Genomic DNA, 57,671 nt, shown 5'->3' on the forward strand with positions numbered 1-57,671 from the left:
CAATCTTGATGGCTCACAGAGTAAATGGATTGTTGCAGCAAGTACGTTCCAAAGTGAAGGAACAGCGTTATTACCCAAAGGAGCGGAAGGAATTATGATTAGCTTTTTTGATAAGGGTTGGGCTAATGCTTGTCAAATTATTCCAGCAACGCGTATCTGCAAGGAAAGTTCCTGTATAAGCACACATACTATTGTTGCGCGCTGGAGTTCAAGTGGCAAGGGGCGATGTGCACTTGTTGATTAAAATTGGTCGTGTTGGGTAAGCCACCTCAACATTGATTGCTACAAGCTCGTAGGCGTGCTGTACATAAGCCAGCAAGTAGACAAAAGAGGGGGAGGCTTTTGTGCTCAAAAAAAATAATAGGTTTACCGCTTGATCGCGGTAAATAAAATAGCGTTAAACACTATGATTAATATTCATAAGATTTGCCAACATTTTTCTTTAGGCGAGCCAAAAGGCAGTTTGGTAAAAATTGCTAGTGGGCTGACTAATGAGGTTTTTTTGCTGGCCACCACGGAAGGCAAATTTGTTATAAAAAGAATCGATTTAGGATCTGTGCGGGCACGACCGAAAAGAGAGTATCAATACACGGAAAATTTGGCTGCAAAACTACATTCTTTGGGTATTCCAACCGTTGTAGCCTTAGCAGTCAATCAAAATTTTATTTTGGCAGAAAATCATCACCTTATATTAGCCTATCCCTTTATCTCTGGCGAGGTTTTATATGGTCCCATTGGCCCTGTTAGTGAAGAACATGCCAAAGAATCTGGTGCGTTGTTAGGACTTATTCACCAACTCAATATTCGTTACTCGCCAGAGTCAACCTCCTTTGGTTATTCCTATGTCATCCCCATACAACAATGGCATGAATACATTGATACTGCGAAGCAGCAGAAGTTATCCTGGTATATCGAGCTAGAGAGTAAACTCGAAACATTTCTTCATTGGAATAGAATACATCGAGAAGCGGATCAGCGTTTAGCAAAAAATTTAATCTATAGCCACGGCGACTATTTTCCTCATAACATTATGTGGCATGATAATCAGCCAATCTTGATGGATTGGGAGTTAGCCGGACGTATTAACGCCGGTCTAGAGTTCGTTTTGGCCCTAATCTTGTTTAGTGGTTTCGCAACAGAAAATCAGTTTGACAGACAGGTAGTTAAATTTTTTTTAGAAGGCTATTATGCTACTGGCGCATGTTTAAGAGATGATCTTGATGATGCTATTTGGGGGGCGATAGGAAAAGCATGGCTTAACTGGATGGCTTTCCAGGCAAAACGCTCTTTAGATAAAAAATTATCTAAAGAAGAAAGACAAGCTGCATCGCAAACTGTTATAACGTTTTATTATAATTTAGAATCCTTATTGGCGAGAATTCCACTGATGAAATCTCTTTTAAACACCTGAATAAAAAAGATTTCATTGAGAACTGACGAAAGTGCTTTTGATTCAACCCCCTACGTTTAAGCTTTTATTATTTGATAACTTCAATGACCCCAGCAGTACCATTGGCTTTCACGCTGGGGTCATACATCGACTCCGCAACAACTGCAGGAACTTGATAATTACCGGCATTGGTTGCTTTTATACGATAGACAATTTCTTTAGTCGTTGGATCCACGCTTGTGAAGAAAACTACACGATCTTCACGTGCATCGGCATAGTCTGTATTTTCAGAATTAACAGAGTCCCTGAATACCTCAAATCCGCCGGGTAAAAGATCAATAATGGCTACATTATAGAAGGAGCGATTATCAAGAGCGCGCACTTGAATGTGTACTTCAATTTCACCTCCTAGAGGAACACTGGTAACTACATTCCCGTTCATATCCCGATATTCACGATAAACCTCTAATCCCTTGGAAATTGCTTTTTCTGGTGATTGTTTATCAAAGCCGGATTGCGTTAATTGATAGAAGTAAGTCAGTTGATTTGGGTTACTTAAAGTAATCTGTCTGACCTCGTCATCAACTTTGGCCTCTGCATAACTCTTATCTGAAGTAGCAAGTATATTTTGAGTGTTGTCGTTTAAAACTGCACTAATAGTAAAGGAGCCATCTTCAACAGGTGCTGCCTGTCCATATGCACTTAAGGCCAAACTCGTATATCCTGAGAGAATGGTATTAATTTCATCACTATTAATTGCTTTCACTAACTGCATGACCAACTGTTTACCCATTTGTGGTAAGCGTTCCGGAAAATGACGAGCAATTAAATAAAGGTATTGTGCATTAGCAATATTGCTATCATGAAAATCTGTTGGATAATCCGTCTGTGTTTGTACTTTATACTTTGCGATTAATTCATTCGCTTCTGCAAAACTTTTTAATAATTGATAAGTAGCAGCAATATAAGCTCCCGTAATATCAGACTGCCACTTTTGCGGCTGCTCTCTATCCAGAGTAAGCTGCAAGTTTGTTAAATAATTTGTGGTGACAATTTCATTCCTGGTCAAAATATAAATAGCATATGCCTGGATACGAGCCATTGCAAAATTTGTTGGATTTTGTGCAGCTAAATCTCTGAGATAACCAAGACCTGCGCTAAACATTTCCTGGGGGACACTATAGCCTTGGGCTCGTGCTTCTGTTAAAAAATGCATGCCATAAACAGAAGCAAAACTATTACTGTAATTATCCCCGGCACCAGGCCAATAGCTGAAACTTCCATTTGACAGTTGCCGTTGCCCCAGCATTTGAATGCTATTGACTATTTTTTCATTAATACCTGTTAGATTTCTGTTGAACCAGGGCTGATTTACCATTGCCAATAAAGGCATTGATTTACTGGTTAATTGTTCCGTACATCCATAAGGAAAATTATCCAGGTATTGCTGTAAACCTGTAACCAAAATCATAGGACTGGTTGATAGGGCTGTAGTAACGGAGCGGTATTCAGGGTACAACTGCCTGTCAAGAGTCAGTAATTTAGTTTTCTTTTCGCTACTACCGCTGGTGATCGAGGTATTAAACGTGGTAGGAGGGCGTATACTTATTGTTGAATCCATTGAGCTCGATTTATTATTGGTACTGGCTATAAGCTTTAGCCTGGCAGATCCTAAATTTGATTTGGCTTTCAAGCTAAAACGCACGGTTTGTTCATGTCCTTCAGCAATAGTTAGTGATGTAGTATCAGAATTGATGACTTCAAGTTCAGGTGTAGCCGTTAATTGCACCGATACGTTGGCATCGGGGCCTGAGTCTTTAACATTATTAGCAATGCTTGCTGTAATTTCAAACGTATCACCTGGTGCTACAAAAGCAGGTGTATTGGGATTAATAATAAAATTTCCTCGAATCTCTGATTTTTTTTCTGTGGAACCCACTGAATCCAAAGCAACAGCGACAGCCATAACTCGTAAGGTCCCATTAAAATAATCAGGCACCTCGTAAGTCAATTGACGTGGCAGCTTATCTGTATCAACAATTCCTGACCAATAAGCAACGGGCAGATCAGTTTTCCGTTTAAAGGGATTAAGATGTTGTGCTAATAATTCTCCGCCATCTCCGCCAACAGCAGATAACTCTCGTTCTTTAATAAACTGCGGTAAAATTTGATCAACTGTTTGTTGCGTTAAAACTTCCAAAGCCCTTTTTTGAAAGAAGAATGCAAGTGGATTTGGTGTTGCAAAATTGGCTACTTGCAAAATACCCTCATCAACAGCAAACACAATAATCTTGCCTGGTTTATCACTGCTGTAGTTAATAGTGAATGGTTCGCCAGGGCGTGCTAATTCCGGTGTATCTAATGTTATATGCATGTTATGGCTATCATAATCAACATTAAAGGGGGTTATGGTATAGCTTAACGGGCTAATAAAAATATCAGGGGAGTTCCAGTCACGAACGAAAGCCACATTCACATACCCATTCCCTTGAAAATCTTCAGGAATATGAATACGTTGCACAGAATTAGTGGCACCAGTTTTAAACCACTGCATGGCATAGACTTTGTCACGCTCAATAGTAATTAATCCAGAACCAGTGTAAGGTGAGGTAATCTGCAGCTCAATTTCTTCACCAGCCTTATATTCCTCTTTATTAAGCTTGACTGCTAATTCGGCATTTTTAGCCAATGGTAATTGACTGACTCCAATAATGCTAAATTTAAAGTGACTTAATTCCGCGTTATTTTTATCCAGTATGGTTATAGCAAAATCGCCAATTTGTTGGGTAGGTAAACTAAATTCACTACCTTGAGCGTCAATTGAAAATGGTTTCGTACTAATAACTGTTGTTTGAATAATAGATTGATACTGATAAGTACCATTGGGTTTTTTAACCAGTGTGGTCACAGGATGTAGCGAGAGAAGCTGCAGCTTAAGATCACTCACAGCCTGTTGGTTTAGTTGCGGGTTTACGGCGATAAAACGCACACTGCGCTGGCTATTTTGTTTGATATACTTTAAATCCCCATCGGGTTTATAACCTATAAAAAAAGGAAGGGGACTCACCAATGCCGTTGACTGAGTTGTTACACTCCGCCCACCTTCAGCCTCAAATCCCTCTGCAAAAAAGGTAAGTTGGTAAGTCGCCTTTTCAAAGCGTTCGAGGTTTAAATTAAATTCTGCTTCCCCTTTATCATTCGTTTTTGTGTCCGGTAGAGCATCAGTGAATACCTTTGCAGGCTTCTTGGGATCAACCAAAGGGTCGGAAAAAATAAAGTCTGGATAATTTTTAAATTCCACTCTTTTAGGTGATAACAATAGCTTGCTAGCCACTCGACGATCGGTTGCGGGAGCACCATAAAGGTTCCAAAGCTGCACTCGCGCAGTTAATCCTTGGGGCGAAATCCATCCATCAGTTGGTGTTGCAGAAAAAGCAGATTTAATACGCATTCTGTCAGGTTGAAACTCCGCAACGCGTATAGAAGTAGAGCCCAATAAACTATCCGGATGCTGGTCTTTAACAATGTAGAGATTAACTAAATATTGCCCTGTAGGAGAAGAGGGATCCGTCTGTAAATCAAGGCTGGCATAGCCACTGGCATCGAGAGTAAATTTCTCATCACGAATAGTAGTGCCACGTGCATCAGTTACCGTTGCCTGTAACATCAATCCCGATGGCTGTGGCTGGACATACGATTGCTTAACAATTATGCCGATATGTGCAGTATCTCCGGGCCGATAAATGCCGCGATCAGAAAATAAATAAGCACTTAAACTGTGTTGCTCCGGACTAGTATAAATACCACCAATATCAAAACGTGAATAATTAAGTTGGCGATTGGGATTATTATAGGGAATAAAGGAAACATCGTTACCCAGGCTCGCTAGATAAACAACAGGTTCACGCTCATCGACAAAATCAGTTAAGTTGGGGAAGTTTACTCGGCCCAGTGCATCAGTAGCATAGGTCAAAAGAGGGAGTCCATTTTTCCCCAAAACGCTGACGTTAACATTGGGAACTGGAATTCCTTCTGTGATTGATTGTACAAAAACGTCATGACTGCCGTCGCGATTATCTTTAACGATGAGACCTAAATCGGTTATTAAAACTAAACGGCTCGCCTTTGCATCCAGTGGTGAATTATTCTGTATATCCCAGCCTGTTGCTTCCAGCAAAAATAATCCTTGTGGTCCCGCTGTATTGATTGCAGTTGAAAGGTATTGGGCAAAATCAAGAGCAGTATATTGCTGGCGGGTTAAATCAGAAGCATCAAATTGCTGGATCTCAGAAAAAATTTGACTAATATTTTGCTGATTAAAACTCTGGTTAATAAAATAAGGATTGTTAAAATCTCCTTGCGTCTGCGTCACCAATTGATTGATATTTGCAGGTAAAACACGCGCAAAATTAAATTTCACTGCAGGAAGACCACGTACTAACACAGAGAGTTTCTTTTCACTATTTAAAGCCAGTAAGGCTCCTTTATGTAAGAAACTTATTTCCTTTGGATATTCAGGGACTTTAATAATCGCTGTATAATTATTGCTTAAGGTGAAGCTGCCAAATCCTTGCATGCCTTTATCTATTTTAAGATAAATGTAGCGTGGGCTTTGTGCTTTAAACTTATAACTGTGTAAACTGGAAAAGTGGCTATCAGCAGGTATGGCTTGCAGGGAAAGGGGGGTTGACAGTTTTAAAATAGCTGCTGTAACTTCACCAGGCCTACTCCATTCGTAATTTTTTTTCTCAGCTTCAATTGCGGTAGCAGGATAATTTTCTGGTAGTAAATAGACATGAAGTGATTTTTTAAGTTCGGCTTCTGTCACTCCAAGAGAGGTTTCTATAGCCAAAACTTGTTCTGGCCTGTCCTGTTCATTGCGAACAATGGAGGCTGCAGTTTCCAGAACTTTCAAATAATTGCTTTTGTCAGGAATTAACAGGTTTTTGGTTAGCGCAAGATTTGTTTCACCAGGACCATGCAGTGCTTTCAGTCCCTCTTTAATGCTTAGTACCAGATAACGAGAAACTTCCGGTAAATTCAGTGCTTCTGAACGTAAATAGGCTACACGCTTATGTTCGTCAAAGCCTAGAGTAAATTTAAAATGTTGAGCATCCAGATCAAGTTTGCCCTTCTTTAAAGCTTGGAGCATTAAGGACGTTTTATTTTCCAAACTCGAGGGGTCAACCGGAAAATTAAAATTAATTGTTGCAATGGCTTGTCGTAATTTAGGATTAACAGGATCTTGATAGAAAGAAAACTCGGTAATCGTTGCTTCAAAGGGCAGGGTGGTAAATGAATAATCATAACTTTCCATTTTTACTTCTGGGGCAAAAAATGCTTTAGCAAAATGAATGCGAAATGTTTGTCCTGCAGGCCAATCTTTTTCAGGAGTAAATACTAGCCGACTATCACTTTCCCAAACCCATTGACCTTTGAGAGCTGGTCGAATTTCAATACCGTTATTAACTTCTTTTCCAATGTGTTTAAGGGGAGCAACCGATTTTACAGTAAACTTGTTTTCATCCTCTGATGAATCAGCTTCATCACTTGAACTTGATTTTGTCGCGTTTTGTATTCCAAAATCAATCATTAAATGATCAGGTACCAGTTTGTTCTCCTCTATCGCGGTTATTTTGGGTGGAGTAATCACAGCCGTGATTAGTTGCGGTTTAGGTAAATTTTTATACCAGTAATAACCATATCCAGAAGCGCTCAACAATAGTACAATACCTGTTATTGTCGCCCAAAATGGCTTCGGGTGGGTACTTGCCTGGTAACGCAACTGCTTAACCCAGGGGGGACTTGTCCAGTTGAATCGACCTATTATAAGGGCAAAAAATGCACCGACTGCAGCAAAAAACCGATAAAATGATTTTTTATTCATATAATTTCCAACTTGACAAGATTAGCCAATGTGCTCCAGGGGTGTTTCTGCACAAAACCACAGAGAACGACTAAAGTTTACAAGAGCCACGAGAAAGAGCTCCTTTATACTATGAAACGATTTTTAAAAACGTTTAGCATAACGCTTGTTACCCTTTTTGTCAGTGGATGGGGAGTATTATTTTTTTTGCCCAAGCCGCCTTTATTACAAGGAATTAGTTTTTCTACGGCAGTTTATGACAGCCAGCATCATTTGCTAAGGCTTACTTTGAGTCATGATGAAAAATACCGTCTTTTTACACCGCTTCCTAAAATTTCCACGAAACTAATCGATTCGACACTGTTGCAGGAAGATCAGTATTTTTATTGGCACTATGGAATTAATCCTTTGGCGATACTAAAGGCAGGTTGGAAAACTTATTTTGTGAAATCTCGCCGACTTGGAGCCTCAACCCTAACGATGCAGGTTGCACGCCTTCGTTATCAAATTAACTCCAAAGAATTGTCGGGTAAATTCTGGCAAATGATTCGGGCGCTACAATTGGAAATGCATTACAGCAAACAACAAATTCTCGAAGCCTACCTTAATCTTGCCCCTTACGGAGGTAATATCGAGGGAGTTGGAGCAGCCAGTTTGATTTATTTTAATAAGCAGGCCAATCAACTTGGTTTGCCTGAAGCACTTTCACTCAGTGTGATTCCACAAAACCCCCTCAAACGCACACCCCGTAATAAAAATCTTAAAGAGAGCCGCCACAAACTGTTTAATCGGTGGGTTAAAGCACATCCCGAAGATAAAAATAAAGAGGCTGCAATTAATTTGCCATTACAAATGCGCAACTTGCATCACATGCCTTTTATTGCACCCCATTTGGTTTATTCGGTATTGGGCGATTTTTCATTCATATCGCAAGAGGTGGTTACCACCCTGGATCTTCATTTACAAAAGATAATTTCACGGATTACAAGCCATTACGTGAAACGTAAGAACTATCTGGGCGTGTATAATGCGGCTGTCTTATTAGTTGATACTCGCGATATGGGTATAAAAAGTTTAGTGGGATCCGTCAATTTTTTCGATAAGACTATTGACGGTCAAATTAATGGGACGGAAATGAAGCGTTCACCGGGTTCAACCTTGAAGCCTTTCGTCTATGGTTTAGCCTTTGATCAAGGACTCATTCATCCAAATACGGTCTTAAAAGATGTACCTCGCAGTTTTGGCAGTTATAATCCTGAAAATTTTGATTATGATTTTATGGGGCCTATCAAGGCTAAAGACGCATTAGTCTTAAGCCGCAATATTCCGGCAATTTATCTTGCCAGCCAATTAACTAAGCCCAATCTGCATCAATTTTTAGTGGATGCACAGGTTAGTCACTTAAAGCCGGAATCTTACTATGGCCTGGCATTAACCTTAGGTGGCGTAGAGTTGACTATGCAAGAACTCACCACACTGTATGTTATGCTGGTTAATAAGGGGCAGTGGCGTCCCTTACGCATTCGTGAAGATCAACCTGTTGAGCCAGCTAAACCCTTATTAAGTCCTGAAGCCAGCTTTTTAGTTCTAGATATATTAAAAAATACTCCACGACCTGATGTTCATAGTTTTTTTAAACAAAAAAAGCCACTTCCCATCTCCTGGAAAACAGGCACTTCTTCAGGTTATCGTGACGCCTGGGCTGTGGGCTCCTTTGGTCCCTATGTGTTGGCGGTATGGATTGGCAATTTTAACAACAAAGGTAACCCTGCTTTTATCGGTAAGAATATTGCTGCTCCATTATTTTTCGAAATAATTGAAGCAATTCAACAGGAAAGAGGGCCATTGCCCGTTATCGAGCAACATCCTGAGTATCTTCGGTTAACACAGATAGACGTTTGCAAGGCATCCGGAATGTTGCCCACTCGCTATTGTCAGGATACAGAAATGACCTGGTTTATTCCGGGAAAATCACCGATTAAATCGGATAACATTTATCGAGAAGTAGCGATTGACAATAAAACTGGATTGCGCACTTGTCATTTTAATGAAAATACCCAGTTTAAAATTTATGAGTTTTGGCCAACGGATTTACTACGGATATTTAAACAGGCAGGAATTCAACGCCAGATCCCTCCACTCTTCACTCCAGACTGCTCTGCAATTACCAATACTGGTATGAGCCCGCAAATTACCTCACCTCAATCTGAATTACGTTATATTGTGCGTATCAATTCACCGGTAAAAACAAAAATTCCTTTTATCGCTGTAACAGATGCTGATATTCACACAGTATATTGGTTTATCAATGACACTTTCGTTGGCAAAACTACTCCTGATAAACCTTTTTTATGGGCAGCAAAAGCAGGAAAATATATCGTTAGAGTAGTTGATGATCATGGTTTGGCAGATGCCAAAGAAATTTACATTCAATCCAATACCTAAGAACTCATGTTAAAACAGAGGCAATGTTAATTGTGGTCCTTCTTTATCATCGTAAGTGCTCTTCATGGAAATGAACTGCTGAATGATGGAAAGGGTTAATTTGGATTTCAGGTCAGAATTTTTAATAAAGAAATGATAACCTCTGTAGTAAATGCTTACATAAGCATCTTGAGGCGCTTCTTTGGAAGAGTAAATAGTCATCATTTCATCCATAATCCGGCGCCAATCAAATTCTCTTCCATCATTATCTCGTGTGACTTCTACCCATCCTTTTCGCTTGTGCTCTTCTGGTACAAGAACACTGTGAGACAGCATAGAGATCATGCCTAACACTGAACGTGTTTGCACATAGACAGCATTTCCGGCGGATGGTTCAAATTGCTGCGTCAGAATGATCTCTGGTGAAGTCCCTGGAATTCGTAATAATTGTCTTATCTCTCGAGCTTCAGGTGAATTTATTGCTTCTTTGGCGAAATAAAGGGAGTAATGTTTATCTTTCCCTTCTTCAATGTAGTAATAGCCCAATTGATTTTTTAAATGTAATGTACGTATTAGATCAATTAAACGATCAAATCTTTCATACTGGGGTATAACTCTTGAATCAGGAAAAGAGGCACTGCCAATATTGATTAGCGTATCTATCCGCTTAATGACAAGGCGCAACAAGGCATCGATTTCTTTATTATCCCCATAACTCATTAAATAAATTTCATTGAGACGGATAGGTTGTAATACCAGTTTCACAAACCCGGAGCTTTCCAATGGAATATAACTGATTGTGGGGGAATCTCGGTAATCAGCGCCTGCTTCAGCCTCAAGTGTTTTACTTCTGAACGCTTGATTATCGAAAAACCAGGATCCTCTTCCAACAGTATGCGCACCCAGAGAATACTGACCGGTAATATTGCTAATTTGAAGAAAATAACTTGATTCCATGTAGCGAGCTCTGACGATATTAAACAATATCTGTTTGGCATCTGTATGTTGCAGTGACTGATTATAATCGATACGATCTTTATTAATGACATGAGGTCCTAAATGACTGCATCCAAACAAGCAAAAATAAAACAATGCAATCAGAGTAACTCTCATAATGTCTCACATAACTCCATTTACGCAGGGTTAATGATAATACTCTATCTTCTTAAGTTAAGAAACGTAATTATTTCTTAAACATCAGAGTAAACGTAATTTAATTTAAGCAAAGCCTCCATTTTTGCCTACTTGCTGTACTTTATGCACAGCATCTCATCAATATCTAGGTTGAATCCGCGCATAAGCGCGAGTTGTAGGCATTTTTACTTCAATTTGCGCTTAGAGGCGTTTACCTTGTCTCAAAAATAACTCCCAAAGTGACCGCTCGCTGCTCACTCAGCAAGACATTAAAAGTACGACAAGCAGCACCGATAGACATACATTCCAAACCAATTCCTTTTTTAGCAAGCATTTCAACGACAGGGAAGGGAGCAAATTGCCCTTGTTGGTTGTGACCAATAAGGATAATTTTAGGTTGATATTTTAAAAGAGGCCGTATTAGCTCCTCATTAAGCTCTCTAATCCCCTTAATGGACCAATCTGTTATAACTTCATGGCTACTGACAATCAAATTGCTACTGTAGTTAATTGAATCAATTTGCAAGGCTTTCTCACTATAACCTTGAATGGTATGTTGGTCGTTTGTTTCCAGGTTGATATGCATGGTGTTTAATCGAGCAATAACTTATACTATTCGCTCATTATAACACAGAGGCAAAAAACATGAGTCAATTTCCCCGCATTAAACGTTTGCCACCTTATGTATTTAATACATTAACTCAGTTAAAGTCTGAGGCGCGAGCGCGAGGCGAGGATATTATTGACTTTGGCATGGGGAATCCTGATCAACCCACCCCGCAACATATTGTTGATAAGTTAATTGAAACTGCACAACGTCCCGATACACATCGCTATTCCATGTCAAAAGGCATTCCCCGCCTGCGTCGTGCTATGGCAACTTGGTATAAAAGAAATTATGACGTCACACTCAATAGTGACACTCAAGTTTTAACCACGATTGGTTCTAAAGAAGGATTAGCCCATCTTGCTCTGGCAATTAGTGGTCCTGGTGATACGGTATTGGTTCCCGATCCAGCGTATCCCATCCATACCTATGGTTTTATTATTGCTGGTGCCAATGTTAAACAGATTCCTTTAATTGATGAAGCTCAATTTCTTGAAGCTGTTGAAATTGCTATCGAACAGACTTGGCCAAGACCCAAAGCATTGGTAATTAATTTTCCGGCAAATCCGAGTACCCATTGTGTCGATTATAGTTTTTTCGAACGTGTTGTAGCACTCGCGAAACGGCATGGTATTTGGATTATTCATGACCTGGCCTATGCAGACATTGTTTTTGATGGCTATAAAGCACCATCAATTCTTCAAGTTCCTGGAGCAATTGACGTGGCTATTGAAACCTATTCCATGTCAAAATCCTACAATATGCCTGGATGGCGCGTAGGTTTCGCCTGTGGTAATGAAGAGCTGGTAGCTGCATTGACGCGAATTAAATCCTATCTTGATTATGGCACTTTTACGCCCATTCAAGTTGCAGCTATTGCGGCACTTGAAGGTCCTGATGATTGTGTTCATGAAATTAGAGCACTTTATGAACAACGACGTAATATTTTGTGTGAAGGACTGCAAGATATTGGATGGGATGTAGAAAAACCCAAGGCTACGATGTTTGTTTGGGCGCCGATTCCTGCAGCCTATCAGCATATGGGCTCACTGGAATTTTCTAAATACCTGCTCAAAGACGCTTATGTTGCTGTATCGCCAGGTATTGGTTTTGGTCAGCAGGGCGATGGTTTTGTTCGCTTTGGATTGATTGAAAACCACCAGCGAACGCGCCAGGCACTCCGAAATTTAAAGGTTTTATTTAAACGAGACGGCTATTTGCAGGCTGTTTAAATGCAAATAGTAGTTAATGGCGCAGCGGAAGCTCCCCCTGACAGTAAACCATTACCCAGCCAAGGTAGCTATTATCCCAATGCTTTAACTTGTCTGGGTTGTGACGCCTTAAATCCACCCCTAGCAGAATTATTAAGTCGCTATTATCAGCTTCAAGGTCAATGGTTGATTGCCTCTCCCATTCATTGGGAAGCTACCCATAATGATGCCATGATCGTGGCTGTTGATGAAATGCTCGAGCTGGATGATAAAGAGTCTCGTCGATGGTTTGCAGTGATTACGGAGTTTCTTAACACCAGCGGAATAGAGACTTTTTATCACGATGCCTATACCTGGTTATTAAAAATTGATGACCAGCCAGCCATTAATAGCAAATCTGTTTATAAAATCTTACACCAATCCCTAATGCCCACACTTGCAGCACTTGACAAAGAACTCTTTTGGCAGCGTTTTATTACAGAGTTGCAAATGTTTCTCAGTTCACATCCATTAAACAACCAACGCCAAAGCAAGCTGACTATTAATGGTTTATGGCTATGGGGAGAAGGTGAATTTAAACCTACAAGAAAAGAACCTCTGTTTACGGATGATGAAATTCTTCTTAAGAGTGTTAAGCAAGCTCAACCCGTCCCCAGTTCACTAATTTTCCCTAAAAACAGCTTACTGCTCATTAAATATCCTCATCACATCGATATAGCGTCTTTGCGAGAAAAAACGCAAAAAAAATCCGTTCAATGGTATTGGAATAATCTTGCTTATTCACAACCCTCCATAAAATGGTGGGTCAGACTATGGAGATCGTAATTTATGCGTATTAAACAACGACAAGTACCCTCATTAACTTCCTCTTTGTCTGATTATCCAGTCGTTCTGCAACGAATTTTTGCGTCGCGGGGCATTCAAGAAGCCAGTCAACTTGACAAAACTTTTCAGGCTTTATTACCCTTTAACTCGCTCATTGACATTGAAAAAGCCGCTATACGTTTGGAACAGGCCTTACGTACACAAGAGCGCATTCTCATCATTGGTGACTTTGATGCAGATGGCGCTACGTCAACAGCGCTGGCAATCTCTGCATTACGCTTAATGGGGGCAACTCAAGTTGAATTCCTTGTTCCCAATCGATTCGATTTTGGTTACGGTTTGACGCCTGCCATTGTTGACGTGGCTAAAAAATGGCAACCGCATTTGATTATTACTGTAGATAACGGTATTGCTAGTATTGATGGGGTAGATGCAGCGAGTTCACTTGGTATTGATGTATTAATCACTGATCATCATTTGCCAGGTGAGGTTTTACCTAAAGCGTGCGCCATTGTGAATCCAAACCAACCTGATGATCCTTTTCCTAGTAAATCAATTGCAGGAGTGGGTGTTATTTTTTATGTCATGCTTGCTTTAAGAAGACAACTGGCAAAAAGTGAATGGTTTAAAGAACAAGGGTTAGCAGAACCCAATATGGCTCAGTTTCTTGATTTAGTAGCACTTGGTACAGTGGCTGATGTCGTTCCGCTGGACCAGAATAATCGAATTATGGTTAATCAAGGATTAGCCCGTATAAGGCAAGGGCAATGTCGTCCAGGAATTAAAGCGTTAATAGACATTGCAGGCCGTGATTGCTCACGCCTTCGCGAGAGCGATTTAGGCTTTGCCATAGCACCACGGCTTAATGCTGCGGGTAGACTGGATGATATGTCTTTAGGCATTGAATGTCTTTTAAGTACTGATTTTGAAAAAGCTCGCACCTTGGCAGCGCATTTAGATGAATTAAATCAGGAACGTCGAGCTATTGAAGCTGAAATGAAAGAACAAGCCATGGTGGCTGTGGAAAAACTGACACAAAAAATAGAAAATTCACAGTTGCCGGCTGCTTTATGTCTGGTAGATCCCCAATGGCACCAGGGCGTTATTGGTATTCTTGCAGGACGACTCAAAGACAGATACCACCGACCAGTGATTGCTTTTGCTAAGGTAAGTGATACCGAACTTAAAGGTTCAGCGCGTTCAATTGCTGGATTAAACATTCGTGATGCGCTGGCGGCTGTCGACAAAGATTACCCTGGGCTTATTATAAAATTTGGTGGACACGCGATGGCTGCAGGACTAAGCCTGGTGCCAGAGTGCTTTACTGCGTTTCAACAGGCTTTTACAACTGAAGTGGGCAGACACGTTGATACTAGCCTCTGTCAGGGAGAGCTCTGGACGGATGGCTCATTAAATTCTCAGGAACTTACGCTGGAAACAGCAATGCTTTTACAACAAGCAGGTCCCTGGGGACAACAATTTCCTGAACCTTGTTTTGATAATATTTTTGAAATTATGGAGCAACGCCTGGTTGGACAACATCATTTAAAACTCACTTTGGCCCACCCAGAGGGAGGAGTATTTGAGGCTATTGCATTTAATATTGATGTTAATCAATGGCCAAATCATCGAGTCCGACAGGTCCATGCGGCTTATAAACTTGATATTAACTCTTATCAGGGCAGAACCAGATTACAGCTGGTTATTGAAGCATTGCAAGTGTATAATTAGTTCATGTTGTCGTTATATTGACCGAATCCTTTGTTCAACCCAATTATAGGACACTAATTTTGTCTGTAGCATTGATCTCACCTTTATCCATTGCACCAATGATTGATTGGACCTATACGCATTTTCGTGTGTTTATGCGTCTTATAGCCCCTCGTGCTCTTTTGTATACTGATATGCAAACGACTGGTGCTATTCTAAATAATCCTGTTCGTGCCCTTTCATTTAATGCCATTGAACATCCGTTAGCCTTACAACTGGGTGGTGCAGATAAGGAAAAACTTGTCGAGTGCGCCAAACTCGCTCAAGATGCTGGATTTGATGAAATTAATTTAAATTTGGGTTGTCCGAGTGACAAGGTTCAGGCTGGCCGCTTTGGCGCCTGCCTGATGAACGAGCCAGAGCAAGTAGCAGCCTGCATTAGTGCTATGAAATCTGCAGTTTCCATTCCTGTTACAGCTAAAACCAGAATTGGTATTGATCATCAAGACAGCTATGACTTTTTTGCTGGGTTTGTACATAAGCTGGTGAATGCAGGTTGCGATAAATTAATTGTTCATGCCCGAAAAGCCTGGTTGTCTGGTTTAAACCCGAAGCAAAATCGAACCATTCCTCCAGTCAATTATGAGTTCGTTTATCGCATTAAAAAAGAGCTTCCCACATTACCCATTATTATCAATGGAAATATTGCTACTATCCATGACATCAATCAGCACATGGGTTTTGTAAATGGCGTAATGCTGGGAAGACTGGCTTGTCAAAATCCCTATGCATTAGCTGCTGTTCATCAATACTATTATCCTGAGACTCCAATTCGTACACGCTATGAGATATTGCAGGATTATACGCACTACATTAGATTAGCATTTTCCCAAGGTGTTGCTTTAAGTGTATTACTCAAGCCCTTGTTTAATTTTGCTCATGGATTAGCAGGGGCTAAACGTTGGAAAGAACAGTTGATGAATATTCAGCAAAATAAGCAAGTGGCAAGATTGCAGCATGTAATTGCAGTGTTTGCTGAAATGGAGCAAGCATAACAAGGAATATAATGAAAAGATTATTAACGTTATCCCTCTTGGTATGTATCTCAAATACTTATGCCTATATTTGCTTTCCTGGTTACCATTATAGCCAGAATTATGTTTTTGAGGCTGCTTGTGATTTTGATCGCATGAAGGATTTCTTTAACAAAAAAACCTATAATTTAGAATGTTATCAAGGTTGGGTTTACTATTATTATTGTGTAAAAGATTAAAAAACCATATGACTTACTATTAACTCCTGCTTTTCAGAACCATCTGATAGTTTATCTTTTGCTATTTCACTAAAACAATAAACGCTTTAAATGGCATTTTTAGCAAATTTCTAGTAAATTAAGCAGTTTTGAAGCTGGAATTATCTAGAGGATTATCAAGGCTATGTTAAATACCCTGATGAAAAAAGTGTTCGGTAGTCGCAATGAGCGTACTTTGCGTCGAATGGAAAAAACAGTAGAAGCAATTAATGCGTTTGAATCGCAGATGCAGGCACTGTCAAATGAAGAGTTAGCGGCTAAAACATCGCAGTTCAAGGCGCGTCTGGCCGATGGTGAGACTCTGGATGAATTACTTGCTGAAGCCTTTGCTGCAGTAAGAGAAGTTGCCGTGCGAACTTTAGGTTTAAGGCATTTTGATGTTCAGTTAATTGGGGGAATCGTGCTCCATGAAGGAAACATTGCTGAAATGCGCACCGGAGAGGGTAAAACTTTAGTAGCGACTCTTCCCGCTTATTTAAACGCACTGACCGGACGTGGCGTCCATATCGTTACGGTGAATGATTACCTTGCCAAACGTGACAGCCAGTGGATGAAACCTATCTATGAATTTTTAGGTTTAACAGTGGGTGTTATATACCCTGACATGCCTCATCCTGAAAAACAGGCGGCTTATCATGCTGATATCGTTTATGGTACCAATAATGAATTTGGTTTTGATTATTTGCGTGACAACATGGCATTTAGTCTTGAGGACAAAGTCCAACGAGAATTAAATTTTGCTATTGTTGACGAAGTTGATTCCATCCTCATTGATGAGGCGAGAACTCCATTAATTATTTCTGGTGCTGCAGAAGGAAGTTCTGAACTTTATAGAAAAGTTAATGAATTAATTCCTCAGCTTAAAAAACAGGAAGAAGAGGGAGATGGTGGTCATTATACGGTTGATGAAAAGCAAAAGCAGGCTCACCTCACAGAGGTAGGGCATCAATATGTAGAAGATCTGCTCACGGAAAAAAATCTGCTTGATCCGGGTGAAAGTCTGTACCACGCAAGTAATATTATATTGATGCATCACGTCAATGCAGCATTACGAGCCCATGCAATGTTTCATCGTGATGTGGATTATATTGTCAAAGACAATCAAGTGGTTATTGTGGATGAACACACCGGCCGTACCATGTCAGGTCGCCGTTGGTCTGAAGGACTGCACCAGGCTATTGAAGCCAAAGAAGGTGTTGCCATTCAGCATGAAAATCAAACGCTGGCTTCTATCACATTCCAGAATTATTTCAGGTTGTATAATAAGTTAAGTGGTATGACAGGAACTGCAGACACCGAAGCTTATGAATTTCAGCAAATTTATAATCTTGAAGTAGTAGTTATTCCTACTAATAAGCCAATGCGTCGTCATGATCAACCTGATTTGGTTTACTTAACACAGCAAGATAAATATGAAGCTATTATTGAAGATGTAAAAGATTGTGTGGCGAGAAAACAGCCTGTATTGGTGGGCACGGCTTCCATTGAGGCTTCTGAATTATTGAGCCACCTCATGAAAAAAGCAGGTATAAAACATCAGGTGTTAAACGCCAAGTTTCATGAAAAAGAAGCCCAGATTATTGCGGAAGCAGGCAGGCCTGGAGTAGTAACTATTGCTACTAATATGGCAGGACGCGGTACAGACATTGTGTTGGGTGGTAGCTTATCTGCTGAACTTGCAACCTTACCTCCTGAGGCAACAGAGGCGGAGCGCCAGGCAATTAAAGCAGATTGGCAAAAACGTCATGACGCAGTTCTTGAAGCAGGAGGGTTAAGAATTATTGGTTCTGAGCGTCATGAGTCACGTCGAATAGATAATCAGCTTCGAGGTCGTGCAGGTCGTCAGGGAGATCCAGGAAGTAGTCGGTTTTACCTTTCTCTGGATGATAATCTAATGCGAATTTTCGCATCAGAACGCGTTGCTTCTATGATGCGGCGTTTAGGAATGAAACCAGGTGAACCCATTGAGCATAATTTGGTTACCAAAGCAATTGAAAATGCTCAACGCAAATTGGAAGGCCATCATTTCGACATTCGTAAACAATTGTTGGATTATGACAATGTTGCTAATGAGCAAAGGAAAGTAATTTATACACAACGTGCAGGACTCATGGCGATGAAAGATCCTCAAGAGGTCGTAGAAACCATGCGCCAGGATGTCATTTACGGGTTGGTTGATAATTTTATCCCGCCACAAAGTTTAGAGGATCAATGGGATCTGAAAGGCTTATCTCAAACGCTAGCCGAAGATTTTAAAATTAGAGCGGATATAAATGAATGGGTTGAAGCTGATCATAGTCTACAGCCAGAAGAAATTCGTGAAAAAATTCACGCACTTGCTATTGAGCGCTATCGTGAAAAAGAACAGTTAACTGGAAGAGAAGTGCTGGCTGACTTCGAGAAATCAGTGATTTTACAAACCTTGGATAACCACTGGCGTGAACATTTGGCTGCGATGGATCACTTACGCCAAGGTATTCATTTACGCGGTTATGCGCAGAAAGATCCGAAGCAAGAGTACAAACGTGAAGCATTTACCTTATTTTCAATGATGCTGGATAATTTAAAATATGAAATTGTACGTTTACTGTCTTCAGTAGAAGTACAAACCGCTGAAGATGTTAATGCTGTGGAGGAACAACGTCGGGCGGAGCAAGTGCAAAAAATGCAGTTTCTTCATCAAGAGGGTGATGCCGTAAATAGAGAGCAAACTGACACTACGTTTAGACGAGCTGAGAGAAAAATTGGGAGAAATGATCCTTGTCCTTGTGGCTCTGGAAAAAAATATAAAGTATGTCATGGAAGTTTAGCTTGAAAGTAGTCGTTGCTGTTATAGTTAACAAATCAGGTGAAGTACTTATTACCCGCAGGCCTCTGCATGTTCCTCATGGAGGTCTGTGGGAATTTCCAGGCGGTAAACTTGAACCTGACGAAGCACCTGCTGAAGCTCTTGCTAGAGAAATAAAGGAAGAGGTAGGTATAGAAATTCTTTCTTTTCGTTTTTTGCAAGAAATCATTCATGCCTATAGTACAAAAATTGTTAATTTGCTCATTTTTGAAGTGCGAGATTATAAAGGAGAGCCTAGCTGTCTTGAATCCCAAATGGATTTACGGTGGGTTAATAGTAAGGAGTTACCTCTCTATGATTTTCCTGAGGCAAACACTAAAATTATTGATTTAATTAAGCAGATTTGTCTTGATCCACAGTGCGTAAATAAGAGTAACATTGAACTAATATAGTCTACAGGGCAAGATCATCCTATTTTGAATTAATTTCACACGATTATCTTGCACAAATTACTGTCATCCTGAGCAAAGCGAAGAATCCCCAGCAGATAAATCCCACTTTTTGAACGAAGAGCTCCTTCGCTTTGCTCAGGATGACGCCTTGTTGCTTATAATTTAGATAAAGTATGATTTTGCCCTGACATAGGCTATAACCTATACGAATTATGCTTGAATAAATTTAGAGAGTAAGTTTATTTCTAGTATAGGGGCAATTTGAACCCCCTTTCGAGCAGAGCAAGTTTTAAATAAATCAGAAGTTTTTTGGACTAGATTGTTGGAGAGAAAAAAGTTTTTAAAAATATATGAACGTCAAGGCTGTTTTTTTAGAATTTATTTGTTAATATGTCTGTCCGCATTTCAGTTTTCAGTTTTACCACAGCTTGTGGATATTTTATTTAAATCCTTCGCTTCAATTTACCGATTCTTCCTTTGAATATTAGCTAAATTCCTTTGCTGGTAAGGATTATTATTATTTATTAAGAAAAATTCTTTAACTACTTTATCCACAAAATCTGTGGATAAATCTGTGCATACCTTGTCAAACATTATAATGATTTTAGGAGTTATCTTTGTGTTTATAAATTCTCCAAAAAAATGGTAGAGATGGCTTCTTACCATGGAGGATATTCTCACAGAGAGTCTCAAGGTTATGTTTTTAGTATTCTATTTTGAGTTTGAATAATCTAAAGACAAAAGGATAATTCGTGCATAAAGAAATGTGTAACAAGGAATAAAAATCCTTATTGATTTATCGTGGAGAGTTTTATAGTGAAATTATTTAAAATTATTTTTATATTGTTGAGTTTTCTGATGGGTTTTTCTTCAATCTCTATAGGACAAAATAAGCCCACATCAATTATAAAGACCAAGAGTAGCATTATTTCTTCCTCACAATGCATGGTGGATAAAACAAGAAATCGTTCAATACCAATACAAACTTATGTAGACAAAAAAATTAAAGACAAAGCCATTTCTGATGAAATACATATGCCGGTAGTAATAATTAACCACGGCTATGGAGTTAGAAATACTGAATATTCTTCAATCGCAAATTACCTTGCAAGCCAAGGGTATTTTGTAATAAGTATTCAGCATGATTTGAATACAGATTCACCTTTATCTCGTACCGGTAATTTATATCAACGCAGGAAACCACTTTGGGATAGGGGCGTTTTAAATCTCCTATTTATAGAAAAAGTGCTAGCCACTCAATACCCATTTTTAAATTTCACTAAAGTTATTTTGGTTGGACATTCAAATGGGGGTGATATTTCCATGCTATTTGCAAAACAATATCCTCATTTAGTTCAATCTGTAATCTCACTTGATAGTTTGCGTATGCCTTTTCCCCGGGACAGCAAATTCCCCATACTATCCATCCGAGCGAATGATACCAATGCAGACCCTGGGGTTTTACCTGATCGCAGAGATTATAGAAAGTTAAAGATGACCATTGTACGATTTAATGAAGCAAAACATATTGAACTATGCGATAGAGGTAACAAATCTATTCAAAATAAAATAAATTTCGTCATTAGTAATTTCTTAAATAAGAGAAGGTCTCAAGGATTTTATTACTAGAGTTTACTCAGATATTTCTGGGATTCCGGCTCCCAGCCTCACAATGATAGACCATATTGATAGTTAGAGGTCCAGCCATAATTCTGACGAAAAGGACGGAGGTATCCTATGCTGCTTCTTTTTTTCATTTTTTCAAATGAATTATGGTGCATATAGAGATACCGCGAGAGAAATATTCAGACATTACAGCCATTTATTTATTCACGGAAATAAGTTATTTTAAAAAATCAGCCTATTTTAAGGATAAAAAGTGAGCTTTGTTAAAATGATGCTAGGGAGCGTTCTCATTTCGATTTGTTGCTCTATATTTGCCCATGGTTCAATGGAGGTTCCAATTTCGCGAATATATCAATGCTTTAAGGAAAACCCCGAAAATCCGAAATCGTCTGCATGTAAAGCAGCTGTAGAACTTGGGGGTAAACAACCAATCTATAATTGGAACGAAGTGAATCAGCCTGCAGCAAATGATCGCCATACGGACATTATTCCTGATGGCCAATTGTGTAGCGGAGGACGAGAATTTTACAAAGGATTAAATCTTGCTCGAAGCGACTGGAGTACTAGTATTATTGAGCCAGATGCAGAGGGACTATTTCATTTTATCTACTATCCTACAGCACCGCATAAAACCAAATATTTTAAGTTTTATATCACTAAAAGTGATTATGAATTTAATCAGCCTTTAAAATGGTCCGATCTCGAACCTCAACCCTTTTGTACTATCAATACAGTAAGTCTTGTTAACGATCGATACAACATGCCTTGTAAGATACCTGCCAATAAAATAGGGAGACAGCTTATTTTTGTTATCTGGCAAAGAGAGGATAGCCCTGAGGCATTTTACTCTTGTAGTGATGTTTTTGTTAACAATACTGGCAAGCCAGTGGAATGGCATGAATTGCAATCATTATACAATACTGCAGAAATTGCAGTGGGAATGATCGTAAAACTTCGTCTCTTTCATCATGACAATGGTGAGATAGAAACTCATCGTATTGTAGTTACAGCTGAAAATAACGGCGGTAATCAATGGCCATTTGCCTTGGCAGAAGAGGTTAATGCTAATTCCTCATTGCTTCGTATAGGACAATTAAAAGCTGAAACAGGGGAGGTTGTACTGATTCCTGAAGAAGAGGCGAATAAAATCTTTATTAATAAAGATCCTTCACAATATCATGTGGCAATTGATTTTATTGAGCAGCAAAGTCAAGTGGATTTTATTTATCCTGATGGCATCGCTGAATATAAAGCAAATACTATTGTTATGGGGCGACATGATCATAAACGTTATCAATGTAAACCATGGCCCTATTCCGGTTGGTGCAGTCAATCGCCAACTTATTATGAACCAGGCGTCGGTCTAGCCTGGCAAGAAGCTTGGATCTTGCTGGATTAATAAATAATCTAATAACTAAAGGGATCCTCTCGTCTGATCCCTTCTCATGGTTTGGGTCACCAGCTTTAAGGTATTCACCCATGTATTCCTTGGTTGCAAATAATAAGTTCCTAAAAATCTAAGTTTATTCGTATTCCTAATTATTCAAAACGATAATGTAGTAAGGAAATTAGTGCTCCGGCAAGTAGAATAACTACTCCTAATCCTTGAATAAGGCTAACCTGCTCACCCAGAAGTACTATTCCGAAGATAACTACAAATACAGGCTCTAAAACAGATAATATCGCTGCTTGTAATGAGCTAATATGCTGTAAGCCCTTTAAAAGCAACAGCATTGGCAGTGCGGTACAGATAATTCCAATTCCACAGATATTAAACCAGACATCTAAACCAGTTGGGATAAAAAATGTTCCTTCAATAAAAGCTGCAACCAAAGAAATGAGCATTGCACCAAGCGAGACGAAGAATGTTGCTAACAGAGCTGGAATAAAAATACCCTTACTGGCGATTAAATAAAGAGCATACAAAAGGGCAGATAACAAGCTTAGGCCAATCCCCATGAGATTAAAATCAAACCTATTTCCATTTACCAATAAGCCCATTCCTAAAAAAATTATTAGTAAGGCTAAATAGTAAATTTTGCTAATTTTTTGTTTAAAGAATAAAAAATTAATTAATAAAACAATGGATGGATAGGTAAAAAATATGACCATGGAGAGTCCAGAGCCAATGTATTGGGTTGCCACAAAATAAAAGATGGAGCATGTTCCATAAAATGCAGCTCCATAAAAAGTAATTTTAACTGACTCTATTGCATTAAAAGTGAGCTTTTTGAACCGAGGAATTAAGAGCATTCCCATGAAAAGACTGGAGACCAAAAAACGCCAAAAAAGCATATTATTGACGGAAACGTTAGCCTTCATCACGCTAACACCAAAATAGCCAATTAAGCCAAAAAAAAGTCCCGATAAGGCGGCATACAAAGCCCCGTTATTTCTGTATGACAAAAAAATTACCTCATAATTACCCCTGAATATTATGCCAGAATGGAAAAATTACCGAAATAAGTGAAACGCGGGGAGTTAGATCTGACAAATTGCCAAGTCAAGTCTTGCATTTGTTTCACGTACTTCACGCATGGTACTGATGTCACACAAACGAAGACTCAAGCCATGATGTCCTAACTGCATTCTAGGAACAATGCCGAACGATTTTTCGATTTTTAGTAAAATAAGATGACAAGAAGATTTAGGCGGTAAAGAACGCTGATAAAACCCGTTATACATGTCAATTTTGTTAAATTCAGCACTATCACGTAATAATGATAGGTACAATTCAACAGTAGATTGCAGCGCTTTTAAATTTTTTAACCAGTTTTCCAAATCGCGCTGTCGCAATTTTGCATCTAATCCTAGCCAAAGAAGAAGTTGTGGTGAGTACATCTCACAATCGTTGCTCTGAGTTGAGGAATAAACCCGAATTGATTGCAAAAAGGGATCATTATGAATTTCGCCACCAAATCGTCCGGCTACATGAGTTAAAATCTGGATTTGGGTGCATAAATTTGTATATAAAGATTCAGAGATGACAATATTACTTTTATTTAATGCATGCTCAATACGCATTAATTCTTTTAAAAAACGACTCTTAAGCTCTGGCTTCTCAATTAATTTAAGAATTTCAATTAAATTTTTTAAAGCATAATGATGGATAACTGAATGAGTTTCTTCACAGCCTTGCTTTATTGTCAGGTAAAGATATTCAAGCCGCAGGGCAATTTTAGGCAAGTAATGAGTCGCTAGTTGAAAGGTGATTGTATCTTCAGACATAGAAAATTTGCTGTCCTTAGCTGATTTTTTAATTCATTAAACCTTAATGTGCAAATTATCATATAAATTAAAATGTTACAATTAACAGGCGCCAAACCTACTGATTAAAACCAACAGTCTTTAGCTTGCACAGAGTTAACTGATCGTATTTTGTCGAGAAGCTAATAAAAGATATTGTTCATGTAAAATTGCCACCTTTCTTTTTAGGGTTTCCAGGGAGGCATTATTCAGAATAATATCATCTGCTATTGCAATTCTTTCTTTATCACTTGGTTGTGCTGCAAGAATTGCCTGAGCCTCTTGTTTAGAACAGTTATCTCTAACCATAACACGTTTAATTTGTTGCTCGGGTTCTGCCAGCACCACCAATATGCGATCAAGGTAGGGATAAGTTGTACGTTCTTTTAATAAAGGAATTTCAACAACGGAATAGGGGCTTTTGTTATTGCCTAGCAAATATACAATTCGCTTTCTAATCAGAGGATGTAACAATTGTTCCAACCATAATCGTTGTTCAGGGTGGGCAAAAATTATTTGTCGAAGTTTAGGACGATCAATTGCTTCGAAAGCATCTAAAATTGACTGGCCAAAATGCTTTATAATTTTTTTCTGTACCTGCTCATCCGTTTGAGTTAACTCACGAGCAACATGATCAGCACTAATTACAGTAATTCCTTTGCTCTTAAAAAAAGCAGCTACTGTCGACTTTCCGCTGGCAATACTTCCTGTTAATCCGACACAATACATTAAAAATTCCGTACGTTTAAATTTCTACAAGTAAATAAATAGACATAACAGGTTTCCGGCAAAGCACTGTTAGCCTGACAAAATGATTTGGCAGCCATTGCAGCATCACTGGCCTTGTCATAGACATTGCTAAACCATGGAACTGCAGCCAAATCCAGAGCAAGACATCGCCACATCGGACGCGTAGTCATACCATCTACGATTGCTTCACAATCTTCTTTAGACGTTTTACAAGTTGCAGGTACCCGACTTTGCTTTTTACAGGCATCGAAAGCTCTATTAATGGAGGTTATTTGATAATCACTATGTCCTACCCAGGATCGATTTTCGGCATCATAAGCGGTACATTTCCAATAATTGGTATCTAAGACTACAGCACCTGTAGAGGATTGTGCTATAAGAAAAAGACTATAAAAAACAATCACACCTAATTTATTTTTCATGTTGTAATCCATTTATTATTTTTACTAACTGTTCATAAGGCATTGCTTTTTCAAAAAACCACCCCTGCATAAATCTTACATGACATTGACGTAAAAACATAAATTGTTCTTTGGTTTCTACGCCTTCAGCGATTACTTTAAGCTTTAATGAATTCCCCATCTGAATAATAGCTTGATTCAAGCTCTCCGTAATAGCTCCTGTTCCAACAGCATGAATAAAAATTTTGTCTATTTTTAAATAATTAAATGGAAAATGCTGTAAATATCGAATACTTGCATGCCCTGTACCAAAATCATCAATGGCCAGCGAGTGACCTCTGTTTCTTAAATCATGCATTTTTGCTATAAGCGCTTTATTGGTTTGATCAAACAACTCTCTCTCAGTTAATTCGATCATAATTTGTTGTGGTTTAACATGATACTGCTCACATAATTGATGAAATTTAGTAAAAAAATGTTTGTCCTGAAAATGACTGGCTGACAAATTTAAAGCAAAATGGAAATCAGGGTGAACTTTTAGAAAGTGGTGCGATTCCTTGAATGCTTTTTTTAAGACTTGCAATGTAATAGGGACAATCAGACCAGATTGCTCAGCCTCTTCAATGAATGCTTCTGGCATAATTTCATCCTTGTCAGTTTGCCAGCGTAATAAAATTTCAGCACCACAATATTTATTGTTTACACAATCCATTACAGGCTGATAAACAGGCTGAAAATTATTATTCTTAATGGCAGTATTTAAGGCATGCGTTAAAGAAAACCGTTTATTTAAAATATTTCGTATTTGCCAGTAAACGAGTATGGAAAGAAATAAAATGATAGCAGTTGCCAGCAACAAACGGTAAATAAAATTTATTGTGAAATGTCTGGGATCAGCAATTAATACGATTTTAAATGCATTCAAATTTTGTAGTTGTGCATCAGCCCAATGTATGCTTTTATCGTGACCCTCTCTTACTTTTAGAGGATTATTTCCCTTGTGAAGAAGAAATTTTCGCTGATGCTGATTGTAAAGTCCGACAAATAAAACTTCATTTGGAGCTGAATTTAATATATTTTGCAGCAGGGACTCAATAATATAAATGCCTAGATGATAGTTACCAAGCTTTTGTTGCAAGAGAAAGGCATTTTCTCTTAAATTATCTATTTTTAAAGGTCCAAACAAACTTGGACTTTCAGAAGACGGAGAGGGCAGTAAATATTTTTTGCCGAGCGTGGAGCAGATAATTTTATTTTGAGCATCGCTAATTACAATCGCAGAAATGACAGTGTTATTAAAAACGACACTCCTTAAAAGCGGCAATAGATTAGGCTTACAATCCTGTAAATTTTGACCGTACAGAGGTAGAGTGTAGGCTGCTCTTAAAGAGTCTTCTATTAAATCATCAATTTTGACTCTCAGATGGTTAGTAATTAAACTCACCTGATGTTGCTTTTCAGCTTCATTATGTAGCCATTGAAAATATAAGGCAAAGATAAGAAAAATAGCCGTAAGAAGCATCCATGTAATACTTAATGCCTGTCGCATAGTGGCATGATTAGGGCTGTTTTTTTTCATTAATCTTCAGCGCGATAAATTGCCTTTATAGAGTTTAGAGTGATTTCAGCCAAATTCTCAACCGTTTCGCGGTCTATATTCAAGGGGGGCAACCAATACAAAGTATTTCCTATCGGCCTTAATAAAGCACCGTGATTAATTGCCTCTTTGTATAATTCATAGCCAATACGTTTACCTTTTATTTCAGTTAAATCTGCGGCAACCATAGCACCTATGGAGCGAATATTACTGATTCTCCCTGTAGCTGATCTTATTTCCTCCATTAAAGAATGCATCAGATACCCAAGGCGTTCTGCCTGCTCGTTGCTTTTTTCTTCTTCCATTGTTTTTAACGTTGCCATAGCCGCACTTAAAGCTAAGGCGTTACCACTATAGGTATGAGAGTGTAAAAATGATTTCCCACTCTCATAGTCATCATAAAAAAGCTCAAAAATTGAATGATTAATCAGTACGCAACTTAAAGGTAATGTGCCTGAAGTTAATCCCTTTGATAGACACATTAAATCAGGTTTAATATTCGCATGCTCACAGGCAAACCATTTACCTGTTCTGCACAATCCCGTCATGATTTCATCAGCAATGAAATAAATATCGTTATCCTTTGTCCATTTCGCCAACTTTTGTAAGAAATCAGCACTGTAGCACAACATACCTCCAGCACCTTGCACAATAGGTTCAACAATAACAGCACAGACCTTGTCTTTTATTTTTTCGAGCTGAGAAAGAGTTTGTGGCCAATATGCGTCTGCATTCAGCCATAAGGGATCGAAAATGTTACTTAAATAAGGTATTGCCTGTAGAAAATTACATGTTACTCCATAACCTTCATAAGGCTTTTTATACAAGCCCAAATCACTGATACTTAATGCTCCCAAAGTCTCTCCATGGTAGCTGTTTTTTAAAGCAATAAAATTAGTTTTATGGAATTTTCCTTTTAATTGAGAGGCATGTAGAGCTAGTTTCATCGCAATTTCAACGGCACTTGAACCATCACTCGCAAAAAAAGCATGTTGATTTCCGCTCAGCACAGCCAATCTTTCACCTAATTCTGCTAAAAGAGGATGCGCTGTATTGGCTCCAATCACATGCTCAAACGTTTCTAACTGTTTCTGAATCGCAGCAATGACAGCAGGATGACCATGACCTAGGGACTTACACCACCAACTTGATAGGGCATCAATAAGAGAACCTTTATTAGTGTCGACATAACTTCCTTTTGCAGCATGCACAACCAAGGGAGGGTGATTTTGAAAATCCTTCATCTGGGTACACGGATGCCAGATATGTTTCAAATCTTTTTCGATAATTTGATTGCTGTTAACCATTTGATAACTTTTTGGTTGACAATAAATGCGCTGACTTTATCATGATGACATGCAGAGAGGAAGAGAGGATATATTCTCTCAGCCAGAATAGCGAGGGGTAAAAGTGAATTATAATAAGCCGTGGACACTCGATGAAATCACCGCAATTTATGAACAACCGTTCAATGACTTGCTTTATAAGGCACATTGTTTGCACAAAGAAAATCACTCAGAGAATACTGTACAGCTTGCCAAGTTATTAAGTATTAAAACCGGTGCCTGTCCAGAAGATTGCGGCTATTGCTCGCAAAGTGGTCATTATAAAACCCATATAGAAAAAGAAAAATTAATGGCCGTTGATGAAGTCTTACTTAAGGCCCAGGAAGCCAAAGAGAATGGTGCCAAACGATTTTGTATGGGGGCCGCATGGCGCTGTCCTCCAGATAAGGCAATGTCCCAATTGAAAGAAATGATTGCCGGAGTTAAAGCGCTGGGTCTAGAGACATGCATGACCTTAGGTATGCTAACTACAGAGCAGGCTCATGCCTTGAAAGAGGCAGGCTTGGATTATTACAATCACAATATTGACACCTCACCTTCCTATTACGACAAAGTGGCGACAACTCGCAAGTTCAGTGATCGTCTGGAAACAATTGAGCGAGTGCGAAATGCGGGTATTCATGTGTGTTGTGGAGGAATTTTAGGATTAGGGGAGACTCGTCAAGACAGAATAGAATTTCTTTTGACTTTAGCGAATATGAAAACGCCACCTGAAAGTGTTCCCATCAATCGTTTAATTCCTGTTGAAGGCACACCATTGGCAAAAACTCCACCCGTTGAAGGTATAGAATTAGTTCGAACCATTGCCACAGCACGTCTTTTAATGCCAAAAAGTGTGATTCGTTTAACTGCCGGCAGAACCGATATGAGTGATGAGCTTCAGGCACTTTGTTACTTTGCAGGTGCAAATTCCATTTTCATTGGTAATAAATTATTAACAGAAGACAATCCTAAGCAAGACAAGGATCAACTGCTTTTTGAAAAATTAGGATTAAAAGCATTTGCAGAAGCATGATAGAAGACACTCTCATTCACTACTCGCAAGAACTACGTGCCGCTGGCCTCTACCGCAAGCGACAGTTGGTGTGTAGTCCAAAACCGTCGCTAAATTTCAGTTCAAATGATTATTTATCATTGACTATGAGTAAGCGTCTTAAGAAGTCATTCCAACAAGGTTTCGAGAAATATCCCAGTGGTAGTGGGGGGTCGATGGTGGTATGTGGTTATCATCCGATGCATCAAACGCTTGAGGAAGCATTTTCTCATGCTTTAAATACAGACGATGCCTTACTCTTTTCTTCAGGCTATGCTGCCAATTTAGGTATTATTTCTTTATTAACCCATCTTGATGCGCATCTTTATATTGATAAAGGACTTCATGCTTCCTTCTATGATGGAATTCAACTCAATAAAATAAGTTATACCCGCTTTCTACATAATAATCTTCAGGATTTGCAGGCTAAATTAACGAGGGGAATGGATAATGCTGTCATTATAAGCGAAGGAATTTTTAGCATGAGTGGCCAACTAGCTCCATTAACTGAGATGGCGAGTTTAGGTAAAAAAAATCATGCAAAGATAATAGTCGATGAAGCTCACTCCTTTGGTATCTTAGGCCCCCAAGGTCTTGGAGCAGTAGCACAGCATCAATTGACACCACAAGAAGTTCCTTTAAGAGTGATTCCCTTCGGAAAATCATTGGGCGCACAGGGAGCAATTGTCGTAGGAGAGGGCCAATGGATTGATGCTTTATTACAATCAGCGAGATCCTATATTTACTCTACTGCTGTTAGTCCCGCTTTGACCTATGGTGTATTAGAAACCCTTATGTTTATTCTTGAAGCCGACTCCAGACGTAAAAAGCTTTTCCAATTAATTGACTATTTCCGTAAGGCTATAAAATCATCTCCTTTAACATGGCAACACTCACAGACACCAATCCAGCAATTGCAACTGGGCTGTCCCCGTAAAGCATTGTATTACACTGAGCAATTAAAACAGCGTGGTATTTTTTGTCAATCTATACGAGAACCCACTGTTAGCAGAAAACATACCGGACTTCGGGTTATTTTAAATTATCACCACGAACCTGAAGATATCGATGCCCTATTTTTAAATTTAAAACGAATTTATGAATCTGAATATTAAAATACAAGGGGAAGGGCCCTCTCTGGTTTTTTTTCATGGCTGGGGTTTTGATCACACGATATGGTGTGATTTAGCCACTGCTTTCGAAAAAAAATATACCTTGTATTTAGTGGATTTACCTGGATTTGGTCTTAGCTCTCTCATGAATTGGTCACAATTTAAATCAGAATTACTTCAACACTTACCAGAGCAATTTGCTTTAATTGGTTGGTCTATGGGGGGATTATATGCTTCTCGATTAGCCAATGAGCTCTCTGAGCAAGTCACCCACTTGATTAATATTGCTTCTTCTCCGCGATTTATTAAAGAAAAGAATTGGCCTGGTGTTGATGAAAATGTTTTCAACAATTTCTTTAAAAATTTAACAGAAAATCCACAGCAAACCATCTCCGAGTTTGTGAATTTACAGTTAAAAAATCAAACTTATAATTATTCTCCTCAATTCTTACCCAGTATAGAAAGTTTAAAGGCTGGATTAACCATTCTTGCAGACTGGGATTTGCGAGAATCCTTGTTTCATTTTAAGAAACCAACCACATATTTATTTGGACGCCTTGATGCTATTACACCAAGTACAACAATGGGCGCAATGCAAAAGCTGTATCCTCTTTTTAATTATGTGATGTTCCCAAAAGCAGCACATATGCCTTTTCTTTCGCATCAAAGGGAGTTTATTAATACTTTGGAGACTATCTTTAAATGAGCGCTTTCTTTATTACGGGCACCGATACCAATTGTGGAAAGACTTATGTTACTTGCCAAATTCTTGATTATTTAAAGCAACTTGGAAAAAAAGGGATGGCTATTAAACCGCTTGCAAGTGGCTGTATCGAAAAAAATGGACAACTAATTAATGAAGATGTCCTTCGTTTGCAACAATATAACACTCATCTCAATTATCCAGTTAATAACTGGCAATTTCGGCTTCCCATTTCACCTCATTTGGCTGCCCAGGCAGAAAATGCCGAATTATCAGCGCGGGAAATTGCGACCTTTTGCCAACAAGATTATTATAAAACTCTGGACTTTCTTTTTATTGAAGGTGCCGGTGGTTTGCTAGTTCCTTTAAATGATGAGGAAACCTGGCTAGATTTCCTGAAAATAACTGAAATTCCAGTTATTTTAGTGGTAGGGATGAAGTTAGGCTGTATAAACCATGCACTATTAACAACTTCTATTCTACAGGCCCACAAGATTCCTTTCAGTGGCTGGATTGCTAACTGTTTGGATAAAAACATGTTAGCACTGTCAGAAAATATAGCCACTTTATCTGATAAAATTTCGGTCCCGTTGCTTGCGACCATACCTTTTCAAGGAAAATTGATACCGCATTTTTTCACGCAATGTTTTGAATCATCCTTAGATATGGCTTCAATGACGTAGATTTGTGAGAAGTTGGTCGAACTGCTTTGTGGGCAAATAAATATCAGACTCCTCATTTGAGCAACTTACATTAAGAAATAGTTAAAATAAAATTATTCAGCGATTTGCCTGCAATAAATAAGCCTAAGCAGGGTCAAATGCATTGTTCATAGGCATCTTGTTAGCTATAATTCAATACTATTTCTAAAGAAGCTAAAAAAGCACGAACGATCAATTTTGGAGATTAATTGATGCCAATTTACGAATACGAATGCAGAAATTGCCATCATCATTTTGATTTGATGCAAAAAATCAGCGATGCCCCAGTAAAACAGTGCCCTAAATGTTTTGAAGACGCTGCTGTACGCCTGGTTTCAGCCACAGGTTTTCAATTAAAAGGAACAGGCTGGTACGCAACTGATTTTAAAAATAAAGAAAAAAAAGTGGCAACTACGGCAGCATCAGATACTTCGGCAACTGAAAAAAAACCAGCAGAAACCACAACTAAAACTGAAACTAAAACTGAAACTAAAACTGAGAAGAAGGGTGATAAAGATTGAAATCTAAAGTTTTCCGCCGCTATATCTTGGCTGGCCTAGTGGTTTGGTTGCCTATTGTTGTTACATTTATTGTCTTGCGATTTATTATTGAATTACTTGATAAAACGATGGCACTGCTGCCAACTGCCTATCGTCCAGACACATTATTAGGTATTCATATACCAGGTTTAGGAGTTATCCTGTCGCTGGTTATTATTTTCGTTACAGGTATTATTGCCACCAATTACTTTGGTCAGCTTCTTGTTAGTTTTGGGGAAAAGCTATTAGCCCGAATTCCTCTGGTTCGCTCCATTTATAATGCTGCCAAGCAGGTTATTCATGCCTTATTTGCTACTAATAGTCAGGCATTTCGCAAGGTATTACTCATAGAATATCCACGAAAGGGTGCATGGAGTATTGCGTTTTTAACAGGTAGCACTGATGGCTCAGTCATTTCAGCTCACACTGAAGAAGAAATGATCTCTCTTTTTGTACCTACGACACCTAATCCTACCTCAGGATTTTTGATAATGGTTCCGAAAAAAGAAGCCATTGAAATAGCCATGACAGTAGATGAGGCATTAAAATTTATTATCTCTTTAGGAGTAATGCAGTCTACAACAGCTGCAACCTCCGACTTAAAAAATTTAATTGTATAACAGGCGGCTCACATGAGATCACATTACTGCACGAGTATTCAGGAATCAATGATTGGACAATCGGTTAGTATTTGCGGTTGGGTACATAATCGTCGCGATCATGGCGGGGTAATATTTTTGGATGTTCGTGATCGTTCCGGCTTGGTGCAAGTGGTTTATGAGCCTGAGTTCGCAGAGATATTCACTATTGCTGAAAAATTACGCCATGAGTTTGTCGTACGAGTTAAAGGGACTATTCGCTCTCGCCCGCAGGGAATGATGAATGAAAAAATGGCTACAGGACGGGTTGAAATTTTGGGTACAGAGCTAGAGATATTAAATCAATCCAAAACGCCGCCATTTTTGCCTGATGATCATCAAACCGTCAATGAAGATTTACGTTATCGCTATCGCTATTTGGATTTACGCCGTAGTGACATGCAATATAATCTGACGCTTCGTCATAATTTGATACGTTCTATACGTGAGTATCTTAATGGACAAGGTTTTCTGGATATCGAAACCCCCATGCTCACCAAGGCAACACCGGAAGGTGCTAGAGATTATTTGGTACCGTCTCGGGTTCATCCTGGTCAATTTTATGCGTTGCCACAATCACCGCAATTGTTTAAACAATTGTTGATGATGTCTGGTTTTGATAAATATTATCAAATTGTCCGTTGCTTTAGAGATGAGGACTTACGCGCCGATAGACAACCTGAATTTACTCAACTCGATATTGAAATGAGTTTTATTAATGAAAATCATATTCAAGATCTTATTGAGGGGATGCTGAAAAAAGTTTTCAAAGAAACACTGCAAGTTGAATTACCTGAGAAACTCCCAAAAATGACTTATGCAGAGGCAATGCGACGTTTTGGTAGTGATAAGCCGGATCTACGCATTCCTTTAGAATTAGTTGATATTGCTGATTTAGTTAAAGAATGTAATTTTAATGTCTTTGCAACAGCTGCAGCTAATCCTGAAGGACGAGTTGTTGCACTAAAATTACCCAAAGGTTGTGAATTAAGTCGCAAAGCATTCGATGATTATGGTACTTTTGTGGGAATTTATGGTGCCAAGGGGCTAGCCTACATCAAGATAAATGATCTTGAACAGGGTATGCAGGGCTTACAATCTCCCATTCTTAAATTTTTATCAGAAGACTGCGTAAAAGCCATTATTGAACGAGTAGAAGGACAAACTGGTGATGCTATCTTTTTCGGCGCAGGGCATGCTCAGTTAGTTAATGAATCAATGGGAGCCTTACGCGTTAAATTAGGGCATGATAATAATCTGGTAGAACAGGGCTGGCGTTTACTATGGGTCGTTAATTGGCCAATGTTTGAGATTGATATGAACACCAAGCAGCTACAATCCATGCATCATCCATTTACTTCTCCTCAAGAATTATCGGTAGAGGCATTAAAACAACATCCAACGCAAACACTTGCAAGAGCTTATGATATTGTTATTAATGGTTTTGAAATTGGTGGTGGTTCTATTCGTATCCATCAACCTCAGTTGCAACAAGCAGTATTTGATTTATTGGGAATAGGGGAGCAAGAGGCTCAAGAGAAATTTGGATTTTTATTAGATGCGCTGGAGTATGGTTGCCCTCCTCATGGAGGTATTGCCTTGGGTATTGACCGTTTGGCGATGCTGTTAACCTATTCCAGTTCAATTCGTGATGTTATTGCGTTTCCCAAGACACAGTCTGCTTCTTGTCTTTTGACAAATGCCCCTGCTGTGGTTGGTAGCACGCAACTTAATGAGTTAGGAATTCGTCTTGCACCATCAGCAACAAAATAAACCTGATAAAACCAGCACACTGATAAAAAGCTGCTGGTTTTATTGCTATTTTTTATTGAGCCTGTTTATTGTCTGGCTACTATCCGTGCACGCAGGCTTTGCCAAGACAGAAGATAGCTCAAGCAAGTTAATAGAATATCTCGTCCAGGAAAAAAATAAATTCACTTTGGCTATTAATGAGATAAAACTCATTTCGCCACCAGTCGATCAGGCAAGCTATCAGAAACAACTGCAGGAAAATAATGCAATGATGGCGCTTAATCAGGCTAAAATTACCAGTCTTGAAAGCTTCCTGACAAATCAAAAGCAGTTACAGCAAGATTTAACGCAGCGATTAAAACACTTGCAGCAAACATCTTTATCACAGGATGATTCGCAAGAACGAATTAGCAAAATTAATACGCTCACCGATGTCAATAAAAAAACGATTGATCTAATTAATGAAAATTTATCATTGGCTAATCGTTATCAACAGGCCCTGGTTTTGCATAAGCAACAATTAGATTTATGGTATTCAAAAGCGCTCATGCAAGAGCAATTAGCAAAATTTCATGAACAAAAGGAAAAATTTAATCAATCTTTAGCTCGTTTATATGAACATACCATTAAGCTGCAACAGGAAATAAAATCAGATAATGATTTTCCCTCTGTATATCGAGCAGAAGCCAAATTATTACTCAATAATCAGGTCATTAATTTAACCCAATATAAAATAGCCGAACTTGATCTGCAAAAAAAACTGGTGAAGGCTGATTATTTGTTACTTAAAGATCCTAACATAAGAACACTGCAAAGAATCACAGATACTTATAAAGAGGCCATTACTCAGTTATCTGAAATAGAACAAAGTTTAAAAAAAATGGTTTCAATGTTAACGGATGAACGTAGTCACTTAACTGATGAAAATTTAAAAAAACAATTTTCCGCGTTGATACGTATCGTTGATGCGAGAATTGAAGGCATTGTTATTCAACAGCAAACGCTGCAAGAGGATTTAGAAAATCATCTGGAAGAGTTAAAAAAACAACTATCGGTAAGGCAGAGTTTGTCGGAATATCGGCTAGATAGTTGGCCGCTTATTTTTGAGCAGTTGATTCATATTCCAGCGCAAATTTACAATTATTTGAAATCATTAGTGTTCAAAGTGAAGGATAATTATTTGTGGCAGGATTTTTTCCCATCTGCAATGCTTTGGATTATTTTGGGCTTTCTCATTCTTGCTGCCTACGGCTTGCACAAATTGTTAAAGCGGTTAACTCGAGATAAGGAACGATCGCGCCTTTCGGGGCATCTATATGATGGAGCACTTATCTTATTAAGCCGTAATATTCCTCATTTGACCATTGTGGCCTCGGTATTAATTTTACTTTACGGTAATCATATCCTTTTCTCAAACTATCAATTATTGCTCAACTTGATTTTTGTCTGGCTTATTTTTCGCCTGTTAATTTTAATTGCACGACTTGTACTGCTGGAGAGAGTTAGTGATTCGTCAGGAACCGACGTTCGACTTTACTATCGCATTAAATGGCTTTTGCTTGCAGGGGGATGGGCAACAGCCTTGATGGTTATTAGTCACTTGTTGCCTCTATCTGCACTGATGCAGGATATATTTAACCGTCTGTTCATGCTATTTTTGCTTGCTGTCTCTATTGTAGGCTGGAAAAATAGAGAAACTATCAGTCACCTGCTGCATCCCCTATTGAAAACTAAAAAGCGTTATTTTCGTAATGCCGTGATGCTGTTGGTAATATTAATTCCTTTAACTTTATTTACTACGGCGATAATTGGTCAAATGGGATATATTAATCTCGCATGGTCGATGAGTCGCTACGAAGTACAAATTTTGCTTGTCCTTACGGGTTATGTTGTAATCCGCGGCTTATTAATTGATGCACTTGATCTTTTTTCTGAATGGATGATTTCATCCATGCGCAATGGTTGGTTATGGATTGAAGTTTTTCTAAAACCACTCGATAAAGTATTGCGGGTCTTGCTAATTGGCGCTAGTTTGTATCTATTAAGCCAATTATTTGGTGTGCATTCAGATTCCCTTATTATTGCCAATTTAATGAAATTCGGCGAATACCCCTTGATTAATTTATCAGGAGTTTATATTACTCCCTTTAGTATTATTGCATTTCTTATCTTACTGTCAGTTTTTGCCTGGGCTGCTAAATGGACACGAGAGTTTAGTTATCGCTGGCTCTATCGCAATGCACGTGACGCAGGTATTAGGAATAGTTTATCAGTATTCACACAATATGCTGTTATTTTGATTGGTGGTTTTATCACTTTACGAGTTCTGGGGCTGGATTTTAGTGGCATGTCAATGGTAATCGGGGGACTGGCTGTTGGTATGGGTTTTGGTTTACGGGATTTTGCATCCAATGTGGTCGGTGGTTTAATGTTACTCATTGAGCGACCCGTTCGCGAAGGGGATTTAATTACCCTCGGTAATTTTGAAGGTCGCGTTGCTCATATTGGTATTCGCTCAATGCGAGTTTGCTCATGGGATAATACGGAAGTTCTAATACCTAATGCGGAAACTTTCAACAAGCCATTTACAAACTGGACGCATCAAGACAGTATTGTGCGAACTGTTATTCCAATTAAAGTAAGTCGTGCCGATGATCCTGTGATGATTCAGCAATTAATTTTGGATGTTCTTGCAGTGATTCCAGAAATTGTTAATGACCCGCCATCCCAAGTATTTCTAAAACAAATTGATGATGCCTTGATTGAATTTGAGATACGTTATTTTATTAATGTTCAGTTGTATACGCGTTTTGAAATTCGCTCAAAAGTTTTATTTGCAATTACAGCACAATTTAAAGCCGCTGGGATTAAACCACCGATTCCTCCAATTAGTGTGGAATTAAAAGAAGGGGAATATGCACCAACAACTATTTCCAAAAGAGCAATTGAAGAGTGAGACTGAGCTTCTGGAGCGTTGTCGTAATATTGAAGGTTTAAGTTTTTTACAATTAGCTTCTATGCTTCAAATTTCCATTCCTGCTGAGAAAACAAAGCGTAAAGGCTGGACGGGCCTGGCTATTGAATTAGCGTTAGGAACTACCGCAGGCACAAAAGCCATTCCTGATTTTTCTTATCTTGGTATTGAGCTTAAAACTTTACCCCTTAACCCTACAGGCAAACCGGCCGAATCCACGTTTGTAACCAGCATTCCTCTATTAACCATTCATCAACAACAGTGGCTCTCTTCGCAATGCTACTCCAAGTTAAGACGCATTTTATGGATACCTGTTGAAGGCGATAGAAATATTCCTTTCGAGCATCGACGAATAGGACACGGCTTTTTATGGTCTCCCAGTAAAGAAGATGAATTGATTCTCGCCGGCGACTGGCATGAGTTAACATTCATGATAGGATGCGGAAAGTTGGAAAAAATTGATGCCACCATAGGACAGTATCTGCAAGTTAGACCTAAAGCAGCAAACGCTAAATCACTTTGCTATGGATTTGATGAAGAGGGCAGTAAAATTTTAACGCTTCCTCGCGGATTTTATCTACGCAGTAGTTTTACAGCACAAATTTTACAAATGATACTCTAGGTTAACTCATCACACCCCTTCATCATGATTTGCTCACCCCGTACTGAGGGCTGACACCATTATTTAAACATTACTACAAAGGAGAAGTTTTAAAAGGAGTAGGGGATTTAATGGAAGATTCAACTTGTTCTTGTTTTTTGTCAGAGCTCTCCTCCATTATTTGTCTCTCTTTTAAAGGTACTGCGTCTGGTCTTGGAGAAGAGTGAACCGCTTTTGGCATTACTTTTATCATTGTGCTGTAAGAGGGGGATATTCCATTTTCATCTGATTTAAAGGCTACAACTGGATGCAGTCGGTTATACATGCCATAGAGTGAGGAAAGGCGTTTATCGTTTAAGGCAGCAAGATGAGATTTTAAATTAATTGGGTCACCTTTTAGTTTATTAAGGAGTGCCTGGGCAGCAGAAATCTTCTCTGTTTTTGAAAAACCTGTATGCAAAAGATCCTTGTACTCAGGCTCCGTGTTGCGGTGGGCAATATAGCATTCCAGAGCTTTTTTGAGAAAATTATTCTGGGTTTCAATATCACATTGAGCGATTTTCTGAAGTAAAGCAGAATCTGGTTTAATGTCATTAATCGATAATGTTGTTTTCTCTAGAAGGATTGGTATTAATTGCAAATGATTATTCTTACACGCAACTCCTAAAGGCGTTAAATTTTCTTTAGTACGTATGTCGCAATCTGCATAAGACAATAATTTTTCAACCATTGCTTTGTTACCGGTGGCGCAAGCGAAATGAAAAGGAGTGTTACCTTGTAAAGTTTTTGCATTACAATTTTTGTCTCCCTCTTCGTATCGGTCTAAAAGCTCTTGAACTAATTCGAGATGTCCACTTTTCACTGCAACATGTAAGACAGTTATATTATCTATATTTTTTTCCTTCGGGTCTGCTCCATGCTTTAAAAGTAACTTAGCTAATTCGAGATTACCATAATGACAGGCCGTGCGAAGCGGGGTATATCCCTTGATATCTTTTGCATTAATATCAACACCTGAATCAATAAACTGTTTTGCTAAATCAACTGCTTCTGCCCCTGCATGCTTAGCTGCTGCTACCGCATGAAGGACATTTCCTTTACGATAAGTGGCATGAAGGTTAAATGTTGGGTGCTTTCGAATTTTTTCTACAAGAGAGTAGTTTTTAGATTTAAGCGCAGCAAAAATAGCATTTGATTTGCTCAAATCAATAGACGGAAGTTTTAATAAAAAGTCTGCCACATCATTGCTACAACGAAAGCATGCTATTTCAAGTGCTCGCGATATTTTAGGAGCATAAATTTTTGTAAAGTCAATTCGTCTTAATGTGTCAACATCGTTGTTCTCCGCTGCACACTCCAAGACAGTAAAACCTATACTATCCTGGGAAGGTATTAATGGATGTGTTGCTTTTAAATGATTAAGATTCAGAGGGTTAGCTTTACTGGTAAAAACAGAGACAGACATTACAAGCGGCCTTTCGCCAATCCAATTGCGCCATGACTTGTTAAAAGTTTTATTTAATTTCTTTGCAAGTTGTTGGCTATTGTAATGTGTATTTAATTCATCGAGACTGTCCGTTTCAATTAATTGAAATTGATCTTTCCCTAAAACCCGAATAGCTACAGAGTGGTTATTGCATGATAAATTAATTGCTGAATCTGGATAATCTTTTAGTTCTTGGCCGATGCCTTTTAAAAACTCCGCTAGCTCTTTCTGATTATATTGATCATTTGTTCTTAAGGCGCAATGCAATCCCCCAAGATTTTCCAATTCCTTTGATTGTATATAAGCGGATATTTCGATTTCATGATCTTGAAAATAACTTCTACCACCAAACATCTCAGCTCCAATCTCTGGATTGAGATAAAGTGCTATACCTTCAAAAAATGCAGGAATCTCGAGTATTTGGTGATTATCAGGAATCTCTTGCTCGGTTTTTGATAACTTCTGTAATACAGCAATATCGCTTTTAAGTTTTTCGGGTTTATCCTTGTATTGCTCAAGAATTTCAAGTCTTTTATAAAATCTTTCTATCTGACCACAGCAAGCAGCTTGTATTAGCATAGCTGAAAAGCCTTTGCACAACCCCTCGTTTGTTATTGATGCGTATCCCAATTCTTGGGCAATGCGTGTTAACTGCAAATGTTTCATAAAGGTGTGATACATGTAAACTTGCTAAAATTATAGTCAAAGCGTCTATATATTGTTCTTGATTGAAAAGACTAAGGGTAGGGGTGATTTGACCGATGGGTCAATCAATGTTTCTACAATGCTTTAACCAATTAGTCAATTATCAATTTCCGTAGTTACAGTTCAAAATAGTCTATAGTAAAATTTAACGACTTCATTATTTGTCAGACTTGAATTAATGAGCAATAAAGGACTATTTCCACCATTGATGCAAAACTATGCGCAACAAGAAAGATTAGTTGGGTTTGAGATTGAGTACGTTGGGCTTTCCATCCAAGATTCCACAAAGCTTTTGCAAAAACTCTATTCAGGCACTATTCAAGTCCATAATCATCAACAATGGTCATTGGTTAACTCAGCGTTAGGTACCTTTAATATTGAGATGGATGCACAAATTTTAAAGAATTTGGCAAAAAAATCCGCTGAAAACGTTAAACAGAAAAAAGTTGATATTGAGGGCTATCTGGAAAAAACAATTTCTTATGTGCTGCAGAATGTTGTCCCTATTGAGATTATTACTCCACCTGTTTTAATTTCACAAATAGCATTGTTAAATCAAATTATTCCTGAACTAAGAAAAAATAAAGCCAAAGATACTCATTCTTCGCTATTAGCTGCTTTTGGCGTTCATATTAATCCAGATGTGCCAAAACTCAATTCCACTACGATTTTATCTTATCTACAAGCTTATATTTTATTAAATGACTGGTTACGTGACGTAATAAAAGTTGATCTTACCAGAGAAATTTCACCTTATATTGATGAATATCCAGAAAATTATGCACTAAAAATTTTACAACCCTCTTATAAACCATCCTTATCCAATTTAATTGATGATTATCTACTCTATAATTATACCCGAAATCGTTCCCTGGATTTATTACCACTTTTTGCCTATATGGACGACATGAAAGTGAGAAATCACGTGGATTTTACTTTAATTAAACCACGTCCGACTTTTCATTATCGCTTACCTAATACTAATCTACACTCAACATCTTGGGATCTTATCGTTGAATGGAGGCGATGGCTTGTTGTTGAAAAATTAGCTGCTAATGAAAGACTGAGGATGCAGTTAAGTGAAGATTATTTAAAACAAAAAAAAGAAGTGTTTATGCCGACTACAAAATGGTTAAATCATATCACTCCCTATGTAAAAGAACTATGAAAACTCGACCAGTTATTGCAATTACTTATTCAAATAATCAATCAAAAATTGTGATTGGCGCTATAAAATTGGCCATTTGGCTGTCAGGAGGAACATGTTTGTGCGTTAATACCAGGCAAAATCAGGATAATTTTAACTATGATGGTCTACTCCTTTGTGGTGGTGTGGATATAACTCCAGATCTCTACGGGAGTAGTAAAAAAGCTAATTATCTCTACGATTTTGAACGCGACAAACTTGAACTTAAACACTTATTTTATGCTGAGCGACACAATTTACCAGTTCTTGGAATTTGCCGTGGTTGCCAATTAATGAATGTCTACAGAAAAGGAACGCTTTATACTGATATTGAGAAAGTTTTTGAAGAGGCCCAATATCCTTCTCATTTATTAGGTTATCTCTTTTTCCGCAAACAAATTCAGATTAATCCCCGCAGCTTGCTATTTAAAATCACCCGAAAAATTTCATTAAAAGTAAATAGTATTCATAAACAATCCATTTTTAATCTTGGCCATAATCTTAAAATTGGGGCAATAGAAAAGAATAATATTATTCAAAGCATAGAAGATCCAAGCAAAAAATTTTTCTTAGGCGTTCAATTTCATCCTGAATTTTTAATTTATAAAATATCTTTTTTAAATTTGTTTAAAGAGTTTGTAAATTCCACGAGAAGAGGGGAAAAAGAAATTGATATAGGCCATCATTAATCTTCTGAACAAATCTAAACTAGTTAATACATAGCCTACACTGGACTTACTTAACATTTAGGCAGTTGGCGCTGGGCTCTTGATCAATTACTTAGGCAAGAGCCCATCTTCCAAAACTACACTTTCACCTCACATTAATTTTTAAGATAAAATGATCTATTGCATAGCCAATTTATTTCTTTCATCAAAAGTTTCTTCTCTTGTTTCTCTTCTTTTGGAAGCGGGACTTCTGCCAAAAATAGAGTCATAATTATCTGGATTAACTGAAAGTTTATCTTCAATGTCTGATTCTTTACTGTATTTTTTTACTAATTCACGCACATAATCCCTATCTTCATCAAGATATAAATCAGGATCAATTTCATCGCGATTAAATTCAAGGCGATAACGATTGTCAACCTGTTTGTTACGATTGACGTACATATATATACCGGAAATAAGCAAAGTAACGCAGGCAACTGCGGCAAATGCAGCAGGAATTGCTAGCGCTATTATAGGGGCAGCAAAAAGAACTGGGGGTAAAAACATACTCACGGCACTTAATACAATTAAACCAATTAGTCCACCAAGACCAATCAAAGGCACTTTGGTGAAACCAAACATATTTCTATCCGAATTGGCATACCACGCCGCACGCTCTGCCTTTGTTGGACACATATATTGAAGCCCAGTAGTTTGATATTCATTGGACCCGATCCAAATAAATTCTTCACCTTGTTCTATATATTCACGTGCTTTTTTGCGGGCATAAAATTCTGCCCCCACAGCGATCAATGGCATTGCAATCATCATAATGGGTAATATAAAAGTCGCTATCGGTACAAAAAAAGCAGTAATTGTTGCCGCGACTGTAAAAAGAATAGTAGCAATTATAACAGGACCAAATGTAGCCGCTACGCCCCAGGCGATGCCTTGTGCAACTTTATCATTTGTTCTTAATAAGCTCGTCTGTTGGGGTTGATGTCCTAATAAAAAATAAGGTAAGTTAGCATGGGTTGCAAAAATATCATTTACTACACCATACAGAATTCCGCTTAAATAAACAGAAGCACCCACAAACAATCCTGTGGCAATTGCCGTAAGCCAAAAAGGTGCAGTAAAAAACGCGGTGGCCATAAAAAAAAGAATAATAAGTGCAGATGCAGCGACACCCACAAAACCATTACGTAATAATTTATGTAAAATGTCATCTGGGGGTAATTCTTGTCCCTTTATTTGGGGGTTGCGATACAGAATTCGATAAAGGCCACGCTCCTTTAGATAATTGATAGTTGTTCTGTCTTTATCCCTTGCTTCTAAGTCAATAATCAATTGATTAACTATTGTAATGGCTTCTTTTAAATTTTCCCTATTGCTTAGATTTAATTGAGACGTTGCAATTAAATTATAAATCTCATTCTGTTTTGCAAGTTTATTTTTTGCATCCTCAAGAATAAAGTTTAAAATGTTTATTTGTTCTTTTTCCGTAAGCCTTCCCTTACCATATTGTTTTATTGATGCTCTCAACTCAGTTTCTGACATTGCCATAGTAGCCCCTCATAAAAAGAAGGCATTATACTAACTTTGAACATAAAGATCAATATTTAAGCACCTGGCTTGCAATGGCTCATGATGAGAGATAAACTATTTCAAGTTTGTTAATTACAAAATCATTCTATTTGTTTAGTGTGAACGTATATTTAGGGGCAAAGGGACGAATACACCCCTTTATTTAAAGCATATCCATTAATTTTAATGCAATTTGATTTTTAGAGAAGCAGCCAAATTTATCGCGCAAATTCTCAAAATGTCGTTCGATGGTTCGTCTTGAAACATCCAATAATTTTGCAGTTTCTTCCGAAGTTTTTCCTTTGATGTACCAAAATAATACCTCTCTTTCGCGAGGAGTGATTTGTATTTTAGACTCGGCTGAATAGAACATAGTGGGTAACGTATGATCCATGATGCCATTTTGTTTAAAGGAAGAATTCCACAGATGAATAAACTCGGCATATTTGTTATCTTGAAGACTATTTGCATCAAATTTATCACGAATAAAGGTAATTTTGTCTTCAAAATAACTGCTAAATTTTTTAAATATTTCAAGATTATTTAAGTAAACATGATTTATATCACGTTTTCCGAGTGGAGCATCAAATGAATATAATTTAATTCTATTGTAGTCAGCAATTTCCAATATTCGAAAGGAATGTCCATATTCAAAATGGTTAAGTAGTTGAAACACAGGCGCACTGTATTGTTTATACTCCTCTTGATAGATATCAATTAAGTAAAAACCATTTTTGGGATAGGTTTTTAATATGCTAATAGGAGCAGTTTCAACCAGTTGTTGATGAATGCATCGTTCAAAATATTTACTATCAGTTCCTAACCAAATAAAATTACCTGTGTCGTTCATTTCCACATAACTGAAATGATTAATACCTGTTACTTTAAACAAATCTTTGCACAAATGGGTAACAAAATCAGTGTAATTAATTAATTCAGTTGCATTTATTAGCTCGGTAGACATATTTGTAATATTTAAAGACATAAATAAACGGCTTCCATTAAACTGTACAATAATTTAACACATTGTTGATGATTGATCAAGGTTTTATTTTATTTTAAAGTAGCTGAAAATTGAATCTTGCGTTCAATAGAAAAACCGCTAAAGTAGAAGTAATATTTTTTCTTTCACTATCAAGGAGTTCACCGTGAATAAAATAGGACTTTTTCTTTTTTCTATAGCAGGAATTACAAATATATATGCTGCTGCCCCAACTCAACTGTCAGGTTCAGCAGAACAGCAAATTCAACAATTGAATTCACAGTTACAAAATCAGCTAAAACAGTTGCAGACACAACAGCAACAACAGATTGATAAATTGAATTCGCAATTACAGGCTCAAATGAAACAAATGCAAACACAGTTACAGCAACAGATTCAAACTGTAAATGCACAAACTCAAAATCAAATCAAACAAGTACAGACTGAGCTGCAGAAACAAATTCAGCAAGTGCAGCAGCAAGCAATGCAATCAAAAAATTAACGGGTAAACCGGCAAGGAATTACTCTCATTTGCCATCTCTGTGAATATGATTTGCTGATGCTTGCACTGTTGGCATAACGGTCATTTCTGCTATATCCACATGTGGAGGTCGAGTAATGCAGTAATAAACTGCATCAGCAATATCCTCTGCCAACAAGGGAGTAAAGTCTTCGTAGAATGCCTGGGCTTTTTTTCTATTGCCCCAACGAACTTCACTAAACTCCGTTTCCACGGCACCAGGTGCAATTTCAGTAATGCGAATAGGGCTCCCTAATAAATCCAGACGCATTGATTTGGTAATTGCCCGCACAGCATGTTTGGTTGCACAGTAGACATTTCCTCCCGGATAACATTCTTGCCCAGCAATGGAGCCAACATTGACAATATGACCTCGACCGCGCTCCATCATACCGGGTAAAATACAACGACTTATATAAAGTAATCCTTTTACATTGGTATCAATCATTCTGTCCCAATTTTCAAGGGAGCCTTCTTGTATAGAATCGCTAGATAATGCAAGTCCGGCATTGTTAATTAATACATCAATCTCTTGCCAGGCAGAAGGTAGGGGAAGTAAAACTTGCTCCACATTTTCCTTGAAACGCACATCCAGTGACACAGGCAAACAGTCTACATTGTTGAAGCGATTTAATTCTGAAGCAAGTTGCTCTATACGCTCTGTTCTACGCGCACAAAGAATAAGTTTTGCCCCCTTACTGGCAAAAAGACGTGCGCAAGCTTCACCTATACCACTTGAGGCGCCGGTAACTAAAATAATTTTATTTTTTATACTCTGCATCAGGGATATCCTTAATGCTGGTTAATAAAGAGGGTTTATATTAATTGTTTTTTCTGTTGAATACAGTATCTGGCTAGTAAACGCATTTAATTTTGCGTACAAAAACTTTCTTCCCAACTATATAAATGATTGACGAGCTATGGGTAAAGCAATTGCAGGTTGGTAGGCACCAACCTGCTCTCTTATATATTAATATTTTTTTTGGTCGCTGAATGGACGCTCTTGCTGGCCTTTGCTAGGTTGTTGGCCTTGTTTTTGACCAGATTGTCCCGGGGCTTGTTTTTTCTCATCTTGATTACGCCATTTTTGTTCGCCCTGGTTTTGTGGATTCATTTTTTTATCTTCTTCCCTGTTCATGATAATCTCCTTGTTTGTTACGGGGTATTATTAAGTATAGTCTAAGATTATCCTAGAAATTGAATTATGGCTTTAAAAGCCATTGCTGTGTCGTAGGAAAAATCATTTTATTACATACTAACTACTTGGTTATATATTCGATTGATTTCATGCAATGATTGTCACACCCCAATTTATTTCCTCTTCCCAAATTGAGATGGCTTTAATTTTTTATGGGTTATCATAAATCCAGGAATCATGGGTAACCAATAGGTTAAACCTCTGAAAAGAATAGTAGCAGCCAAGGCTGATTCGAGAGGTAACCCCAAGGCATATAGCATGCCTGTCATGCTGCCTTCAAATACACCAAGTCCGCCGGGAATCAAAGCGATTGATCCAACAGCCTGGGCAATCACTTGGACTGCAAAAATTAGTACAAAATCTAAATGAGTATTAAGTGCCAATAAAACCATCCATAAGGTTAAAGCATCAAAAAGGAAAATAGCGCCCTGTAAACAGATAGCGGGGATACTAACTATTGGCTGTAACAACATTTTAGGGTGAAGTTTTTTAATTGCTGACACGAATGATTTTAAGAGTTCAAATTTTTCCAAAAAACCAGGTAAGGCTTTATTGCGAATATGCGTCCATAAATAAATAGCAGCGATAAAGATAAAGATCATGGTAGAAGTAAAAATAATAGTCAAAATAATAAGCGCTTTACCCAGGCTTTGATGAAGCCAAAGAATAATAATTGCCAGGATAAACGCTAAAAAGTAAGCAATTTGTCGACTAAAAACATTTAAAGTGACCGCAAAAGCGACTGATTTTTTAGAAATATTATGTTGAAGCAAATACTGCGTCACCAGGGTTGTTCCACTTAAACCACTGGAAGGAATAGTTTGATTGACAAACAATTGAGATAAACTTAATAAAATCAGATTTAAGAAGGAAATTTTTTGATGCAAGCGCCATAAAGCTATCCACCAAACGCCTGCAAGGGCTCCATAGGTTCCTCCTTGAAAGAGTAAGGCCAATATAAACCAAAAAGGATTAATCCGTTGTACTAGCTGAATAAAATTACTTAGCTCTGTAAATTGAAAATAAATAAGAATAATAGTGATTAAAAGTAGAAAACCAATAATCCATTTGTTAATTTTTAGCTTCACAAATAAAAGTAGTTCCTTGCATTAATTTTCCTAAGTATTTTATTCCATAATTCTAGTGAAAACCATCTTAATAATAGGCTCATTATATTGTTATTGATTAACAATAAACATATTTTCAAGACTTTCCATGGGTAATTACACCCATCCAAACTCTCATCACATTGCATTAATATATGCCAATTTGATTTTTATTTATTATTATCATGAGTGACCTCTTTTATTGGCGAGAAGTTTTTGGTGAAGCGAGTTTATTATCCACGTTTGAGAGAGAGATAAAACAGCTTCTAGAGGGTGACTATAAGAGTCTTAAGCTGGAAAAACTTCATGGTATTTCCGGCGTTTCCATCTACAGTATTCGGGTCAATAGAGAGACACGCCTGTTATTTGCGCCGTATAACGAGCGATTGTATTTGCTCGATCCCGTCTACAAGCACGAGTATGCGAAAAATCGCTACTTAAGAAATCCTAGCTTATTAAAAACCCTCTTCAGCAAGCTTGATACTTCCATTGACATTCCGTTGGAAAAATTAACACTGGAGGCATGCAGTCCTGCCGAAAATGAAGCGCTGGAAAAGCAATTGTCCAGCAGCAAAGAAAAAAGTCGCCTGATTGCCCTGGATTACTACAAAGAAAATTTCATTCGCTTAAGTACACCACAAGAGCAAGCCTTGCAGGCCAAATTGCCTGCATTGGTCTATGGTCCCGCGGGTTCGGGTAAAACTTGTGTGGCTTTTTTGGCGCTGGCTGATTACCTCAAGCGTATGAATCAGCAAGAGTCGAGGCCTATTCTCTATGTTAGCCGTTCTGCATTGCTGGTTGCACAGATGAAAGCACAGTGGGAGAGTAACGCTGAAGAAAAGCGACGTGATAGTGTTGTCTTTCTGACCTATGAGGAATTATTTAAGAAGCATTGTGCAGAAAAAGGAAAACCTCTGGCAGATATCTCTTTGTTTAACGATTGGCTCACCAAGACTCTCAAGCAGGCCCAGTTTAAAACATTGGCTGGCTCACTGACTGCGGAAGAAATCTGGCGTGAGTTTAGAATTCGTTCAGGTTACACGCCAGAGGACTACATCCAATTAGGCACACGCCAAAGCAGTGTCAATGAAGAACAACGCCAGTTGATTTGCCAACTCTACACTACATTTCTCGCGGCTTATCTCACCAGCGAGCTTACTCCCATTGCCACCGCCAAGTCTTACCCCATGGTGCTGGTGGATGAAGCACAAGACCTTTCTTTCGCGCAACTGTATAGTCTTTATCAATTGGCTGACGAGAACAATATCGCTTATTTTTTAGGTGACCACCAGATTCTCTTCGATGGCAAATCCCGACTACCCTTTCTGCGCCAGTTATTTCATAAAGCACAACAGCCGTTTAGCGAATATCAATTAGCAGCAAGCTACCGTTGCTCCAGGCTCGTTGTGAAGGTCACCAATGCACTCATTCAACTCAAATATCAGGCCACCGGTGGTGCTGCTGATAAAGTCGAGCTGGGACAGATTACCTCGGCCAAAGAAGACAACGACCGTGGAGAACTCCTTTGGCTTGATACTAACAGCGAGGAATTAAAGGCACTGCAACAGGAAGCGCTCAGCAATGCCAGATTTGCCGTGGTTGCTTTCCCTGAGTTTATTAAGGAAGCAAGAGAAACCTTTAAAACGCCTTTAGTCTTCACCCCTGAGCAAATTAAAGGGTTGGAATATGACACCATCCTTTTCTGGCGTCCCCTCGATGGTAAAGACAGCGCTGCTGCTTGTGCCAAACTGAAAGAGAAGAAAGGCACGGTCAATACCACAAGTCATCTCCCTAAAGCAGGGGAAGGGGATGACTCTTGCCTTCCTTATTTTAACGGCTTCATTACCGGCGTTACGCGTGCTGAGCGAAGGGTTGTCTTCGCTCAAAACAAGACACATCGTAACGAGCCGCTGTACCATGCCTTAAATCCTGCGTTTATCAATGAAAATCAACAAGCTACACCACCCCAAAATACCCCCATACCCCAATCAACCACCCAAGACTGGGAAAACGAGGCGCGAAAATTAGTACTGCAGGGCAATGAAACCCAGGCTTGCAATATCTTTCAGAACAAACTCGGTCGTACGCAAGAAGAGTTTAGAGCATTTCAAAAACTAATAATGAATGCCTTACCTGCAGCAGAAATAACAAAAAAAGAAAGAACTAATTCTGAAGAAAATAAAATGCAGGAAGAAAATTCCTTTACAGAAACAGAAAAGAATGTTCAAGAAGAGCAATTTCAAATTCATAAAAAGAAGAAAAAAGTAAAATCATTGTCTCCACTGCAACAATTAATGAATAATTTTTCTGAAAAACAGTTAACTGCTACACTCTCAACTTATCCCTTTGAAGAAATATTATTGCAAGCTACAGCAATTCCCGATCAAGTACCAAGAAAATCTCAAACGTTATTAGAATTTGCCCTAAGTAACCGTAATCGTACTCAATTATTCCTTAAAGTGATTATAAATGATCACCAATTAACTGCGAATTTTATTCGAACTTATCTTCAAATTTCGGAGTTTTATAATAAAAGTTATTCTCCCAAGTGGTCTGGCAAAAAACTTTTCCTCCAGTTTTGTCAACTGGTAAATAAAGTTTCTGAGTTTACAATAGTTAGCAACCTCTATTTAGTCCACTTTGCTGCAGCACTAGGTGATATTGATTATATTAATTTTCTGCATAAGCTAGGAGCGGACTTCGATAAACCAGATGCTAACAGTGTGACCCCAATTTTTGTTGCTGCTAAAAATGGCCATGCCTATGCGGTTGCGAAACTTTATGAATTAGGTGCGGATCCTAATAGAGCAAGAATTGGTGGAGCTACGCCTGCCTTTGTTGCAGCTCAGATGGGCTACAATGAGGTTATTAAAATACTTGCTCAATGCAGGGCAAACCTTAATCAAGAGAATAGCTTAGGCTCCACACCAGCCATTGCTGCTGCCGAAATTGGACGTGTTGACACGCTTGAAACGCTTTTTAAATGTGATGCTGATCTTAATAAACCAAACAAGAGGGGAGCTACTCCTGTTTTTATCGCAGCTCAAAGTGGTCATGTCGATGCAGTTGCTAAACTGCATGAATGTGGGGCTGACCTAGATAAATCCAACACGAATGGAGCCACTCCTATCTTTATTGCGGCTCAAAATGGCTATGCCAACGTCGTAGCGAAACTTCATGAGTGTGGGGCTAACCCTGATAAAGCAAGAATTGATGGGGTTACTCCTGTCTATATCGCAGCCTACGGCGGCCATGCTAATACCGTTGCGACACTTCATCAGTGTGGTGCTGATCTTGACAAAGGGGAGAGTAATGGGGAAACACCTGCCTTTATTGCCGCTCAAATGGGCCATGCTAATGTCCTTGAAGTACTTGCTCAATGTGGCGCTCTTCTCAATAAAGAAAAAAATAATGGTGCTACTCCTGCCTGTGTCGCTGCTGAAAAAGGACTTGTTAACGTCTTATTAAAACTTTGTGAGTATAATGCCAACTTTAACAAAGCCATGTTTAATGGGACAACTCCTGCTATTATTGCTGCCCAAAACGGCCATGTTGACGTATTTGAATCCCTTTATAAAGGAGGTGCTGACTTTAACAAGGCAGATGTCAAGGGTGTGACGCCTGCTTTTGTCGCTGCATATTTGGGCCACACCACTATCCTTAAAAAACTTAATGAATATGGCGTTGATCTGAATAAAGCAAAAGCTGACGGTATTACACCTGCCTATATTGCCGCTGAAACAGGACGTATTGAAGTTCTTGAAACACTTTTTAAATGTGGAGTTGACCTTAATAAACCAGATAATAACGGTATAACTCCAGCCATTGTTGCCGCTAAAAAAGGCCATGCTAACGTCATTGCAAAACTCCGGGAGTACGGTATTGATTTTAATAAAGCAACTCCTGATGGAGTCACTCCAATTTTAATTGCCACTCAAAAAGGACACGCTAAGGTCATTGAACAGCTTTGTCTAGGTGGGGTTAATCCTGATATGCCTGATGCAAAAGGTTCAACACCAGCTCATCTGGCGGCTGCCTGTGGACATGCATCTGCCATTGAAATGCTTTTTAAATGCGGGGCAAGTCTTAATAAACCCAATCCTAAAGGTCTAACACCTGTTATACTCGCGACCCAAAATGGCCACGCGGCAATAATTAAAACACTTCATCAATGTGGTGCTGACCTTGATCAAGCAGATAGTAAGGGCGTAACTCCTGTCTTTACCGCAGCTCAATGTGGGCATATCGATGTGATTAAAACACTTTATGATTGTGGCATCAACCTTGAAAGTTTAAATAAAAATCAGGAAACACTCATTCATGTTGCAATTAAAAATAAGAAGCTTAATGTACTAATAACGCTGTATGAACTAAATAGTAATTGGGAGAAAGCTTTGAATGATATTACGCCAGCCCATATAGCTATTCAACAAGGTAATATTGATTTTATTAAATCCATGCTAGAAAAAAATATAAAATTTAATGTTCCTTATATGGCCAATAAAAATGAGCTAAAGAAATTAATTGAAGGGTACACCAAAAAGAACAATTCCACTCAGAAAGTTGTTTGGGCTAAAATGGAGCAATTTGTTGAGCGCCAGGGAAACGTTGAAGATAGATTATCTATTTCGCCGCTTGATCTTGCTGAAATTATTAATCGTCAGGATATCGTAGACTTACTTAGAAGCTACGAAACCCCATGTCAACATCCTTATAGCTTTTTTAATTCGAAAAAGCTCTTGGAAGGTAGTAAGCATCCTTTAGAGTTAAAACTCTAAAGATGTAGTTTGCCTGTTAATTCCACAGCTATCAGACATGAACATCACCATGTGCCAATTCACCAGTAGATTTCGGTGTGAGGAGGCAGGCATAAGTGAGCCATCCAAAGAACATAGCGACGCATGCTAACACAGCCCAGCCGGGAATCGGCCCCAATGCAGCATTCTTCACAATTTCACCGAAGGACATTGTCATTTCTTGACGAACACCGATCACTTGCAGCTTTGGGGAGGAAATTTTTAAGATCCATGCCATCAGTAGAATGAGGAACATCCACACATAGTTTCTGCGTAACCGCCGAGATATTGCCATCCTGAGGCTTATATGAAAGCGTGGTTCACGTAAATCTTGGCCTAGGATGTCAGTCCAATGCTCCGCAATTGATCTGGCCGCCGTGAACATGGGAGCGAAATAATGCCGCTCGATAAGGCGTACTCGTCCTCTATAGACATCAAAGAACCGGTATCGCCTTGACTCGATGAGGAGGAGCAGCAAAACAAGTAGCATCGCGAACAGCAAGACCCCATGATGCGCCGACGCCGTCGCCAGGGATAGTGACAGCATTGCGGCCACAGCGGTAATTGCCCAGTTGCTCGTTCGATCGATGCGGTCCCTCCATCCCGCCATCCGCGCAATCTCGGCTCGATGATAATGAGCCAGCAAGGTAATGAATTCGGATGAGGTTGTCGGAAGAGGAGGGTTTTTAAGGCCAGTGAACCTTTCGCCCAATTGTTGATTGTCGTGTTCTATCGTTATCTCCAAAACGAGGAGCAGGCTTTGTAGCATATCATGGCATGCTACAGGACGAAAGGGAGTCTTAAATTCAACTTTAATCCACGCGCCCCAGGCAGAATCTCGCGCCAAGTGCGACAGATGAATAAAATATCATCAGTTGCATGAGGAGCGGTAAAATGGGAGTAAGGTATAAACATCTGAGCGAATTGGATCGTGTATTTCTTCAGATAATGCTAGAGAAAGGCTATTCAAAAGTTAAGATAGCGCGCAGATATTGAAGATTCACCGGTCAACGATATATAGAGAGTTAAAACGTAATAGTGTGATAAGTACGTGGACAAACAATACACCCTATTATCTATCTTCTTCAGCGCAAAAGAGGTATGTAAAGCGCCGAAAAAGGAGCACGAAACTATCAAAAGATAATCAATTGTGCATGTATATTCCTGATAAATTAGGCTGCGGTTGGTCACCCTGGAAATTGAGGGCCGATTAAAATATGAGAATGGAGGGCAGACGCTCATTTCTCATGAAACGATCTATCGCTATATTTATAGCGACTATTGAATTTGAAGCGCAGGGCCTTGCTAACTTAAAATTAATGACAGTTACTTGCTAATTTTTTATAGTTATTAACAGATAGAGGTGGTTGTAACACTAGTAATCTACATAGTCAGAAAGGGTTTGTTGCACTTCGCGTGAGATTCTCCATCCATTACACTAAGTCTGATTATCAAAATAATCAGACTTAAAAAGCCTGGTTTAGCGCCGCAGCTTCCCTGCCCATTTGCCAGGACAATTGCACTTTACAAATATAGTCTTCAACTGCTCTAAAAGAATATTGTATCAAAAAGCTAAAAAGAGCTAATTAAAGGTTGCAATAAATTATTTGGATTATTTTTTACAAACAATACAATATCGTTTCTTCGACCTGAAATTGCCTGAGGTGTTTTGGTATTGTAGTTCCTTTGCAGAATGGCTATTTTTGCATAATCGTCTAAAATATCTTTTTCGCGAGGCGTTTTAACATAAGGCCATTTTTTCTGGTTTTTAATTTTATAGTTAGCTAGTTCTAACTTCTCATTTTTCATTAGTAAATTAAATCGTTATCTACTTGCGCTAACTGAGTTCTACGAGAAATTTTCCCTAATAATCTCCAAAACTACGTCGTCAGGACATTTTGCGAAAAAATTTGGCATTTTGGAGGCTCCTAAATTGGTAGACTAATCATTTGAAAAGGAAAACGAGGATCATTTAAAAACTCAATTTTCAAACTCCAGCAATTTTATTATTAAAGATTGTAATTCGAGTTGATTAAGATCCTGATATAATCCGTTGCGTGTTTTAGCATGGGAAGAAGGCGCACCGAAGTGCGCAAAATTAGGATGAAGCTATAATTTGAAAATTATGTACATGTGCTAGAACACCTTTTTCCCATCCTCCGGCAATCAAATGTTCAGCATTTTTTTGTAAGGCTGAAGCTACCTGGCCCGCGAAATGCGCTTTTTGAGCTGCTTTATCAGGGAAGGCGTCAAATATAGCATAGGTATCTTTGTCAGTTTTTAAGGCAACCCAAAAATATGTTTTTGGTTCTGTTTTATTAATAAGTTGAGAACCCTCTTTCAATAAAAGCTCTAACTTATGGCTTTTACCTGGTTTTGCTTTAAAAACAATATAAGAGGCATGTTTAGTGGTTAAAACTGTATCCAGATGAAAATTATTAGAGGCAATGACATCATAATTGCTTACATTAAGTAGTACACCTTGTTCCCACCCTCCTTCTACAAATTGTGAGGCATTTTCTTTTAACGCATTGGCAACTTGACCTGCAAAATGCTCCTCTCTTCCTTTTTCATTAAAAAAAACATCAAAAATAGCAAGATGATTATCTTCTTTTTTTAATGCAAACCAAAGTGCAGTATTAGGCTCGGTTTGTCGCACAAGTTGAGCTCCATTTTTAAGAAAATCTTCAAAATTTGCGGCGGATCCTTGCTTGCTTTCCATAGTAATATAAGAAGCTTTTTGTATGTTATTCGTGTTAATTGTCATAGTTGTTTTACTCGCATAGTTATAAGTTATCAATCCAAAAGTAAGGGCACAAATACTTAATAATTTAATTTTCATAGGAACTCCTGATCATCTATCTACTAGAAGGTAGATAGATAAGGTAAAAAAAATTAGAATGTTCTTTTAATATAATGCTTCACTGTTTCAACATAGGAAATATCCTCAAATAATCTTGACATCAGCAACCCTCCTTCCAGTTGAACTAATATATTTCTTGAAAGCTCCTCTGGTTGCAAAATATCTCGTTCTTTTTTATCAGAATGTCCTTCGCTGATTGCTTCTTTTATCCAATCACCCAAAACATTAAAAAAAATACGGACTTTAACTCTAACTTTTTCTGTTAATGAAATTACATCCGATGCAAGCATACCACCTAAGCACATTTTCATCTCATCATGCAAAGTCAAAGACATCAACTTATCCACTAAACTCAATAGTTTTTGCTGCAAAGATAAAGAGGAATGGAGCTTTAGTTCATTTAAAAAAAATGACAGCCGATACAATTGCCAGTCGAGTACAGCAACAGCCAAGTCCTCTTTTGCTGGATAATAATAATGGATACTTGACGTTTTAATGCCCACCACTTGAGCAATATCTTTATAGCTAAAAGCGTTATAACCCATCTTCTGGATTAAGCTTTCTGCAGTAGTTAATATTTTTTCTTGCATGGTTGTAATTTTCATAATTGACCATTCTATCTATCAGTAGATAAATTGTCAATCTATTTAATCGTTTTTTTAAATATAACTAAGTTATAACTTTGCCTAATTCTGATGATACAAGCTAATAAGTTTTAATGAGTTAAAATTAAGGAACTTTTCTATCACTGAATTAATGGCTCTATATTAACTCCGGCTTAAGAAGGTATACCGCAGTTTATGAAGTGTAATTCCAAATGATCATTCCCTTACAGAGAAACATTCCGGTAAAAAATAATTAGTGAGCACCCAGTAGTTTTCTAGCTTCATCTGGATTGTTATGAACACCAAGCAAATCAATAATGGTGGCTGTGGCTTCGTTTTTACCAATAATCTCAACCTTAGTCCCTTCACGTCTAAACTTTATAACAATCTTATCTAAGCTTGAAACAGACGTTATATCCCAAAAATGAGCATGACTGACATCAATCACAACATGAGCAAGCCTCTCTTTAAAATTAAAATAATTTATTAATTGGCCTGATGAGGCAAAGAAAATTTGACCAAATAGTTTATAAGTTCGACAATTATTTTCTTCGTCCAGGGTTGATAAGACATTAACAAAGCGTCCTACCTTATTGGCAAAGAATAATGAAGCAAATAATACCCCGACAAATACACCATAAGCTAGATTATGTGTTGCTACTACAACCACTACAGTTGAAATCATCACAATATTGGATGACATCGGATATTTTTTAAGATTTCTTATAGAATCCCAAGAAAAAGTACCCATCGATACCATAATCATTACAGCGACCAATGCTGCCATTGGAATGCGTGACACCCAATCACTTAAAAAAACCACCATTATTAGTAATAAAACACCAGCAGTTAAGGTCGATAGGCGTCCACGACCACCAGATTTGATATTAATAATGGATTGCCCAATCATAGCACAACCTGCCATGCCACTTAGCAATCCTGAAATAATATTAGCAATACCCTGTCCTTTACATTCTCTGTTTTTATCGCTAGTTGTATCGGTTAAATCATCAACAATGGTAGCAGTCATTATCGATTCTAATAACCCCACGATTGCCAACGCTAAAGAGTAGGGAAAAATTATTTGCAGCGTTTTTAAATTCAAGGGAACATCTGGCCACAGAAAAACTGGTAACGTGTCGGGCAAGATACCCATATCTCCAACTGTTCGTACAGGTAAGTTGAATGACGCTGAAGTTGCAGTTAATACAATAATAGAAACTAATGGAGATGGTATTGTTTTATTGAT

General features: G+C 38.4%; 44 protein-coding genes (2 of these 44 running past the window's edge). 24 read left to right on the top strand and 20 right to left on the bottom strand.

From position 1 onward, the window contains the following. Both clem_RS06580 and clem_RS06585 read left to right on the top strand, forming a co-directional pair. A protein-coding gene (locus clem_RS06580) for a hypothetical protein (RefSeq protein WP_094090904.1) crosses the window boundary here: on the top strand, window positions 1-244 show its end. 1,937 nt of this gene lie to the left of the window's left edge; 244 of the gene's 2,181 nt are visible here — the last part of the coding sequence; its start codon lies off the left edge, out of view; it ends in the stop codon at window positions 242-244. Between the two features lie 162 nt (window positions 245-406). Then, the gene (locus clem_RS06585; protein ID WP_094090905.1) at window positions 407-1,411 is read left to right on the top strand and encodes a phosphotransferase; all 1,005 of its coding nucleotides are present in this window, start codon (window positions 407-409) and stop codon (window positions 1,409-1,411) included. Between the two features lie 67 nt (window positions 1,412-1,478). On the opposite strand, the gene clem_RS06590 is transcribed toward clem_RS06585, so the two are convergent. Further along, complete coding sequence (locus tag clem_RS06590) at window positions 1,479-7,277, bottom strand: alpha-2-macroglobulin family protein (protein ID WP_094090906.1); 5,799 nt, start codon at window positions 7,275-7,277, stop codon at window positions 1,479-1,481. Between the two features lie 111 nt (window positions 7,278-7,388). On the opposite strand from clem_RS06590, the gene pbpC reads away from it, so the two are divergent. After that, complete coding sequence (gene pbpC, locus clem_RS06595; protein ID WP_094090907.1) at window positions 7,389-9,701, top strand: penicillin-binding protein 1C; 2,313 nt, start codon at window positions 7,389-7,391, stop codon at window positions 9,699-9,701. 9 nt (window positions 9,702-9,710) lie between these two features. Here the strand turns inward: pbpC and clem_RS06600 are convergent, their stop codons facing one another. Together clem_RS06600 and clem_RS06605 are read right to left on the bottom strand one after the other, a co-directional pair. Then, window positions 9,711-10,793 carry a hypothetical protein gene (locus clem_RS06600; RefSeq protein WP_094090908.1) on the bottom strand — a complete coding sequence of 361 codons (1,083 nt, stop codon included), beginning with the start codon at window positions 10,791-10,793 and terminating at the stop codon, window positions 9,711-9,713. Between the two features lie 232 nt (window positions 10,794-11,025). Next, complete coding sequence (locus clem_RS06605) at window positions 11,026-11,400, bottom strand: Mth938-like domain-containing protein (protein ID WP_094090909.1); 375 nt, start codon at window positions 11,398-11,400, stop codon at window positions 11,026-11,028. A gap of 59 nt (window positions 11,401-11,459) precedes the next feature. Between clem_RS06605 and alaC the strand changes: the two genes are divergently transcribed. The 8 genes from alaC to clem_RS06650 all read left to right on the top strand — a co-directional run bounded on the left by alaC (window position 11,460) and on the right by clem_RS06650 (window position 22,744). Then, a complete protein-coding gene (alaC, locus tag clem_RS06610) occupies window positions 11,460-12,653 on the top strand; it encodes an alanine transaminase (RefSeq protein ID WP_094090910.1) in 1,194 nt (397 codons plus the stop codon). Continuing rightward, the gene (locus clem_RS06615) at window positions 12,654-13,457 is read left to right on the top strand and encodes a hypothetical protein (protein WP_094090911.1); all 804 of its coding nucleotides are present in this window, start codon (window positions 12,654-12,656) and stop codon (window positions 13,455-13,457) included. It abuts the gene before it with no gap. A gap of 3 nt (window positions 13,458-13,460) precedes the next feature. Next, entirely contained in the window at window positions 13,461-15,188 is a 1,728-nt protein-coding gene (recJ, locus tag clem_RS06620) for a single-stranded-DNA-specific exonuclease RecJ (RefSeq protein ID WP_094090912.1), read from the top strand. A gap of 98 nt (window positions 15,189-15,286) precedes the next feature. Further along, window positions 15,287-16,222: a tRNA dihydrouridine(20/20a) synthase DusA gene (dusA, locus tag clem_RS06625; RefSeq protein WP_408606891.1), complete on the top strand. Its 936-nt coding sequence runs from the start codon at window positions 15,287-15,289 to the stop codon at window positions 16,220-16,222. A 381-nt stretch (window positions 16,223-16,603) separates the two neighbouring features. Continuing rightward, window positions 16,604-19,294, top strand: coding sequence for a preprotein translocase subunit SecA (secA, locus tag clem_RS06635; protein ID WP_094090915.1), 2,691 nt, complete (start codon window positions 16,604-16,606; stop codon window positions 19,292-19,294). Further along, window positions 19,273-19,719, top strand: coding sequence for an 8-oxo-dGTP diphosphatase MutT (mutT, locus tag clem_RS06640; protein ID WP_094090916.1), 447 nt, complete (start codon window positions 19,273-19,275; stop codon window positions 19,717-19,719). Before secA ends, mutT begins: the two co-directional genes overlap by 22 nt. An 816-nt stretch (window positions 19,720-20,535) precedes the next feature. Further along, window positions 20,536-21,348 carry an alpha/beta fold hydrolase gene (locus tag clem_RS06645; protein WP_198333207.1) on the top strand — a complete coding sequence of 271 codons (813 nt, stop codon included), beginning with the start codon at window positions 20,536-20,538 and terminating at the stop codon, window positions 21,346-21,348. Window positions 21,349-21,598: 250 nt separating this feature from the next. Then, window positions 21,599-22,744, top strand: coding sequence for a lytic polysaccharide monooxygenase (locus clem_RS06650; protein WP_232505581.1), 1,146 nt, complete (start codon window positions 21,599-21,601; stop codon window positions 22,742-22,744). A 140-nt stretch (window positions 22,745-22,884) separates the two neighbouring features. On the opposite strand, the gene clem_RS06655 is transcribed toward clem_RS06650, so the two are convergent. The 6 genes from clem_RS06655 to bioA all read right to left on the bottom strand — a co-directional run bounded on the left by clem_RS06655 (window position 22,885) and on the right by bioA (window position 28,646). After that, the gene (locus tag clem_RS06655) at window positions 22,885-23,751 is read right to left on the bottom strand and encodes a DMT family transporter (RefSeq protein ID WP_232505582.1); all 867 of its coding nucleotides are present in this window, start codon (window positions 23,749-23,751) and stop codon (window positions 22,885-22,887) included. A gap of 75 nt (window positions 23,752-23,826) precedes the next feature. Continuing rightward, on the bottom strand, window positions 23,827-24,573 hold the full coding sequence (zapD, locus tag clem_RS06660; protein WP_094090917.1) for a cell division protein ZapD: 747 nt from the start codon (window positions 24,571-24,573) through the stop codon (window positions 23,827-23,829). Window positions 24,574-24,708: 135 nt separating this feature from the next. Further along, complete coding sequence (coaE, locus tag clem_RS06665) at window positions 24,709-25,320, bottom strand: dephospho-CoA kinase (protein ID WP_094090918.1); 612 nt, start codon at window positions 25,318-25,320, stop codon at window positions 24,709-24,711. Next, complete coding sequence (locus clem_RS06670) at window positions 25,320-25,763, bottom strand: hypothetical protein (RefSeq protein ID WP_094090919.1); 444 nt, start codon at window positions 25,761-25,763, stop codon at window positions 25,320-25,322. The genes coaE and clem_RS06670 overlap by 1 nt, the downstream gene beginning before the upstream one ends. Next, window positions 25,753-27,321: an EAL domain-containing protein gene (locus clem_RS06675; protein ID WP_094090920.1), complete on the bottom strand. Its 1,569-nt coding sequence runs from the start codon at window positions 27,319-27,321 to the stop codon at window positions 25,753-25,755. Before clem_RS06675 ends, clem_RS06670 begins: the two co-directional genes overlap by 11 nt. Then, window positions 27,321-28,646, bottom strand: coding sequence for an adenosylmethionine--8-amino-7-oxononanoate transaminase (bioA, locus tag clem_RS06680; protein WP_094090921.1), 1,326 nt, complete (start codon window positions 28,644-28,646; stop codon window positions 27,321-27,323). The genes clem_RS06675 and bioA overlap by 1 nt, the downstream gene beginning before the upstream one ends. A 103-nt stretch (window positions 28,647-28,749) precedes the next feature. Between bioA and bioB the strand changes: the two genes are divergently transcribed. The 9 genes from bioB to mutH all read left to right on the top strand — a co-directional run bounded on the left by bioB (window position 28,750) and on the right by mutH (window position 38,759). Then, window positions 28,750-29,700 (top strand): biotin synthase BioB, encoded by a 951-nt coding sequence (gene bioB / locus clem_RS06685; RefSeq protein WP_094090922.1) that lies wholly within the window; start codon window positions 28,750-28,752, stop codon window positions 29,698-29,700. Then, the gene (locus clem_RS06690; protein ID WP_094090923.1) at window positions 29,697-30,833 is read left to right on the top strand and encodes an aminotransferase class I/II-fold pyridoxal phosphate-dependent enzyme; all 1,137 of its coding nucleotides are present in this window, start codon (window positions 29,697-29,699) and stop codon (window positions 30,831-30,833) included. The genes bioB and clem_RS06690 overlap by 4 nt, the downstream gene beginning before the upstream one ends. Then, window positions 30,817-31,536: an alpha/beta fold hydrolase gene (locus clem_RS06695; protein WP_094090924.1), complete on the top strand. Its 720-nt coding sequence runs from the start codon at window positions 30,817-30,819 to the stop codon at window positions 31,534-31,536. The genes clem_RS06690 and clem_RS06695 overlap by 17 nt, the downstream gene beginning before the upstream one ends. Continuing rightward, a complete protein-coding gene (gene bioD / locus clem_RS06700; protein WP_094090925.1) occupies window positions 31,533-32,216 on the top strand; it encodes a dethiobiotin synthase in 684 nt (227 codons plus the stop codon). Before clem_RS06695 ends, bioD begins: the two co-directional genes overlap by 4 nt. A gap of 230 nt (window positions 32,217-32,446) precedes the next feature. Further along, window positions 32,447-32,755, top strand: a complete 309-nt coding sequence (locus clem_RS06705) for an FmdB family zinc ribbon protein (protein ID WP_094090926.1) — start codon at window positions 32,447-32,449, stop codon at window positions 32,753-32,755. Continuing rightward, window positions 32,752-33,393: a DUF502 domain-containing protein gene (locus tag clem_RS06710; RefSeq protein ID WP_094090927.1), complete on the top strand. Its 642-nt coding sequence runs from the start codon at window positions 32,752-32,754 to the stop codon at window positions 33,391-33,393. The genes clem_RS06705 and clem_RS06710 overlap by 4 nt, the downstream gene beginning before the upstream one ends. 12 nt (window positions 33,394-33,405) lie before the next feature. Beyond that, complete coding sequence (aspS, locus tag clem_RS06715) at window positions 33,406-35,184, top strand: aspartate--tRNA ligase (protein ID WP_094090928.1); 1,779 nt, start codon at window positions 33,406-33,408, stop codon at window positions 35,182-35,184. After that, window positions 35,162-38,119 carry a mechanosensitive ion channel domain-containing protein gene (locus clem_RS06720; RefSeq protein WP_094090929.1) on the top strand — a complete coding sequence of 986 codons (2,958 nt, stop codon included), beginning with the start codon at window positions 35,162-35,164 and terminating at the stop codon, window positions 38,117-38,119. Before aspS ends, clem_RS06720 begins: the two co-directional genes overlap by 23 nt. Then, window positions 38,079-38,759 carry a DNA mismatch repair endonuclease MutH gene (mutH, locus tag clem_RS06725; RefSeq protein WP_094090930.1) on the top strand — a complete coding sequence of 227 codons (681 nt, stop codon included), beginning with the start codon at window positions 38,079-38,081 and terminating at the stop codon, window positions 38,757-38,759. The genes clem_RS06720 and mutH overlap by 41 nt, the downstream gene beginning before the upstream one ends. Window positions 38,760-38,832: 73 nt before the next feature. Here mutH and clem_RS06730 read toward each other — a convergent pair whose 3' ends face one another. Next, entirely contained in the window at window positions 38,833-40,905 is a 2,073-nt protein-coding gene (locus clem_RS06730; RefSeq protein ID WP_094090931.1) for an ankyrin repeat domain-containing protein, read from the bottom strand. A gap of 232 nt (window positions 40,906-41,137) precedes the next feature. On the opposite strand from clem_RS06730, the gene clem_RS06735 reads away from it, so the two are divergent. Then, the gene (locus tag clem_RS06735; protein ID WP_157698190.1) at window positions 41,138-42,097 is read left to right on the top strand and encodes an amidoligase family protein; all 960 of its coding nucleotides are present in this window, start codon (window positions 41,138-41,140) and stop codon (window positions 42,095-42,097) included. Then, window positions 42,094-42,804 carry a gamma-glutamyl-gamma-aminobutyrate hydrolase family protein gene (locus clem_RS06740; protein WP_157698191.1) on the top strand — a complete coding sequence of 237 codons (711 nt, stop codon included), beginning with the start codon at window positions 42,094-42,096 and terminating at the stop codon, window positions 42,802-42,804. The genes clem_RS06735 and clem_RS06740 overlap by 4 nt, the downstream gene beginning before the upstream one ends. Before the next feature lie 156 nt (window positions 42,805-42,960). Here the strand turns inward: clem_RS06740 and clem_RS06745 are convergent, their stop codons facing one another. Then, window positions 42,961-44,331 (bottom strand): hypothetical protein, encoded by a 1,371-nt coding sequence (locus clem_RS06745; RefSeq protein ID WP_232505583.1) that lies wholly within the window; start codon window positions 44,329-44,331, stop codon window positions 42,961-42,963. Between the two features lie 184 nt (window positions 44,332-44,515). After that, complete coding sequence (locus tag clem_RS06750; protein ID WP_232505584.1) at window positions 44,516-45,316, bottom strand: helix-turn-helix transcriptional regulator; 801 nt, start codon at window positions 45,314-45,316, stop codon at window positions 44,516-44,518. Between the two features lie 184 nt (window positions 45,317-45,500). Between clem_RS06750 and clem_RS06755 the strand changes: the two genes are divergently transcribed. Then, window positions 45,501-45,836, top strand: a complete 336-nt coding sequence (locus tag clem_RS06755; protein ID WP_408606883.1) for a hypothetical protein — start codon at window positions 45,501-45,503, stop codon at window positions 45,834-45,836. A gap of 25 nt (window positions 45,837-45,861) precedes the next feature. Here the strand turns inward: clem_RS06755 and clem_RS06760 are convergent, their stop codons facing one another. The 3 genes from clem_RS06760 to clem_RS06765 all read right to left on the bottom strand — a co-directional run bounded on the left by clem_RS06760 (window position 45,862) and on the right by clem_RS06765 (window position 48,140). Further along, window positions 45,862-46,635, bottom strand: coding sequence for an SDR family oxidoreductase (locus clem_RS06760; RefSeq protein ID WP_094090935.1), 774 nt, complete (start codon window positions 46,633-46,635; stop codon window positions 45,862-45,864). A gap of 189 nt (window positions 46,636-46,824) precedes the next feature. Then, window positions 46,825-46,992 carry a hypothetical protein gene (locus clem_RS14790; RefSeq protein WP_157698192.1) on the bottom strand — a complete coding sequence of 56 codons (168 nt, stop codon included), beginning with the start codon at window positions 46,990-46,992 and terminating at the stop codon, window positions 46,825-46,827. 173 nt (window positions 46,993-47,165) lie between these two features. Further along, entirely contained in the window at window positions 47,166-48,140 is a 975-nt protein-coding gene (locus tag clem_RS06765) for a lysylphosphatidylglycerol synthase transmembrane domain-containing protein (protein WP_094090936.1), read from the bottom strand. 203 nt (window positions 48,141-48,343) lie between these two features. Here clem_RS06765 and clem_RS06770 point away from each other — a divergent pair, with 203 nt between their 5' ends. After that, entirely contained in the window at window positions 48,344-52,936 is a 4,593-nt protein-coding gene (locus clem_RS06770) for an ankyrin repeat domain-containing protein (RefSeq protein ID WP_094090937.1), read from the top strand. 31 nt (window positions 52,937-52,967) lie between these two features. Here clem_RS06770 and clem_RS06775 read toward each other — a convergent pair whose 3' ends face one another. The 5 genes from clem_RS06775 to clem_RS06795 all read right to left on the bottom strand — a co-directional run. Then, entirely contained in the window at window positions 52,968-53,723 is a 756-nt protein-coding gene (locus tag clem_RS06775; RefSeq protein ID WP_094090938.1) for a DUF2270 domain-containing protein, read from the bottom strand. Between the two features lie 803 nt (window positions 53,724-54,526). Further along, a complete protein-coding gene (locus clem_RS06780) occupies window positions 54,527-54,763 on the bottom strand; it encodes a hypothetical protein (protein ID WP_094090939.1) in 237 nt (78 codons plus the stop codon). 289 nt (window positions 54,764-55,052) lie between these two features. After that, a complete protein-coding gene (locus tag clem_RS06785; protein WP_232505585.1) occupies window positions 55,053-55,796 on the bottom strand; it encodes a putative quinol monooxygenase in 744 nt (247 codons plus the stop codon). A gap of 53 nt (window positions 55,797-55,849) precedes the next feature. Further along, window positions 55,850-56,407 carry a TetR/AcrR family transcriptional regulator gene (locus tag clem_RS06790; protein ID WP_094092297.1) on the bottom strand — a complete coding sequence of 186 codons (558 nt, stop codon included), beginning with the start codon at window positions 56,405-56,407 and terminating at the stop codon, window positions 55,850-55,852. Between the two features lie 268 nt (window positions 56,408-56,675). Then, window positions 56,676-57,671: the 3' portion of a SulP family inorganic anion transporter gene (locus clem_RS06795; protein ID WP_094090940.1), read on the bottom strand. Its footprint extends 489 nt past the window's final position; only the last 996 of its 1,485 coding nucleotides appear in the window; its start codon lies beyond the right edge, outside the window; the stop codon is at window positions 56,676-56,678.

The sequence above is a fragment of the Legionella clemsonensis genome (genome assembly GCF_002240035.1).
Classification (GTDB): domain Bacteria; phylum Pseudomonadota; class Gammaproteobacteria; order Legionellales; family Legionellaceae; genus Tatlockia; species Tatlockia clemsonensis.

Excerpts from the sequence above, each read along its gene's own strand:
- clem_RS06585 (WP_094090905.1), top strand. The coding sequence starts at position 407 with ATGATTAATATTCATAAGATTTGCCAACATTTTTCTTTAGGCGAGCCA.
- clem_RS06590 (WP_094090906.1), bottom strand. The coding sequence starts at position 7,277 with ATGAATAAAAAATCATTTTATCGGTTTTTTGCTGCAGTCGGTGCATTT.
- pbpC (WP_094090907.1), top strand. The coding sequence starts at position 7,389 with ATGAAACGATTTTTAAAAACGTTTAGCATAACGCTTGTTACCCTTTTT.
- clem_RS06600 (WP_094090908.1), bottom strand. The coding sequence starts at position 10,793 with ATGAGAGTTACTCTGATTGCATTGTTTTATTTTTGCTTGTTTGGATGC.
- clem_RS06605 (WP_094090909.1), bottom strand. The coding sequence starts at position 11,400 with ATGCATATCAACCTGGAAACAAACGACCAACATACCATTCAAGGTTAT.
- alaC (WP_094090910.1), top strand. The coding sequence starts at position 11,460 with ATGAGTCAATTTCCCCGCATTAAACGTTTGCCACCTTATGTATTTAAT.
- clem_RS06615 (WP_094090911.1), top strand. The coding sequence starts at position 12,654 with ATGCAAATAGTAGTTAATGGCGCAGCGGAAGCTCCCCCTGACAGTAAA.
- recJ (WP_094090912.1), top strand. The coding sequence starts at position 13,461 with ATGCGTATTAAACAACGACAAGTACCCTCATTAACTTCCTCTTTGTCT.
- dusA (WP_408606891.1), top strand. The coding sequence starts at position 15,287 with ATGATTGATTGGACCTATACGCATTTTCGTGTGTTTATGCGTCTTATA.
- secA (WP_094090915.1), top strand. The coding sequence starts at position 16,604 with ATGTTAAATACCCTGATGAAAAAAGTGTTCGGTAGTCGCAATGAGCGT.
- mutT (WP_094090916.1), top strand. The coding sequence starts at position 19,273 with ATGTCATGGAAGTTTAGCTTGAAAGTAGTCGTTGCTGTTATAGTTAAC.
- zapD (WP_094090917.1), bottom strand. The coding sequence starts at position 24,573 with ATGTCTGAAGATACAATCACCTTTCAACTAGCGACTCATTACTTGCCT.
- coaE (WP_094090918.1), bottom strand. The coding sequence starts at position 25,320 with ATGTATTGTGTCGGATTAACAGGAAGTATTGCCAGCGGAAAGTCGACA.
- clem_RS06670 (WP_094090919.1), bottom strand. The coding sequence starts at position 25,763 with ATGAAAAATAAATTAGGTGTGATTGTTTTTTATAGTCTTTTTCTTATA.
- clem_RS06675 (WP_094090920.1), bottom strand. The coding sequence starts at position 27,321 with ATGAAAAAAAACAGCCCTAATCATGCCACTATGCGACAGGCATTAAGT.
- bioA (WP_094090921.1), bottom strand. The coding sequence starts at position 28,646 with ATGGTTAACAGCAATCAAATTATCGAAAAAGATTTGAAACATATCTGG.
- clem_RS06690 (WP_094090923.1), top strand. The coding sequence starts at position 29,697 with ATGATAGAAGACACTCTCATTCACTACTCGCAAGAACTACGTGCCGCT.
- clem_RS06695 (WP_094090924.1), top strand. The coding sequence starts at position 30,817 with ATGAATCTGAATATTAAAATACAAGGGGAAGGGCCCTCTCTGGTTTTT.
- bioD (WP_094090925.1), top strand. The coding sequence starts at position 31,533 with ATGAGCGCTTTCTTTATTACGGGCACCGATACCAATTGTGGAAAGACT.
- clem_RS06705 (WP_094090926.1), top strand. The coding sequence starts at position 32,447 with ATGCCAATTTACGAATACGAATGCAGAAATTGCCATCATCATTTTGAT.
- aspS (WP_094090928.1), top strand. The coding sequence starts at position 33,406 with ATGAGATCACATTACTGCACGAGTATTCAGGAATCAATGATTGGACAA.
- mutH (WP_094090930.1), top strand. The coding sequence starts at position 38,079 with ATGCACCAACAACTATTTCCAAAAGAGCAATTGAAGAGTGAGACTGAG.
- clem_RS06730 (WP_094090931.1), bottom strand. The coding sequence starts at position 40,905 with ATGTATCACACCTTTATGAAACATTTGCAGTTAACACGCATTGCCCAA.
- clem_RS06735 (WP_157698190.1), top strand. The coding sequence starts at position 41,138 with ATGCAAAACTATGCGCAACAAGAAAGATTAGTTGGGTTTGAGATTGAG.
- clem_RS06740 (WP_157698191.1), top strand. The coding sequence starts at position 42,094 with ATGAAAACTCGACCAGTTATTGCAATTACTTATTCAAATAATCAATCA.
- clem_RS06745 (WP_232505583.1), bottom strand. The coding sequence starts at position 44,331 with ATGGCAATGTCAGAAACTGAGTTGAGAGCATCAATAAAACAATATGGT.
- clem_RS06750 (WP_232505584.1), bottom strand. The coding sequence starts at position 45,316 with ATGTCTACCGAGCTAATAAATGCAACTGAATTAATTAATTACACTGAT.
- clem_RS06760 (WP_094090935.1), bottom strand. The coding sequence starts at position 46,635 with ATGCAGAGTATAAAAAATAAAATTATTTTAGTTACCGGCGCCTCAAGT.
- clem_RS14790 (WP_157698192.1), bottom strand. The coding sequence starts at position 46,992 with ATGAACAGGGAAGAAGATAAAAAAATGAATCCACAAAACCAGGGCGAA.
- clem_RS06770 (WP_094090937.1), top strand. The coding sequence starts at position 48,344 with ATGAGTGACCTCTTTTATTGGCGAGAAGTTTTTGGTGAAGCGAGTTTA.
- clem_RS06775 (WP_094090938.1), bottom strand. The coding sequence starts at position 53,723 with ATGCTACAAAGCCTGCTCCTCGTTTTGGAGATAACGATAGAACACGAC.
- clem_RS06780 (WP_094090939.1), bottom strand. The coding sequence starts at position 54,763 with ATGAAAAATGAGAAGTTAGAACTAGCTAACTATAAAATTAAAAACCAG.
- clem_RS06785 (WP_232505585.1), bottom strand. The coding sequence starts at position 55,796 with ATGAAAATTAAATTATTAAGTATTTGTGCCCTTACTTTTGGATTGATA.
- clem_RS06790 (WP_094092297.1), bottom strand. The coding sequence starts at position 56,407 with ATGCAAGAAAAAATATTAACTACTGCAGAAAGCTTAATCCAGAAGATG.